Below are 57,671 nucleotides of genomic sequence, written 5' to 3' on the forward strand. Positions count from 1 at the left end.
TTAACGCCCGCCTGCAATAATTCGCTGACGACCGCGTAATGGCTGCTGGTGGCGCTGTGGACGAATACCGCATCACACTGCGCGGCCAGCTCTGAAATTGAGGAAACATAGGGAATGCGATACGCATCGCAAACCTTTTGCGCTTTAGCCTGGGTTGGAGAAAATGCCCCTTGAAATGTCCAGTCATCCGCTTGTGTTAATACCGGCAGCCACGCTTTTTGCGCAATCCCGCCCAAACCAACCACGCCGACGCGAAGTTTTGTCATTAATTAATCCCCAAGATGTGCGAGCAGTGAATCCAGGCGTTGCTTAAGCTCGGCAACTTCACTTTCAAGTTGTTCGACGCGGGCCGTTAAATCTTCTGTGGGCTGCGCAGTACTTTGGGACGCTGCCAGTTCAGAGGCATCAACCTCGCCACTGAAAAGATGCATATAGCGACTTTCACGCTTGCCAGGTTCGCGCGGTAAACGCACTACAAACGGGCCATCTTCGCGATTAGCCAGATTTTCGAGCGTCGCTTCCACCTGTGCCATATCGGTAAATTCAAACATTCTGGCGGCGCGTGTGCGTAATTCACCCGGTGTTTGCGCCCCGCGCAGCAGCAAAGTGGTCACAACGGCGACTTCGGCAGCCGAGAGTTTGAGATTACCAAATTCAGAATTGCAGAAACGTTGCTCGTATTTGGTGACTCGGTTGCCAAACCCGCTGAGGGTGCGCAGAAAGTGGCGTTTTACCAGCGAATCCAGCGTGTCCTGAACGTCATGTTCTTTTAATTCCATAACGGGTTCGCGGTTGGTTTTCTGGTTACATGCCGTCACCACGCCGTTCACCGACATCGGATATTGTTCGGGAGTCGTCACCTGCTTTTCCATCAGACTACCCACAACTCGCGCTTCAACCGCAGTTAACTGATATTTCATTTCTCGTCCTTAACGGCCAGGGGTCCATTCTTTGGTAGTCAATGCAGTCAACACATGGTCGCGCCAGACTCCATCAATCAGTAAATACTCTTTGGCATAGCCTTCTTTTTCAAAACCGAGGCGGGCAAGGAGGTCGCCGCTGCGCTGGTTGTGCGGCATATAGTTCGCCATGATGCGGTGAATATGCTGGCTGCGTTGCATGTAACGGATGGCCGTAGTCAACGCTTCAAACATCATGCCCTGTCCCTGCCATTTCTCGCCCAGCGAGTAGCCGAGATAACAAGCATGAAAAGAGCCACGCACCACGTTGGAGAAATTGGCAACGCCACGAATCTCTTTTTCTTCTGGATCAAGCAGCGCAAAGTAGTAAGCGCTGCCCGTTTTGTGCATCTCACCAATCATGCCCAACCGCGCCTGCCAACCGGAAGGGTAGCAATGGCTGTCGTCACGAATCGGCTCCCACGGTTTCAGGAACTGGCGGTTTTCAGCGTAATAATCAGCCAGACGCCATGCATCGCGCTCATACACCAGACGCACCACCAGGCGGTCGGTTGTTAAGCGTACTTTGGGCAGGTTACTGCGGTAGCCAAACATGTTCACCCTACTCCTCACATCCCACATTTTTCTTAGGCAACTTAATTACTATACCTGCGCCTGGCGACGGAAGGAAAACAACAACATGCAGATTTTTCATCAGGTCATACTTTTTTCGATTAATGAGTTCAATCAAAGCGCCAGATTGATAAAAAAATATTGTCGCGTGGCTCCCTGTCAAAAACCCTGAGAGCAGTAGAGAATAGAAGTTAGTCACACTTTTAAAGTTCCCTGGAGGGGAGATGGCGCGGGTCGCGCAGGCCAGGAGCCTGGGTAAATACTTCTTATTGCTCGATAATATGCTAGTGGTATTAGGCTTCTTCGTGGTTTTCCCTCTTATTTCCATTCGCTTTGTTGACCAAATGGGTTGGGCCGCATTAATGGTGGGCATTGCGCTCGGCCTGCGCCAATTAACACAGCAAGGGCTGGGAATATTTGGCGGGGCTATCGCCGATAAACTTGGCGCCAAACCAATGATCGTGACCGGAATGCTGCTGCGCGCCGTCGGTTTTGCGCTGATGGGTATCGCGCATGAGCCGTGGGTGTTGTGGTTGTCATGTTTTATCTCCGCCATTGGCGGGACGTTGTTTGACCCTCCACGCGCAGCCCTGGTGGTAAAGCTGGTGCGCCCACATCAGCGTGGCCGTTTCTTCTCAATATTGATGATGCAAGACAGCGCCGGGGCGGTGATTGGCGCCCTGCTTGGAAGCTGGTTGCTGCAATATGATTTCCGTCTGGTGTGTGCTGTAGGCGCCGTGATGTTTGTCATTTGCGCAGGCGTCAATGCCTGGCTGCTGCCTGCTTATAAACTTTCTACTATTCGCACACCGATGCTGGAAGGCATGGGTCGTGTGCTGCGTGACAAACGCTTCATCACTTATGTTCTGACGCTGGCAGGCTATTACATGTTAGCGGTGCAGGTAATGTTGATGCTGCCGATTATGGTCAACGAAATTGCCGGGACGCCTGCCGCAGTGAAATGGATGTACGCCATTGAAGCGGCGCTCTCGTTAACGCTGCTGTACCCAATTGCTCGCTGGAGCGAAAAACGCTTTCGCCTTGAGCAGCGTTTGATGGCCGGTTTGTTGCTGATGTCGCTGGCGATGTTGCCTATGGGTTTAAGCAGCAACCTTCAGCAGCTGTTTACCCTGATTTGCGTGTTTTACATTGGCTCCATTATTGCCGAACCGGCTCGCGAAACGCTGAGCGCGTCGCTCGCTGATTCACGCGCTCGCGGCAGTTATATGGGGTTCAGTCGGCTGGGCCTGGCCATCGGTGGCGCATTCGGTTATGCGGGCGGCGGGTGGCTGTATGACGCAGGGAAAAGCATTAATCAGCCGGAACTTCCGTGGGTGATGTTGGCGATTATTGGCATCATTACGCTTTTCGCGCTGTGGTGGCAGTTCAGCACGAAACCGGTTGAACCCTCGATGCTTGAACCGGGCAACTAGTTTGCAGCCCCTGGTATTCTCCTCCATACTCAAAAATTGACGGATTTTTCCTGACGATTGATATGGAGGAGTAACGTGAAGCTTTATATTTACGATCACTGCCCTTTCTGCCTTAAAGCACGCATGATTTTTGGCTTAAAGAACATCCCCATCGAGCTAAAAGTCTTGTTAAACGACGACGAAGCTACCCCGACAAAAATGATTGGCAAGAAAATGGCGCCAATCCTGCAAAAAGACGATAGCCGTTATCTACCCGAAAGCATGGATATCGTGCATTACGTCGATAAACTCGATGGCGAACCGTTAATTACTGGCAGCACTAACGCCGCGATTTCCGAGTGGCTGCGCCATGTGCAGAGCTATGTTCAGCAACTGACGATACCCCGCATTGCGAAAGCGCCATTCGATGAGTTTGCCACACCCGAAGCGCGTGCTTATTTCACCAAAAAGAAAGAGGCGATGATCGGTTCCTTTGCCGATCTTCTGACGCATTCACCGGGTCTTATCAAGAAAATCAGCGATGATTTGCGCAAGCTCGATAAGCTGATTGTGCAACCCAATGCCGTTAACGGCGAGCTGTCAGAAGATGATATTCATTTGTTCCCGCTGCTGCGTAATCTGACGCTGGTTGCCGGAATTGAGTGGCCAAGCCGGGTCGCAGCCTATCGCGATAATATGGCCAAACAGACGCAAATTAATCTGCTGTCATCTCACGCGATCTAAAGATTGTTAATGGCTCTACGGCGGGTAATTCCACCCGCCTTTATCTTCTGGTTCAGAAACGCTAAAAAATTAAGCCTTTTCCTGTAGCACTGCCTGCGCTGGTAGAACATCATGCTTTATGTCAGGATCTGTGACCAAAGCAGCATGTTAAGGAACTCCATGAAAAAGATAGTGTTAGCCGCAGCATTGATGCTGAGCGGATTAGTGGTGGGTTGTAACCAGCTAACGCAATACACCGTCAGCGAACAGGAAATCAACCAGGCGCTGCATAAACGTAATAATTTCTCTAAGGACATTGGCCTGCCAGGTGTTGCCGATGCTCATATTGTTTTAACCAATTTAGCCAGTGCGATTGGCCGTGAAGAGCCGAACAAAATCACCCTGACGGGCGATGCTAATCTGGATATGACGTCGCTTTTCGGCAACCAAAAAGCCAATATCAAGCTGAAACTAAAGGCTTTACCGACCTTCAATAAAGAGCAAGGCGCTATTTATTTGCAGGAAATGGAAGTGGTAGACGCCACCGTCGAGCCTGAAAAAATGAAGACGATTGTTCAGACCCTGATTCCCTATCTGAATCAGTCGTTACGGAATTACTTTAACCAGCAGCCCGCTTATATTTTGAGTGAAGACAACAGCACAGGCGAAAAACTGGCTAAGAAATACGCTAAAGGGATTGAAGTTAAACCCGGCGAGATTGTGATTCCTTTCACTGAGTAATCTGGTTTCCTACGGGGAGAACACTTTCTCCCCGTGAAAATCTCAACGAAATGGGTGCAAAGCTAAACGTTTGCGCTTATCCTTTGTGCCCGGCATAAATCATCGTTATTTCCTTCCTACGCCGGAGCACTTTCATGACCGTATTACCTCAGGTATTAAAAATTCGCCGCCCAGACGACTGGCATGTTCACCTTCGTGATGGTGAGATGTTAAAAACGGTGGTGCCTTATACCAGCGAAATTTATGGTCGCGCGATTGTCATGCCAAATCTGGCGCCGCCTGTGACAACGGTTGAAGCCGCCATGGCTTATCGTCAACGCATTCTGGATGCGGCGCCTCAGGGGCATAATTTTGAGCCGTTGATGACCTGCTACCTGACCGACTCTCTCGATCCGAACGAAGTTGAGCGCGGGTTCAGCGAAGGCGTGTTTACTGCGGCAAAACTCTATCCTGCCAACGCAACAACCAACTCAAGCCACGGCGTGACCAGCACCGCCGCGATTTTACCGGTGCTTGAGCGTATGCAAAAAATCGGCATGCCTTTACTCATTCACGGTGAAGTGACTCACGCAGACATCGATATTTTCGACCGTGAAGCACGCTTTATCGAAACCGTGATGGAACCGCTGCGCAAACAACTGCCAGAACTGAAAGTGGTGTTTGAACACATCACTACCAAAGACGCGGCACAGTATGTGAAGGAAGGAAACTCCTTGCTGGGCGCGACCATCACGCCGCAACACCTGATGTTTAACCGCAACCATATGCTGGTTGGCGGCGTGCGCCCTCACCTGTATTGCCTGCCGATTTTAAAGCGCAGCGTCCATCAGGAAGCGTTACGTGAGCTGGTTGCCAGCGGATGCGACCGCGTGTTCCTCGGCACGGATTCGGCCCCGCACGCACGTCACCGTAAAGAAGCGAGTTGTGGTTGTGCAGGCTGCTTTAACGCGCCTTCGGCACTGGGCGCTTATGCGACCGTCTTCGAAGAAATGAATGCAATGCAGCATTTCGAAGCGTTTACTTCACTGAATGGCCCACGTTTCTACGGTTTACCGGTTAACGAAGAAACCATCGAACTGGTGCGTACTCCGGTACAAATGCCAGAAATCATTGAGACTTCTGACGATAGCATCGTACCGTTCCTTGCCGGCGAACAAGTCAACTGGTCAGTAAAATAATAAAATTTAATGCCCCCCTGTTGCATACCTGAGAATATAACTGTATAAATATCCAGTATATTGCACAGGGGGCTATTATGCGTATTGAAGTCACTATTGCCAAAACTACATCTCTGCCGCCAGGCGCTGTTGATGCGCTTGCCAATGAACTCTCACGCCGTATTACCCAGTATTATCCTGAAGACGAAAGCCATGTTCAGGTGCGTTATGCCGCTGCTAACAACCTTTCAGTGTTAGGGGCCAGCAAAGAAACTCGCGATCGTATTAGCGAAATATTGCAAGAGACCTGGGAAAGCGCCGACGACTGGTTTGCTGCGGATTAAAAACCATCCTGGAAGTGGCAAATTCAACGTTGTACCGCTGCTTTCATACCATCACCAAAATAATTTTCCCTCGTTATTTTTTATGCCGGGTGTCGCCATCCGGTTTTTTTTATTGTTTAAATTTCACTCTTTAATTATTTCCCCTTCCCGCTCACAACTCAGATTTCACTGATATCAACAAACATCCTTCTGCTGAAAAATCGTCCAAATACACGCTTTTATGTAAAAATTGTGTTGCAGGGTATTTATTTCTCCGTCGAATTAGCTTAATCATTGATATACTTAACTGGCTTCACATTAAACAAGCATTAAACCTCGCGAACCGTTGTCTTAAACACACGTATAAAAGGGGTTATGATGGAAAAAAATAGTGATGTTATCCAGACCCATCCCTTAGTCGGATGGGACATCAGCACCGTAGATAGCTATGACGCGCTGATGCTTCGCCTGCACTACCTGACCTCGAATACGCAAAAGAACGACGAAACTGAAATCGGTCAAACTTTATGGCTGACCACGGATGTTGCCCGGCAATTTATTTCTATTTTAGAAGCCGGCATTGCTAAGATTGAATCTAGTGATTACCAGGTAAACGATTATCGTAAGCATTGATTGCCGATGCTACCCAAATAACGCAAGGCACCGTCGAGGTGCCTTTTTTATTATTCAGGCCTCGCTTAATTGTCAGCCCGCGAGGAATTAATTACTCTGCTATATAATTTAATTTTTGCCAGAGGGAAGAAAAAGCACCATGCATTATGACCTTATCATTGTCGGTAGTGGTTCTGTCGGCGCCGCCGCCGGGTGCTATGCCACTCACTCCGGTTTAAACGTGTTAATGATTGATAGCCACCATCCTCCCCACCAGCAAGGTAGCCATCATGGCGATACACGTCTGATGCGCCACGCTTATGGTGAAGGGGAAAAATATGTCCCGCTGGTGTTACGTGCACAAAAACTTTGGGATGCGTTGCAGGAGATCAGCGGTGAGAAAGTGTTCCATCGCACCGGTGTGATTAATCTCGGGCCAGAAGATTCCACGTTTATCTCCACGGTACAAAGCAGCGCACAAAACTGGTCATTGCCGCTTGAGACGCTAACAGCTCAGGAAGTAATGACGCGCTGGCCGCAAATCACGGTGCCGGAAAATTATCTTGGCCTGTTTGAGCCAGATTCTGGCGTATTGCGTAGCGAGCTGGCGGTGAAAACCTATATCCGTCTGGCAAATCAGGGCGGTTGCGCACAACTATTTAACTGCCCGGTGACGGACATTCGCCATACCGCTGAAGGTGTCGTGGTTCAGACGCCAGAGGGTGAATTTACCGCTGATAAACTGTTGGTCAGTGCCGGAACCTGGGTCACAAAATTGCTGCCTGAATTGCCGGTGACGCCGGTGCGTAAAATCTTTAGCTGGCACCAGGCTGATGGACGCTATAGCGAAAGCAATAACTTCCCCGCATTTACCGCCCAATTGCCTGATGGCAGCCAGTATTACGGGTTCCCGGCGGGTGAAGATAACGAACTCAAACTGGGCAAACATGATGGCGGGCAGATTATTAGCGAGCCACAGCAACGCAAACCATTTGGCGCCGTTGCCACTGACGGTAGCGAAGTGTTCAGCTTCTTACGCCAGGTAATGCCAGGCGTCGGGGTTTGTATGCATGGCGCGGCCTGCACATATGATATGTCGCCAGATGAAGATTTTATTATTGATACCCTTCCGGATCATGGCAACACGATGATCATCACGGGCTTAAGCGGGCATGGTTTTAAATTCGCTTCGGTACTGGGGGAAATCGCCTGTCAGTTTGCGCTGGGCAACACGTCGAGCTTCGACCTGAAGCCGTTTTCCCTTTCACGCTTTAATTCATTGAAATAATAAACATGGGTGGATACGTTTGTATCCACCCACACAGATCACTCAGGATCAGGGATCCCTAATGTGGTGTTCAAAACCCCACGGGATTTATTGAAAATCTTATTACCATTCTCACGGCCTGCACGTCGGCGACGTTGTTCCTCTGGCGTAAGCGCCAGCTCTTCGCGGCAAATGTCACTACAGCATCCAGCATACTTCTCAGCACAAGCTGGGCACTGAATAAACAACAGATGGCAGCCGTCGTTCTTGCAGTTGGTATGGCTATCGCAAGCTGTCCCACACTGATGGCAGTGGGCAATCACATCATCAGAAATGCGCTCGCCCATACGCTCGTCGAAGACAAAGTTTTTGCCAACAAAACGCACCGGGATACCTTGTTCACGCGCACGGCGCGCATATTCGATAATCCCACCTTCGATGTGATAAACATTTTTGAAGCCGTTATGCAGCATCCAGGCGCTGGCTTTTTCACAACGAATCCCACCGGTGCAATACATGACGATTTTTTTGTCTTTGTCGTCCTGCAACATATCGACCGCTTTCGGTAGCTGTTCACGAAATGTGTCCGCAGGAATTTCCATAGCATCCTGGAAATGGCCCACTTCATATTCGTAATGGTTACGCATGTCGATAAACACGGCATCCGGATCGTCGAGCATCGCGTTAACATCCGCGGCCTTCAGATAAGCGCCGACATTGCTGGCATCAAATGACGCGTCCTCAATGCCATCAGCAACGATACGGTCACGCACTTTCATGCGCAGTACCCAAAATGATTTTCCATCGTCTTCAAGGGCAATATTCAGACGCACGCCATTGAGCGCAGGATGGAATCCGTAAAGTGTTTCGCGGAAGGCATCGACCCGACTTTGCGGAACGCTAATTTGCGCGTTGATCCCTTCATGTGCGAGATACACGCGGCCAAAAACATTCAGCGCGGTAAACGCCAGATAAAGCGCGTCGCGCGTAGTTTGAGGCTCTTCAATAGTGAAATATTTATAGAATGAGATTGTGGTGCGTGGCTCGGTTTCAGCCAACATGCGCACGCGCAATTCATCATTCGATATGCGGTTGTGTAACACTGGCATGGTGTTCGCTCGGCAATCGTTGACAGGAAAAAAGTGGGCTGCATCATAAAGCAATTAACGTTAATTTACATCCCTGTATTTTACGCTACATTTTCCTCATTTATCCGCAACCAAACCAACAAACGGTGCAATATCAGACACTCTGCTACTGTTAGTTTTGGATGATTTCGAATTAGTGTCACAATAGTCTTACTCAAGAAGATCCGGCATTTGCCGTCACTATAGGTTTTACATGACGAACTTACCGCAATTCTCGCGCGCTTTGCTTCATCCCCGGTACTGGGGAATCTGGTTTGGGATTGGCTTACTTTATTTAATTACCCTGCTCCCCTACCCAGTGATTTACCGACTTGGGCGTGGCCTCGGCAAACTCGCCAGGCGTTTTATGAAACGCCGCGTCAGAATTACCCGTCGCAATCTTGAACTCGCCTTCCCACATAAAACGGCAGAAGAGCGCGAGTCCTATCTGGATAAAAATTTTGAGTCCGTGGGTCTTGGCCTGATGGAAACCGGCATTGCCTGGTTCTGGCCAACCTGGCGTATTCAGCGCTGGTGTGACGTCAGCGGCGTAGACCAAATCCATGCGGTGCAAGAGGCCAAACGAGGCGTGCTGCTGATCGGTATTCATTTCCTGACGCTTGAGTTAGGTGCGCGAATGTTTGGTATGAATACGCCCGGCATCGGTGTTTACCGCCCTAATGACAACCCCCTTCTTGACTGGCTACAAACCTGGGGCCGGATGCGTTCAAACAAAAGCATGATTGACCGCAAAGATCTCAAAGGGATGATTCGTGCGCTTAAACAGGGCGAAATCATCTGGTACGCGCCAGATCACGACTACGGCCCGCGCGGCAGTGTTTTCGTCCCGTTCTTTGGCGTCGATGAGGCGGCAACCACCATGGGGACATACACTCTTGCACGTATGTCAGGTGCCGCGATTGTCCCGATGGTTCCACGCCGCAAACCGGACGGCAAAGGGTATGAGCTAATTATTCTCCCCGCTGAGTTTTCCCCGCCGCTGGAAACCCCGGAAGGCACGGCAATCTGGATGAATAAAATCATCGAGCAATGCATCATGATGGCCCCTGAACAATATATGTGGCTGCACCGCCGCTTCAAAACACGCCCTGAGGGTGTGCCTGCGCGCTACTAATCTCTCTCTATTCGATTAAGTCATAGGGCGACGCTAAGTCGCCCTAATTCGTTCTAAAATACGGTTTCAGAAACGTTGCCTCCCTCCCGCTTACAGGCGCATAATTAGCAAGGTAATAATTCCTCAGCACATCTTCTTTGCACCGAACTGGAGTTTTATGACTCTCCCCGAGAGCACTAGCATTATCAACTGGAAACGAAATCTTACCGTCGCATGGCTTGGGTGTTTTCTGACCGGCGTCGCGTTTAGCCTGGTTATGCCTTTTCTTCCTCTGTATGTCGAACACCTTGGTGTGACGGGCCACAGCGCCCTGAATATGTGGTCGGGCATCGTTTTCAGCATTACCTTTCTGTTCTCTGCGATAGCATCACCGTTTTGGGGAGGGCTTGCCGACCGCAAAGGGCGCAAAATAATGCTGCTGCGTTCCGCATTGGGTATGTCTATCGTGATGGTGTTAATGGGCTTTGCGAGCAATATCTGGCAATTTTTAGCTCTGCGCGCCTTGCTCGGTTTGTTAGGTGGATTTGTCCCTAACGCGAACGCGCTGATTGCTACCCAGGTTCCCCGTCATAAAAGCGGTTGGGCGCTCGGCACACTTTCAACGGGTGGCGTAAGCGGTGCATTACTCGGGCCGATGATCGGCGGTTTTCTGGCGGATACCTATGGTCTGCGTCCGGTATTTTTCATTACAGCGGCCGTGCTGTTTACCTGCTTCGTTTTCACACTTTTTTGTATTCGCGAGCAATTTACTCCGGTTCACAAGAAAGACATGCTACACGCACGCCAGGTGCTCACCTCGCTGAAAAACCCAAAACTGGTGCTGAGTCTGTTTGTCACAACGATGATTATTCAGGTGGCGACCGGTTCGATTGCACCGATTCTGACGTTGTATGTGCGTGAGCTGGCGGGGAATGTCAGCAACCTGGCCTTTATCAGCGGCATGATTGCCTCGGTGCCGGGTGTTGCAGCATTGATTAGTGCGCCGCGACTGGGGAAACTGGGTGACAGAATCGGCCCTGAGAGAATTTTAATTTGTGCGCTGGTGATTTCAGTGCTGCTGCTGATCCCAATGTCGATGGTTCAAACGCCTTTACAATTGGGCATATTGCGTTTCCTGCTCGGTGCGGCTGATGGCGCACTGCTTCCTGCCGTTCAAACCCTGCTTATTTACAACTCCAGCAATCAAATTGCCGGGCGTATCTTTAGCTACAACCAGTCCTTCCGCGATATTGGCAACGTCACCGGCCCGTTAATCGGGGCGGCTGTTTCAGCCAGCTATGGCTTCCGCACGGTGTTTTTAGTCACCGCCTGCGTCGTCCTCTTCAATGCGCTTTACTCATGGATTAGTCTGCGCCGCCCGACCGATCGCGCCCGTGTTTTGGAGGATTAACGCCCTAATCCTCGAAGTACGACGAGGATTAAATCTCATACTTGCAACTTTGCAAACAGCGTCAACAATTAACTTGAAAATGCGCTGTAGCGCGCTCCCTGACCAGTAACAAAAGGAGATGAGTATGAGTCTGTATGCGACGCTAGAAGAGGCGATTGATGCCGCACGCGAGCTTTTCCTTGTAGACAACCCTGAGCTTGATGAAGAGAGTGCCAGCGTTTCGCAGCTGAACATTCAGAAATACATTCTTCAGGACGGCGATATTATGTGGCAGGCCGAGTTCTTCGCTGATGACAGCGAGGATGGGGAATGTTTGCCGATGGTCAGCGGTGAGGCTGCGCAAAGTGTCTTCGATGGTGACTACGATGAAATCGAGTTACGTCAGGAATGGATTGAAGAAAATACGCTACATGAATGGGATGAAGGTGAATTTCAACTTGAGCCGCCTCTGGATACCGAGGAAGGGCAGACTGCGGCTGATGAATGGGATGAAAGATAACACCTATTCGTAAGGCCCGTGGCTGGCATCAATGGGCAATAATAGCGTGTCGAATACCAGAGAAAACGGTAAATCGAGCACGGTAATATAGCGCCATGCGCTGTCACGCACATCCCACTGCACACCGGGGTAATACTGATTACCATGTCCCTGCCCCGGAACTGCACGGCTGATAATACTGCCGCAACCGCTCAGTGCGCACGCCATCGCTATCACAACCATCACTCTTAACAAATTGTCTCTCCTGTTTTTCCGGCTGAGTATAACCGCCGTCGGCCTGAGCGCAAAAAAATGCCGACCCGAAGGTCGGCATTGATAACGCGTATTGCGCATTACTTCGTCGGCAGAGCCTCAGGGTTCAGGCTCACCGTTTTGTAGCTATCCACCCAGGAGGAATAACGCTCCGGGTTCGACCACACGCGATAATGCAGGCGAGACATCGTTACCGGATCGCTTAACAACACCAGACGACGGTCGCGATTGAGTTTATCAGGCGTTTCGTTCAGCGCCTGCTCAACGTGACGGTCACGGGCGATTTCCAGCACCTGGCTTGCGCGGTGACGCGCAGTGGCCATGGCGGTTGCCAAAGCATTAAACGACGGGTTAAACACTGCGTGCATAAAGCCATCATCCAGCGTACGGCTGCGGTTAAGCTTCAGGTAGTTGTCCGTATCCACCAGCACCTGCGGAGGAGAATACTCTTCCGGGATCAGGAACAGTTTCCAGCGCTTGGTACGCAAACCGAGTGTCGCGCGGCTCGACAGCACCGAAACAAACGGCGACAGGATCAGCGAGAACACGATTGGCGCAAGCCAGAACAGGAAGCGTAAATCCAGCCACGCCATTCCCACTGCCCATACCAGACCCAACAGAAGCTGAGAACCGTGGCGCATAAACGCTTCGCCCCATGGTGTGGAGTCATCATCACGCTGCGGTGAATTCCATACCACTTCCCAACCGAGGAACGCGCTGACCACAAATACGGTGTGGAACAGCATGCGCACCGGAGCCAGCAGCACTGAGAACAGCACTTCAAGCAACAGAGACGCCGTTACGCGGAAGAAGCCACCGAACTCTTTCGAGCCTTTGCACCAAATCAAAATGATGCTCAGTAGCTTCGGCAGGAACAGCAACACCATGGTCGAAGCAAACAGTGCGATCGCCAACTCCGGACGCCACTGCGGCCACACCGGGAACAACTGGCGCGGTTGCAGGAAGTATTGCGGTTCCGTCAGCGCGTGTACCACCTGCAAGGCAGTCGATAACGCGAGGAACATAAACCACAACGGCGCGGACAAATACGACATTACGCCAGTCAGGAATACCGCACGGTGAACCGGGTGCATGCCTTTTACCAGGAACAGACGGAAGTTCATCAAGTTACCGTGGCACCAACGGCGGTCACGCTTGAGTTCGTCCAACAAGTTCGGTGGCAGTTCTTCATAAGAACCCGGCAAGTCATAGGCAATCCACACGCCCCAACCTGCACGGCGCATCAAAGCGGCTTCGACGAAGTCATGCGACAGGATGGAACCGGCGAATGAACCTTCACCTGGCAGCGGTGCTAACGCACAGTGCTCGATGAACGGCTTAACGCGGATGATCGCATTGTGACCCCAGTAGTGGGATTCTCCCAACTGCCAGAAGTGCAGACCCGCCGTAAACAGTGGCCCGTAAACGCGTGTCGCAAACTGCTGGCAACGCGCATACAGGGTGTCCATGCCAGACGCTTTAGGTGAAGACTGAATAATGCCCGCATTCGGGTTAGCATTCATCAGGCGCACCAGGTTGGTCAGGCAATCACCACTCATTACGGAGTCAGCATCCAACACCACCATGTAGCTGTATTGGTTGCCCCAGCGACGACAGAAGTCATCGATGTTGCCACTTTTACGCTTCACGCGGCGGCGGCGACGGCGATAGAAAATCTGCCCTTCGCCCTGCACTTCTTTGATCAGCTCCATCCAGGCTTTTTGCTCGGCAACACAGATATCCGGGTTGTAGCTATCGCTCAGGATGTAAACGTCAAAGTGCTGCTGTTGGCCCGTTGCTTTTACCGATTCCCACGTTGCACGCAGACCTGCAAAAACACGGTCTACGTCTTCGTTACAGATTGGCATGATAAGCGCGGTACGGTTCGCCGGATCAATAGGCTCATCGCCGACGGTTGAAGCAGAGATACTGTATTTATCTTTGCCCATCAGCAGTTGCAGGAAGCCCATCAGCGCGGTCCAGAAACCGGCTGATACCCAACAGAACAGAATCGCAAACAGGATCAAGATGCCGGTTTGCAACACGTACGGCAGCAGTTGCATGAAGGACACCCACAAATCCTGGCCGATCATATCGGAAGGATTAATCAGCGCCCAACCCTGGTAGGGAAGAATGGTCTTCATGTACCAGGTTGCAACCACAGTCTGAGCAATGGTCAGCAGCAACAGGATGTAACGGCGGATAGTCCCGACGGTACGCCATTTCTGCTCGGCTTCAGCCTCTTCTTTCGACATGTAGCGAGGGTTAACTTCACGCCCACGTAAACGGTCCCAGAAACGACCAATCGGGTTAGTGCGCCACGGATCGGGGAACATAGAAGAACGCGTTGCTTTTGGCATCGCCTGCAACTGAGTGCGCCCTTCTTCATCCTCGATCAGCTGTTCACCACCGAGCGATCCAGGCCAGCTCATTTCGAGCCGGGCCTTTACCGAAGCTAAAGGGGAATCATCAGCTCTTTCACAGTGGTGCCCTTGCGCGTCGAGCGCCTCGTGCACCGCTTGCAGACTCGATGCAGGAAGCGCCGCCTTCTGCTCAGCAGAAAGCGCAAGTGCATCAATGTAATCAGACGCAGTATCAGTAATCTTATTCATTGGCAGGTAGCTGGTAGCTCCAGGTTTCGCTCAACGTTTGGTCACCATTGACCAGCGCTGCACGCATTTCAGTCGGCTTCTTGTCGTCTTTGACTTTCACACGTACGGTCAAACGCCAGCCTTTAGTGACCGGGTTATAACGTACCTGGCTGTCAACAATTTCACCGTTGTCACCAATGCTGGTTTGCGCGGTTACCGGCGTATCTTGCGGCAATTTTTTCATGTCCGCACCGATATAATCCACAACAAACGCAATCGTGCCGTCAGGCTGACGAATCAGATTTGACTGTTTCACATCACCTGTTGAGCGACGAGTCTGCGCAACGTATGCGTTATCAGGCGCATGCATTTTGTCTTCGTCACGACTAAAGGTAATGGTGTACTTAAAGTTCATCTCTTTGCCTGGTTCCGGCAGTTGATCCGGTGTCCAGTAAGCAACGATGTTGTCGTTGGTTTCGTCATTGGTTGGGATTTCCACCAGCTCGACGCGACCTTTACCCCAATCACCTTGTGGCGCAACCCAGGCACTTGGGCGCTGATCGTAACGATCGTCTAAATCTTCAAAGCGAGAGAACTGACGGCCACGTTGCAGCAAACCGAATCCAACTGGGTTTTCTGTCGCAAACGAGCTGACAGCCAGGTGTTTCGGGTTGTTCAACGGACGCCAAATCCACTCACCGTTTCCAGCATGAATAGACAGACCGTTGGAGTCATGCAATTCAGGACGGAAGTTCGTAGCAGGTGACGGCTGGTTTGGCCCAAACAGGAACATACTGGTCAATGGTGCCACGCCCAGTTTGCCGACTTTATCGCGCAGATAAACTTTCGACTGCACGTTAACGACGGTGTCACGCCCTGGGGTAATCACAAAGCGATACGCACCCGTTGCACGTGGGGAGTCGAGCAACGCATAAAGGGTCAGCGTTTTATCGCCAGCTTTCGGGCGTTCAATCCAGTATTCACGGAAACGTGGGAACTCTTCGCCAGAAGGCAAAGCAGTATCAATTGCCAAACCACGAGCAGACAGGCCATAAACCTGACCTGAGCCAATCACACGGAAATAACTCGCTCCGAGCATGCTGACAATTTCGTCGTTCTTATCTTTGCTGTTGATCGGATAGAGCACTTTGAACCCGGCAAAGCCGAGATCTTTCACGGTGTCTTTATCGTGTTTTACATTACCGAAATTAAAGTAATCCGGGTTGTACTTGATCTTATGAACCGCTGTTGCTGTCACTTCATTGATAGCAACCGGGGTGTCGAAGTACATACCCTGATGATAAAATTCAAGCTTAAATGGGGTCTTTAACTTGCTCCAGTAGGCTTTGTCATGATTGAACTGGATCTGCTGATAGTCCGCATATTTCATGTCGCGGAAGAGCGATGGCAGATTGCTTTTCGGTGCTTCGTAGCTTTTGCCCGCTAATGTTTTCGCTTGTTTTGCGACATCATCGATGGTGAAGGCCCAAACCGAGGTGGTATAAAGTGACAGCATTACAGCGGCACCAAGCCCACACATTTTCATCATTTTTAGTTTATGTTTCATATTAACCAGCACATCCCCCTTTGTGTGCTTAAATCAATCCAATCCATTTTAATGGAAACTTCTGCTTTCCGACAACCAATTACCCGCATTGTTCAGCGCGCCGGCTCAGCCTTTAAGCAAAAAAAGACAACTGCTTACGCTTTCAGAGTGCATCCAGGAGACAGGATGTCACGGTTAGTGTAGGGTTGCCACGGAATTGATACCGTTCGGGACTTCAAGCCTATTGGGATATGTTCTTAAGGATAAGGCGATTCGTCCGATAATGTCTGGAGTATTATGAGTAAAGCACCACAGCAACGCGAGTTTTTCCTGGATTCAATTCGGGCCTGGTTAATGCTTTTAGGCATCCCGTTCCACATCTCGCTCATCTATTCAAGCCACCAATGGCACGTCAACAGCGCCGAAGCCTCATGGGGATTAACCCTTTTCAATGACTTTATTCACGCCTTCCGCATGCAGGTGTTTTTCGTCATTTCAGGCTATTTCTCTTACATGCTTTTTTTGCGCTACCCGCTTAAACGCTGGTGGAAAGTGCGCGTGGAGCGTGTTGGTATCCCGATGTTAACCGCCATTCCGCTGCTCACTCTGCCGCAATTTTTAATGCTGCAACACGTGAATGATAAAGCCAAAAATTGGCCGGGCCTGACCCCTTACGAAAAGTACAACACGCTGGTTTGGGAACTGGTTTCTCACCTGTGGTTTTTATTAGTGATGGTCGTGCTGACTACCGTTTGTTTATTTTTGTTTCAACAAATGAAAAAACGTCTGGCTGAGGCATCAGAAAATAATCAATCCGCCATCACTTTAGGAAAGCTCTCAATCGCGTTTCTGGGATTCGGTATTTTATACGGCGCCATTCGCCGCACGATTTTTATTATTTATTCGCCAATTTTAAGCGATGGTTTATTTAATTTCGTGGTGATGCAAACGCTGTTTTACCTGCCGTTCTTTATGCTCGGCGCGTTAGTGTTTGTGCGCCCCCAGCTGAAAGCGCTGTTCACTACCCCTTCGCGATGGTGCGCGGTGGGCGCAGCACTCGCCTTTGTCGCCTACTTACTCAATCAGCGTTATGGCAGCGGCGATGCGTGGATGTATGAAACAGAAAGCGTTATTACGATGGTGATGGGCTTGTGGATGGTTAATGTGGTGTTTTCACTTGGCCATAAATTGCTGAACTTCCAGTCAAAGCGCGTCACCTATTTCGTCAATGCCTCGCTTTTTATTTATCTGGTGCACCATCCGTTAACGCTGTTTTTCGGCGCGTACATCACGCCGCACATTCATTCGAACGCGTTGGGCTTTATTACCGGGCTAATTTTTGTCGTGGGAATTGCCGTCGTGCTTTATGAAATCCACCTGCGAATTCCCTTGCTGCGCTTCTTGTTCTCCGGCAAACCGCAGAACGTCGCGGTTAAAGTAACCACTCAATAGGTAGACGATAAACCAATCTCACCAACACCCGCTGCCAAAAGCGGGTGTGCGGTTCCTTCTTCCAGACAAACTCTTTGCCATCGCTAGTTTCAACCCAATTTACCCTTCCCCAGCGATCTAAACGCAGCGCCCATGCAGCTTCTTTCTGGCTTTGGGTAAAACGTTGGTGAATATTTTTCGCCAGCGCCTCGCTTTCAATCACAAAACCCATTTCGGTATTGAGCATCGCAGAGCGCGGGTCAAAATTAAACGAGCCGATAAACACTTTTTGCTTATCGACGCTGAAGGTTTTGGCATGCAGGCTGGAACCTGAATTACCGGTCAAGCCACGGTCACGCAGCCTGCGGGGGTTATCATTTTCAGGCTTTAATTCATAAAGTTCGACGCCGTGGCGCAGGAGCTTTTTTCGCCAGCGTGCATATCCCGCATGCACGACAGCAACATCGTTGGCGGCCAGCGAATTCGTCAGAATCGCGATTTTCACCCCTTTGCGCACCAGCCCCAATATTTGCGCTACCCCGGCGCGAGTAGGCACGAAATAGGCGGAAATAATGTCTATTTCCTGCTCCGGCATACCTATCACATTCATCAGGCGCTGGGGTAATAGCGTGTGGTTACGCGCCCTTCCCTGCCCTTTACGCGGGTCATCGCTCAGTAAACGCGTCTTCGCCCAGTACATTTCAAGGGTTCGGGAAACCAGGTTAGTCGCAAACTGGCTGGTTGTGAGTCGATCAAGGTAGCGTCGCGCCTTCGGGTCATCACGCCAGTCGTCAGGAAGCTGCACACGGTTATGCAAAACATCGGGGTCCACATCCAACACTTTTTCCAGCGTCGAGACACACTGACTGTTCCAGTAGCGTTCAAAATCCTGGCTCACCTCACCGACGACCGGGCCGATAGCCAACACGTCTAAGTCTGAAAATAGCGGTTGTTTACCCACGCCAAAGTAGGCATCACCCACATTGCGGCCACCGATAATCGTCGTTTCGCCGTCAACGGTGAAAGACTTATTGTGCATTCGGCGGTTGAGCCGGGCAAAATCCGTCAGATAACCGATGGCGCGAAACAGGCGAAATGAAAAGGGATTAAACAGGCGGACTTCGATCTGCGGATGAGAATTGAGTAATTTTAAAATGTCATCCAGACCATTGGTGTTGTTATCGTCGAGCAACAGGCGAACTTTCACGCCGCGCTCTGCCGCCGCCAGTAACGCGCTAAATAACAGCCGCCCCGACATATCGTCCTGCCAGATGTAGTATTGGATATCGAGGGTTTTCTCCGCCATACCGCACAGTAAATAACGTGCTGCAAATGCGTCGAGGCTATCGGCAAGCGGATGGATACCGCTCAGGCCGGGGTGTTCCGCAAGCGTGGGTGTGATCGCCTTTCCCAGGCGTGTACCGTGATGATTTTTCACGTCAAAGCTGGGCAAGACGTTGTTGATAAATACGGGTATTTTCGTCGTCAAAACAGACAAAAATCACCTGCTCAGGCAACGGACGCAGGCCGATATAACGATAAACGGTATCGATGGCTATTTTTGCGGCCTCATCTTTAGGGTAGCCGTAGGCGCCGGTGCTGATCGCAGGAAAAGCAATCGTGCGATAACCATTGGCAGCCGCTAAGTCCAGGCAGTTGCGATAGGTTTGCTCAAGCAATTCAGCCTCATTTTTCTCGCCGCCGTGCCACACGGGGCCAACGGCATGAATGACGGCTTTAACAGGAATATTTCCGGCTTCAGTAATCACCGCATGGCCGGGCGCGCACTCGCCTTGTTGCTGAACGATCACTTTACAGGCAGCCAATAACGCCGGACCTGCCGCGTGATGAATCGCCCCATCAACTCCGCCGCCCCCCATCAGGGATGAATTCGCCGCATTGACAATCACATCAACCTCGGCGCGGGTGATATCACCTTGTATCACCGACATTCTTTCACTCATTGGGAAATCTCCAGTTAGTCTTTGATAGTAGTCTAAACTTACCGAACAGCAGACGTATATCACTTCCTAAGGATTTATCACCTTCATCTATCCCAGCTTTTTTCTCGTTAACTACAACAAAGTTTCTTCCTTTCAGGAGAGTTTCTATGGCTAGTGAAGCGCAAAAAGTCGGGCTAGTCCCGGTGATGCTTATGGTGGCAGGGAATATTATGGGGTCGGGTGTTTTCTTACTCCCGGCAAACCTGGCAGCAACGGGAGGGATTGCTATCTTTGGCTGGATGGTGACGATAGTTGGCGCAATATCGTTATCTATGGTGTACGCCAAAATGTCCTCGCTCGATGACAGCCCCGGCGGTTCCTACGCCTACGCGCGTCGGGCGTTTGGCCCCTTCCTCGGCTATCAAACCAACCTGCTTTACTGGCTGGCGTGCTGGATTGGTAACGTCGCGATGGTGGTGATTGGTGTCGGTTATCTCAGTTACTTTTTCCCGATGTTAAATCAGCCGTGGCCGTTGACCGTCACCTGTATCGCTATTTTGTGGCTGTTCGTCGGGCTGAATATTATTGGCCCGAAAATGATCACCCGCGTGCAGGCGGTCGCCACGATTCTGGCGTTAATCCCGATTGTTGCCGTCGCCGTTCTGGGGTGGTTCTGGTTTAAAAGTGACACCTACATGGAAGCGTGGAACGTCAGCGGCAAAGGCACATTTGGCGCGATTCAAAGTACCTTGAGCGTCACGTTGTGGTCATTTATTGGTGTTGAGAGTGCGTCAGTCGCCGCCGCCGTAGTCAAAAACCCTAAACGCAACGTGCCGATTGCCACCATCGGCGGCGTACTCATCGCCGCGGTTTGTTATGTGCTCTCCAGTACCGCGATTATGGGCATGATCCCCAACGCCGCACTCAAAGTCTCCGCCTCACCGTTCGGCGATGCCGCGCGCATGGCGATGGGGCCAACGGCTGGCGCGATTGTTTCGTTTTGTGCCGCCGCCGGTTGTTTAGGTAGCCTCGGCGGGTGGACATTATTGGCAGGCCAAACGGCAAAAGCCGCTGCCGATGACGGATTATTTCCACCCATTTTTGCCAAAGTGAATAAAGACCAAACGCCCGTTGCGGGCCTGCTCATCGTCGGCGTGCTGATGACTATCTTCCAGCTTGCCAGTATCTCCCCTGATGCCACTTCGCAGTTCGCCGTGGTTTCCTCGGTCTCGGTCATCTTTACCCTGGTACCCTACATTTATACCTGTGCGGCGTTAATGCTGGTCGGTCAGGGGCATATGGGTAATCAACGTCTGCCATTCCTGTTTATTACGCTGATTGCTTTTGTTTACTGCATTTGGGCGGTGGTCGGTTCGGGCGCGACAGAAGTGATGTGGTCGTTCGTTGCCATCATGGTGATTACCGCGATGTACACCGTGAACTATAACCGTCGCCATAAAAACCCCTACCCGCTGGATAAACCCGTGGCTAACGATTAACTGGAGCTGGATATGCTTGATTTAGGCACGCATCAAAAACGCAAAATTCTGGTGGTCGACAGCAGTATTCAGGACGTGAACACCGCCAACGGACGGGCAGTGGCAGAGCTTATCGAAGCGCTGGAAGAAAATAACTTTGCCGTGATTTCAGCGGCAACCTTTGAGGATGGCGTCGCGACGGTGACGTCCGATGCCTCATTGTGCTGCATCTTTGTTGACTGGACCTCCGGCGGCAATGACGACGAATCCCACAGCCAGGCGTTCGCACTGCTGCAAACCATTCGGCGGCGCAATAAAAGTGTTCCGGTGCTGTTAATGGCGGAACATTCGTGCGTCGATACGTTGACGCTTGACTCCATGCGGCTGGTAAATGAGTTCGTCTGGATGCACGAAGACACTGCCGAATTTATTGCCGCGCGCGCCCGCTCTCTGATTCAGCGCTATTACCAGCAATTGCTGCCGCCTTTTACTCGCGCGTTGTTTAACTACACGCTGGAAAACCCGGAATATTCATGGGCCGCACCGGGCCACCAGGGCGGCGTGGCGTTTACCAAATCGGCGGTCGGACGTGAATTTCTCGATTTCTTCGGCGAGAATTTATTCCGCACCGATACCGGTATCGAACGCGCCGCCATGGGGTCATTGCTCGACCACAGCGGGCCGATCAAAGCCTCGGAAACCTACGCTGCCGAAGTGTTTGGGGCGCATAAAAGCTATTCGGTGTTAAACGGTACTTCCGGCTCCAACCGCGCCATTATGCAGGCGGTAGTAGGCGAGCTTGAAATCGCGCTCTGCGACCGTAACTGCCATAAATCTATTGAACAAGGCTTAGTGATGACCGGGGCGCTGCCGGTTTATTTCGTGCCAACGCGTAACCGCTTCGGCATCATCGGCCCCATCCCGAAACGGCAATTCACGCCAGAAAGCATTCGGGCAGCGATTGACGCCAACCCGCTGAAACACGAAGTGGTGAGTGATAAACCCGTGTACGCGGTCGTCACCAACTGCACCTACGACGGTATGTGTTACCACGCCGAAGCGGCGCAAGAGCTACTGGCGCAAAGTGTCGATCAGATTCACTTTGATGAAGCCTGGTACGCCTACGCCCGCTTCAATCCGATGTACAAAAGCCGCTTTGCGATGCGTGGCGACCCGAAAGATTTCGACAGTAATGGGCCAACCGTTTTTGCCACTCACTCCACGCACAAGCTGCTGGCGGCTCTGTCGCAATCGTCTTACATCCACATTCGTAATGGCAAAAAACCGGTCGAGCATTCGCGCTTTAATGAGTCGTACATGCTGCAAGCCACCACCTCACCGCTGTATGCGATCATCGCCTCCAATGAAATTGGTGCAGCAATGATGGACGGAGGCCAGGGCGAAGCGTTGACGCAAGAGGTGATTGTCGAAGCAGTCGATTTTCGTCTCGCGCTGGCAAAAGTGCATGCGGCATTTGCCAAAAACAACGACTGGTTCTTCTCACCCTGGAACGCACCGACCATCACCGATGCTGCGGGAAATGAAGTGCCGTTTGTCAAAGCGTCACGCGAACAGCTCACCACCGACCCCGCTTGCTGGACGCTAAAACCAGGTGATAAATGGCACGGATTTGATCAACTCGAAGACGACTGGTGTTTGCTTGATCCTATCAAAGCCGGGATTTTAGCCCCTGGAATGGGCGATGACGGTAACCTGCTGGAGTCCGGCATTCCGGCGGCCATGGTCACGGCGTATCTTGGCGAGCGCGGTATTGTGCCGTCGCGCACCACCGATTTTATGGTGCTGTGCCTGTTCTCGATCGGCGTCACCAAGGGGAAATGGGGGACGTTGATCAACGTGTTGCTGGAGTTCAAAACCGACTACGACAACAACACGCCGCTCAAACGGTGCCTGCCGGACTTAATCAGCGCCGACGCGGCACGTTACGCAGGAATGGGGCTGAAAGACTTGTGCGATGAAATGTTTAACTACATGAAAACCAGCCAGATGGACAAACTGCAAGCCGAGGCGTTTGGCAATATTCCCGTTCCGGTGACGCGCCCGCGCATCGCCTTCCAGCAGCATATGGCGGGCAAAGCCGACCATTTACCTATCGACCAGTTACCCAACCGTATTTCGGCCGTGGGCGTGATTCCTTATCCACCGGGCATCCCGATTGTGATGCCGGGCGAAAGCTTCGGCGATGCCGATGACCCATGGTTGAAATACATACGCAGCATCGCGCAATGGGGCGAAAAATTCCCCGGTTTTGAGAAAGAACTGGAAGGGGCCGAACTGATAGACGGGGTTTATCACATTTGGGCGTTGAAGCAGTAAAAATGCTTTAAAAACCGGTGGATGACGCGGCACTTATCCACCCAACTAAATATTCTGAAACCGCATAGGTCGGAAGCCGCAGGCGACATCCGACAAAATCACAAGCTCCGCGCCAAAATTCGCGGGAAATGGCTGCTCGCCGCAACAAGCGATAAGCCGGTCTTCAACGGTAACGTGATGTAAAAAGCGGTCTGGCGGGCATAACGACTGGAGCGGCAAACGGAGCTGCTCCATTTGCCAGACCGTTCCCCCGCGCTGTTTAAGCACCGCTTCATGCGCCGTCCACAGCCGCCAGAACTGCGGGATGTGTTCCACTTCTGGCAAAGATTCCAGCCAGTCGCACAGGCTTGTGTCAAAGCTGTGGCGGGCAATTGCCATATAACGCGCTCGCGGGCGGATGATTTCAAGATCACAACCGACATCCCCTTCCCCCACCAGCACAGCGACACTTTCGCCGCTATTGCTGATATTAAATGCGGGCAACTGCGGGTGATACGGTTTACCTTGCGCGCCACGTTCCAGCAGAGGTAACGGGCCATTATTAAGCAGCATCGCCAGTAACACTCTGGCCGCGATCCACTCATCCCGGCGACGCCCGCCAGGCGCGTCCTGTCGCAATTCAGCCGCCAGCCAGCGCGTCGCCAGCGCATCATCTTTCATGTGGGTAACGTCACCCACCGCAAGGTGATAACCGTTTACTGCCAACGGCGCAGCACCAGAGAAGTGTTGATGCCACCGAAGGCGAAGTTATTGCTTTGCACAAATTCGGTGTCGATTTTTCGCGCTTCGCCGATGATGTAATCCAGTTCACCGCAGGCTTCATCAGGCGCAGTTAAATTCAGCGTTTCAGCAAACCAGCCTTCGCGCATCATTTCGATACTCATCCACGCTTCCAGCGCACCACAAGCCCCCAGCGTATGGCCGAGGTAACTTTTCAGCGATGAGATTGGTGTGCGAGCGCCGAAAACCGCCGCCGTAGCGTGGCTTTCAGCAATATCGCCGCGATCGGTGGCGGTGCCGTGAGCATTAATGTAGCCAATATCACTGGCCGTGAGTCCGGCTGAACGCAGGCCGCGCTCAATGCAGATTTGCATGGTTTCTTTCTGCGGCTGGGTAATATGTGCCGCATCACAGTTGGTGTGGAAACCCACAATCTCGGCGTAGATCGTCGCACCGCGCGCCAGAGCATGGTCAAGATCTTCGAGGATCAACGTGCCCGCACCTTCGCCAATCACCAGTCCATCACGCTGCTTATCAAACGGCGATGGCGTGGTGTGCGGCTGGTCGTTGCGCTGGCTGGTCGCAAATAGCGTGTCGAAAACCGCCGCTTCCGATGGGCATAACTCTTCTGCACCGCCCGCCACCATCACGGTCTGGTAGCCGTGACGAATCGCTTCCCACGCATAACCAATCGCCTGGCTGCCTGATGTACACGCACTTGAGGTGGGGATCACACGCCCGCGCAAACCAAAGAACAGCCCGGTGTTCACCGCAGCCGTGTGCGGCATCATCTGCACGTAAGTGGTGCCGGTGATATTGCGCGTGTGTTTTTCGGTCAGCATGGTGGCGAATTCGCTCACCGGGCCGGTGCTGCCGGTGGAAGAGCCGTAGGCAATGCCGGTTTCGCCGCTGGTTAAAATCGGGTCATCCAGCAAACCGGCCTGAATGAGCGCAAGCTCGGTTGCGCGAGTGGCAAGTAATGAAACGCGCCCCATCGCCCGAATGCGCTTGCGGGTGTAATGCTCAGGCAAAACAAAATTATCGACAGGAGCGCCGAGCATCGTGTTTAGCCCGTCGTAAATTTGCCATTCTGGCATCTGGCGCACGGCGTTTTTGCCGGATCTGAGTCCCGCCGCCACATCCTGCCAGTTTTCACCGAACGCAGTGACACCGCCCATTCCAGTCACTACAACACGCTTAATCACAGCATACCTCCATTAATGGAGATAACCTGGCGTGTCACATACCCCGCCACCGGGGACATCAAATAACGCGCAAGCCCAGCAACCTCTTCCGGCTGGCCCATACGCTGCAATGGAATCAGGCGCATCGCTTCGGTTAATGCGGCCTCTTCCATTTCAATCATGCCGGTGTCAATTAAGCCAGGCGCGATGCAGTTCACCGTGATTTTGCGCTTCGCAAGCTCAATGGCCAGCGCTTTGCTGGCACCCATAATGCCCGCTTTGGCGGCGCTGTAATTCACCTGCCCACGGTTGCCCATCAGACCTGAAACCGACGAGAGTGTGATAATTCGCCCACCCGCTCGCAGGCCAATCATCGGCATGACGCACGGCTGGATAACGTTATAAAAGCTGTCGAGATTGGTGCGAATGACGCCATCCCAATCATCATCGCTGAGTGCCGGGAACGCGCCATCACGAGTGATACCCGCGTTGTTCACCACGCCCCAATATGCACCGTGCTTTTCAATATCAGCTTCGATGACGCTGCGGCATTGTTCGCGCTCGGAGCTGTCAAATTGCATGACGCGACCTGTTCCGCCCTGAGCTTTAATCTCTTCAAGCGTTTGCTGTGCGCCCGCTTCGTCGCGATGGTAATGCACCACCACCGCAAATCCATCGGCGGCAAGCCCCAAAGCAATAGCCTTGCCAATTCCCTTACTGGCTCCGGTGATTAATACCGTTTGTGTCATCTTGCTGCCATCCCATTAAAATAATTGTTCTAATTCATTATTATCAGGCTGATACGTATTGACTCGCCCGCTCGCCAGTACGTTTCCGTCTGCACGAATTTGTCCTTCAAAACATCCAATTTTGTCATCACGCATGAGCAGCGTGACATGACAATCCAGCACCGCACCGTGGGCAAAAACACCTTCCGGGCAACGCAAACCCCGCCCGCCGAGCAGCATGCCCACACGGCTTGCTTCTTCGCCGTTGTTGTTGGAATGCCACCCAGACCAGACACCGACGGTTTGTGCCATCAGCTCAATGGCAAACCACCCCGGCAAATCCCCTTTTGCATCCAGAAACGGAGCCAGCACGCCGCTGTGGCTGACCGTCACGCGACAATGTGCGCTTTCTTGTTCCACCGCCACAACCGATTCGAGTAAGCACATGGGTGCTTCGTGCGGCAAATAGTGGTGCGGGGCAAGAAAATCAGTCATCGGAAACTCCTAAAATCAGACTGGCATTGTTGCCGCCAAAAGCAAATGAGTTCGACAACATGATGGGTTTAGAGAATGCCTGCGGCGCGGTGAGTAAACCACAGCCCGCGAGGGTCAAGTCTTGATGCGTATCACTGAAATCTTGCGCGGGTAACGGCAAATCACCTGCCAGCAATAAATAACACAGGGCGGCTTCACAAGCGCCTGCTGCACCTAACGTGTGGCCGGTCAGGTGTTTCGTCGAGCTGCAAGGGATACGCTCACCAAAAAGTTGATTCACCACTTTGGCTTCGATTTCGTCGTTCAGACGGGTGGCGGTGCCGTGCATATTAATATAGCCAATCTCATCCGCCGCGAGTTTTGCTTCCCGCAGCGCCATTTCAATGGCGCGAATCGCCCCGACACCTTCCGGGTGCGGAGCCGACATATGCCAGGCATCCGTCGATTCCCCTACCCCCAACAAACGCACTTTCCCCGGCTCCTGGGTGAGTAAAATCAAGACACCCGCTTCGCCGATGGAGATCCCGTTGCGCTCGGCGCTAAAGGGTTTGCAGCGCTCATTGCTCAATGATTCGAGGCTGCTAAAGCCGTTAATCGGCATTCGGCTTAATGTATCTGCACCGCCCACAATGGCGGCATCCACCATGCCTGACTCAATCAACCTTTTACCAGTGATGATCGCCCGCGCACTGGAGGAACAGGCGGTGGAAATCGTCAATGCCGGGCCAAATAATTGCAGATAGTCGCTGAGAAAACGCGACGGATCGCCCAATTCTTGCTGACCGTAACGATAAGAGTCAGGGGGATTTCCGCCGTGGCTGCCGCTCACCATTCGGTCGCCCTCATCCAGCCCTGAAGTGCTGGTTCCGAGAATCACCGCCACGCGAGAATCGCCGTATTTCGCTATTGCTTCATCCACCTGCGGGCGAATTTGCGCCAGCGCCGCCAACAACAGACGATTGTTACGGCTGTTGTACCGCGCCATTTCTTCTGGAATTTCTGGCAATTCACCCGTGACGCGTCCGACCCAACATTCGCCTTGTTGCAACCAGCCTTCAGTATCTGGCCCCATGCCGGGGGCAACGCCTGCCTGCAAATTTGCCGCGATATCTTCAAGGTTGTTGCCCAACGCATTAACCATGCCCACGGCCGAAAAAGTCATCATGATTAGCTTTCCAGGTGCTGAATACGGATCACATAGCCGAAACGAAGATGGTGAACACTCACTGGCTGGCGGATTCCGTTACGCATCAGATAGTGGATGGTTTCTATCAGCTCACCCTGGTCGTCGCGCAATTCACGGCGTGAATCAATATCTTTTAGCGTCCACCCCGCTGGCAATTGCTTCTGCCAGGCGTTTATCGGCCAGTAGCTCAACATAATATCGGCAAGAACCTGACTGGCTGGAGGCAATTCTGGAAGCGTGATGGATTGTTCGGTTTTAATCCCGCTCTTATCGTAGGTCAAACGGAATAAACGAATCCCCAACGGGGACAAACCGGCCAGCATCACTTTCTGCTGGTCGGCATTGAGCAACACCATCAGCGATTGCGTCTTGCCCTTCACCTCAGCACTTAATAGCTGCTGCTCGGTGATGGACGGAGCAATACCTGGCGCGGGTAACGTCACCAGCGTGCCGGGTTTTAACCACGCCTGCGGGCGCGTGTTATCCGGTTTTGGAGCGCTGCATGCACTCAGTAAAAGCGCGCTAAACAAGACGGCCAATGTCGGTAGTTTTTTCATGATTCTCTCTTTCCCTTTCCCTGGGTGGATGGAGGTAAGGCTAAAGGTGCGGTTAAAAATGCGCAGAAGATCCCGCAACTCAACACAATGCCAAAGCTTGCGATGGCTTGCGTCTGGCTAAAGACCAGCATGCCTAAGGTGAAAAGCGTGGTCAGCAAGGCAACACTAATGGCCAGCAATGACGTCAGCGGTGTTCCGCGCGGGTTGCTAAAGAACAGGGTGTAATTAATGCCAATTCCCAGCACCAGCATCAGCGCTAATAACGAGAACAAATTGAGTGCGTGCCCGCTAAAGGCGAGTGCCGCAAGACCACCGCCCAGCGATAACAGCGAAGGCACGACACTGAGCAAGCCCCGTTTCACGCCCAGACGCAGCACGTAACTGAGCGCAATCGCCACTACCGCCGCTGCCAACAGCGTCGCCAGTAAACTGCGGAAATGGCTGAACAACTCGTTGAACATGACTTTACGATCAACCCAACTGACACCCGGAATGTTAGCCGCAATCTGGCCGAGCTGTTGGCTGTCGTGAACGCCACTCACAGGCACCAGCGCACCGCTTTTACCTTCAGGTAACGACAACCACAGCAAACGCCAGCCGCTACTGATCACACTTTTTTGCCAGACATCCGGCGTCACCGCCATCTGTTGCAGATTTGGCGCACTCACCGTAATCCCGCTTTGCGCGAGGCGTTTTTGTAGTAGCGGTGCCGCTTCGCGCAGCAATTGTAAATCTGCCTGCTGTTGTTCAAGAGAGGCGAGTGGGATCAGGCGATAGCTGTCGATGGCTTTATCGGCTTTCAACTTAGCCAACGCGGGGGCGAGTTTTTCCAGCCGTTGCAGGGTTTGCTCGGCGCTGTCGCCGTAAACCACGAACCATTTTTGATCCATTCCCTGCCCGGTTAAGGCGGTTATAGCCTGTTCTTCACGGAGTAAATCTTGCGGGAGTGCCTGGAAGCTGGCGATATCGTCATTGATTTTTAATGATGCAATTCCGGCGAGGCTGATAACCAACAATGCGAGTGGTATTCCGAAACGCACCGCGTTGTTGTGTTGCCACGCCTTCAGCCAGGCGTTGAGCCAACGGCGACAAGGCACCTGGCGGACGGGCAAACCGCGCACCGCAAACGGATACCAACACACCACCGTCAGGCAGGACGCTATCAAACCGCTGGCGGCAAATACCGCGAGCTGGCGAATACCGGGGAAAGGCGCGAGGATCATGATCAAATAAGCAATGGCGGTCGTCGCCAACGCCAGCAGCAATGCCGGAAGCACTTTGCGCAAACTGGCGATCGGCGAATTTTGCCCGCCGTGAACCATACGTTCGGTGAGGTAATACAGGGTGTAATCTGCCGAAATGCCGACGATGCTCATGCTCATCACCAGCGTCATCAGATGCAGTTCGCCAAAACACAACAGCGTGATGGCGGTACCTGCAAAGGCGCCGATGGCGACAGAAGTGACACATAAAATGAGCGGCCGCACCGAGCGAAAAACCAGCAATATCAACAACAGCACGCCAATGACCGTGGCAAGACCCAGCGTAGAAACATCGTGTTTGGCCTGCTGGCTGGCGTAATCGCTATAAAACAGCGTGCCGCGTGACATCACTTGTGCCTGCGGGAACTGCTGTTTCAGCTTTTGCTGCAAGGCTCGCAGTTGCTCAACTGCTTCGCGCCCTTGCTGCATATCAAAGGAAGAACCTTTGAGTTCGCCGTGCAGCAAATACCAGTAACGCCCTTGTTTATCACGCGCCACCAGCCAGCCGTTCATCAGCCGCATCTGGCTGGCCGTTTGTTGCAGCGCCAGTTGCGAACCACGCGTCAGCATCAGCGGGTCGTTGGTCAGCTCTTTACCGCTGACGCCGGAAAACGCCGAATAGAGTTGCGCTAATACCCATTGCGCCTGCGCTTCCCCACCATTTTGTAAACGGCTGCGGGTCTGGGTATCCACCAGGCCATTACGGTGCTCGAAGTAGAATTTCCCCCACTCCTGCTGGCCTTTGGCATCCATCGGGCCTTGCACGCCTTGCAAAAACGGCTGCTGTTGCAGTTGCGTTTGCCACCATGTTGCCGCCTCGTCATTCGGCTTATCGCCGGGGCTGACCATCCACATCATTTGCCTGTCGAGACGTTGCAAAAAACCGTTCTCGATTTGCGGAGGGATTTTCCCCAGGCTGCTGGCAGGCAGGAGCGAAAGCACGCTGCTGTCGAGCCTGGCTTTGGGTAGCGTCACGGCGAGCAACGCCACCAGCAGCGTGACGACTGCCAGCCAGCCCCATGCCAGGCGACGATGCACGTCAGAAGGTGAAGCGTTGCTGCTCTTCATGAGTCAATTTTCGCGGTTCCAGACGGTGGTTACTGAAGGTGATTTCGGTGAAATCGCCCTGCAAATCGTTTAACGCAATGCGATTAAGATATTTGTCGCCCTGCAACGTAATGGTGCTGAAAAGCTTGTCGAGCGGTGTGGTTATTGGCGTTAAGACCAGTTGCCATTGGCCTTTGCCCTGGTCGGTAAACACGCTGGAAAAGTTCTCATCAAGTACTTTGCGGTCGGCCTGAAATAACGCGCGCAACAAATGGTTGAACTGGAACATTTGCGGGTTACTGTCCGCGGTGATGATCTGCGGTGCCTGATTGCCCATGATTTGCGCCATGTGGCTATCATCAAGCACCAGCGTCATCGGGAAAGGATGCTGTTGTTGCCACCACAGCCCTTTGCTTTTGGCGATAAGCACTTCTCCGCTGGAATGCAGTGGTTGTGCCATGCCGCTAATCTGGCGGTCCTGCTGGAACTTCGCCCGAACAACCGGCTGCGAGGCAAAGCTGCGTTGCACGTCATCAAGCGTAATGGCGCTCGCTGTACAGCTGATAAACAGCAAGGCCAAAAAAATGATTCTATTCATAACTCAAGCCCATGCGTTCAAAAAGGATCTGAGGTGAGACAAAACACATCTCCCCTGTTGTTGCTTCAACGGCAACCTGAATGGTGTAACCGGTAGTGGTACGTTTTCCGCTTGCGGCATCGACAATTTCGTAACCAATTTTCAGGCGGTTTTCGTATTCCAGCACCGTGGCTCGCACCAGAATTTGCTGTTCAAATTTCACAACATCACGGTATTTCACGCGAGTATCGACGACCGGCCAGACGTAACCCGACTCCTGCATGGCGCGATAGCCGTAATCAAACTGCCCGAGCAGCGCTTCACGCGCGACTTCAAAGTAGCGAAAATAGTTACCGTGCCACACAACGCCCATCGCATCGACATCATGGAATGGGACTTTGATACCGATCTCCACGGTAAAACGTGGGGAATTTAACATCCAGACTCCTTTTCCGGCGGCAATTGCCAGAAATCATAAAAATTAAACCAGTCGAGTGGCGAGCGCAGCGCGTAAAACTCAAGACGCTGCGCGTAAAAATCAATGTGCTCTTGTAACGCTTGTTGGCGCGTGGCGCGCGGCAGCAATAGCGGATCGGCAAAATGTTCTGCATGAATGCGTAGCTTGCCTTGTTCACGCAAGACCATCATCAGAATGACCGGGCATCTTAATGCTGCGGCAAGAATAAACGGCCCTTGCGGAAAGGGAGCTGAACGCCCCATAAACTCGCTCCAGCACACGCGCCGCTCGCCGCCGCGCTGTGGATTTACCGCAATTCTGTCTCCGACGATAGCCACCCATTCTCCGGCTTCGAGCTTTTCTTGCAGCATCATGGCGGTTTCCGGGCCAATGTGGCTTACCGGCAATAAATTCACGCCAGCCTGAGGGGCGATTTCTTCAATAATCTGGCGAAAGCGCTGGGCGTGTTCGGTAAAGACTAGCGCATTAATGACCAGCCCGGCTTCAACCTGCGCCAGAGCGCGGCTGGCTTCGATATCGCCGAGATGGGCGGCAAGAATTAACTTCCCCTGCCCGGCCTGCGGCTGTAACACTTCGCGGCTGCCGGGCGCGAATTCAATGTCGCGCCCCCAGATAAGATCCCCACGCCAGGCAGCAATTTTGTTGAGCATCGCATCACCAAAACGTAAGAAATGGCGATAGCTATTTAAGCCATTTGGCAACGTGATTTGCTGGGTTTGCGCCCGCTTACGAACGCGTGCCAGCCACTGCTGCGAGGCTTTTCGCTGCGTGCTTCCCGTGAGCCACATCCACGCCACAACCGGGTAAAGCAAAGCGTTAAATGCGCGGCGCCCTAAGCGCTGGTAGATATTGAGCATCAGGCGCATTCCTGCCAGCCCTTTGCGCTCCGGGACTTGCGCCCAATGGGCGTTTTGATGACGGCGGCGAGCCAGCAGCGTCGGAATGCGCGGCACCATACCGAAGAACAATCGCGTGTGCATCCAGGAAATGCGCACGTTATCGCGCAGCGCATCGAAATGTGAAACGCCATCTGGCGGATAAATCACCCGGGTGCGCAAAAAACGGCTGTTGGTCCCTGCCCAATATAATCGCACCATGATTTCGGTGTCGAAATCCATTCGTTTGCCGGGGCTGTGGCGGGCAATTACCGCAAGGGTAGCCGCCAGCGGATAGACGCGAAAGCCGCACATACTGTCTTTTAACGACAGGGATAACGTTTCAATCCATACCCAGACGTGGGTGATGTAGCGCCCGTAAAGGCGCGATTTCGGCACGGAGTCATCGTATTCCGGGGTGCCAGATATCAGGCTGGCAGGATGTGCGCGAGCTTCCTCTAAAAAACGCGGCACATCTTCTATGCAATGCTGCCCGTCGGCATCAAGCTGAATGGCGTGAGTAAACCCTGCCTGCGCTGCCGCTTTAAGCCCGGTAATCACCGCCTCGCCTTTCCCCTGGTTGGACTCAAGCTCAATCAAGGTGACGCCGGTTAATTGCGCCAGCTGCTGTTTAGTCGCAGGTTCGCTGCCGTCATCAACAATAATGCATGGCAGATCATACGGTTGCAGCCTGACCACCACAGCGGCTATCGTGGCGCCGTGGTTGTAACAGGGGATCACCACGCAGGGGCGAAAAGCCGAAGGCGCTACGGGCATAGTTTGATCTTCCCACTGCTGGCCGGGATCTCGCCTTGCTCGGTCAACAAGGTGTAAGAAAAACTCAGCACGTTGCGTTGCGCCTCCCATTTCAGATTCAGCTCCAGCTTGTTGCCCGGCACAATCGGGCGCTGGAATTTAACACTATCAATCGCGCTAAAGCGCATTCCCGGCGCCAGCTCCAGACCGTAAGCCATCACCCAATCTAACTGCGCGACGCCAGGCAAAATCGACTGCGTGGGGAAATGCCCCGAAAACCAGCCTAACGTTGCCGGTACGTCCAGTTGTAAACGCAGTTGGTGCGTCTCGGGTTGCGAACGATTTAACTCAACGGGTTTCATCAAATAATTCCTGTAGTTGCGTCCATGCGCGTTTGCTTTGGCTATTGAGCGGAATGCGTTCGACGATACGCCAGTAGCGTGGAATTGCGACCGGCTCAAGCCAGGCACGGAGCGCGACTCGCCAGCGTTGCTTATCTCCTCCTTGCTCACCAACGACCACTACCGCCCCCAGCGCAATGCGGTTTGCGCGCATAATTGGAACCACTGCCGCATCTTCAATCCCCGGCAGCATCAGCAAACGGCGTTCAATTTCACTGAGTGAAATACGCTTTTCTTCAATTTTCACAATGCGGTCGCGGCGACCCGATAAACGAAAATGACCCTGCGGCGTAAATTCGAGAATGTCGTCCAGTTGCACGGGGTTATTATCCGTTAATGGTGACGCGACCTGCCAGCCATCCTCTTGCGCAATAAAATTCACTAACGGGAATGGCTGCCAAACAGGTGCCGATTGCGAATGTTCCCGCCACGCCAGCACGCCCGTTTCAGTGGTGCCATAAATTTCTGAGACAGGCTGTTTAAGCCAGGCTCGCGCCATTTTCGCCGTGTCGTCATCCAGCTTTCCGGCCGCGGAAATCACTCTTTTCACATCAGGTGGCGTCAGATTGACATCAAGGCGCTTTAAAAATGCCGGGCTGCTGATGAACAGCAAAGGGTGTAAAGAGTGAGCGGCGAGTTGTTCCGGGAACTGGATCATCGCCGCATCGCCCGGCAAACCGAGCGCCATGGGCAGCATGATGCGGAAGGTAAAGCCGTAGAGATGCTGATGCGAAACCGACCCGACCACGCGGCAGTTGCGTAAACTGTCGCCCCACAACGCAGCAAGCCAGGCAATTTCTTCATCCAGCGCTTGTAATGATTTGAATATTTGCGCGGCTTCACCCGTTGAGCCGGAAGTGAACAGCACCACGCCTGCATTGGCAGGAACTGGCTCCAACGGTTGAACCGGCATACAGATTAAATCTTGCGGGTTTATCACCGGACAACTGAGATTGAGTGCCGTATCGCTCATCACACCGCAGAAATGGTTTTGCTGCTCGCGCAGTTGTGCCTCACGACGATGACCGGGAATAACCGGCGTTTTTCCGGCGTGAAGCGTGGCTAATAGCGCGGCAAGAAAGTCGTAACTGTTGTCAAAACAGAGCGCCCAACGCTCGCCTGGCTGAGTCTTCAACCAGCCGTAAATGCGCTGCACGTCTTTCATTAAATCTGCCTGGGTCCAGAGCTTGTGCCCTGCAAACGCCACAACATGTTGCGGATGGCGATTTGCGCAAAGCCACTGCGCCAACGGTAAAGGGTTATTCATAACGTCGTTTCACCCGTATCCGGACCAGCCATTCACAGGCAAATAATAGCCCCATCAATAGATAGCTAATCATCCCGTTCCACAGCGTCCACCAATGAACGTTACCCGCAAGGCAGGTAAACAGCGACACGCTGCCATTAATGATGAAGAACACACACCAGACTTGGGTCACGCGGCGGGTATAACGCACACCTGCTGGCGGGAGGTCCCCTTCGCGCAAGCGGGCCAGGCGCTCGACTATCGACATGCTGCTAAACAGGGACGAGCCGAATAACGCCAGCATGACGCCATTAACGACCACCGGATACCACAGCAAAAGTTGCGCTTCACGCATCCAGATGCTGGCAACGGATAACACTGCGCCCGCGATCGCCAGGCCTTTAAAGGCGCGGCTTAAGGCTCCGGTTTTGCCCCGTAAGGTACACAAACGCAGCACAAAACACAGCGCCAGAATCGGCAGCAGGATGTGTAATTGGGGATATGAGATGACTAACCAGACGGCAAAGGGCCAACCGATGACGGCCAGCCCTCCAACGATACTGAGTGCACGTTTTGCCAGCACGCGATTAAGACTCGCTATGCAAACGCTCTACCGCGTCTACGACATCCTGTACGGTGCGAACCGTTTTGAAATCTTCCGGTTTGATTTTTTTACCGGTGCGCTTTTGCAAATGAACGACCATATCGACCGCATCAATGCTGTCGAGATCCAGGTCCTCATATAAACGAGCCTGCGGGGTAATTTGTTCAGGAGACAGTTCAAATAACTTCACCAGTAATCCGGTGACTTCCTGATAAATATCGTCTTTATTCATAACGTACTCGTGGTTTCATTCAGGCGCTGTGCGCAGGGTTTTGACTTGTAATAAATGCAGCGAGATTGGCGACGGAATAAAAATGTTCGCGCATCGCTTCATTTTCAGCGGATAACACCACGCCGAAACGTTTTTTAACCGCAAGGCCCAATTCCAGTGCATCAATGGAATCAAGTCCAAGGCCATCCTGACCAAATAAGGCGGCCTGACTTTCAATCTCATCAACACTGATCTCTTCAAGATTCAGAGTGTCGATAATGAGTTGTTTAATATCGGTCTCTAAGGATTCCATAGTTACATCCGAGTTTTAATGAGGATCAGGTACCAGTTCCTGACACAAATATTGGTTCAGACGACGGGCCGCAAGTGCGGAGGCTTCGTCATGATTCGCCATAAACCCCTGGCTTTCGATCCGCTGCTTTACACTCACAGTGATCATAGGTTTACGCTTGGGTATCTGATACCAGCGGCTATGTTTATCCAAATAACGTTGGTCACAATAAATATGGACGATTCGTAGCGGACAGCCACTGCGCACCGCAATATTGGCCGCACCGCGCTGAAGCACCAGCGGTTCTCCAGGTTTCGTGCGCGTCCCTTCGGGGAAAATCAATATCGCCTCCCCTTCCGCCAGCCGCTTTTGGCTCTCAGGGAGTAATGTTTCGCCCTGACTGTTAACCAGGTAATCCGCAGCCTTTATGACACCACGGAAACAGGGATTTTGAATCAGGCTCGCTTTCACCAGACAACCAATGTGGGGGGCCTGGGAGGCGATAAATACGTAATCCAACAGTGTCGGGTGGTTGGCAACAATCAAACATCCGCGATCGTTTGTGAGCTGTTCGAAACCCTCAAAACGATAATCGAATACGCCAAGCCCGCGTCCGATGCGTAAAAATAACCGGAAACTGGCAGCAATGCTACGACGCGCAATCTCGCGGCGTTTCGGTTTATCGCGAACACACAGCAACAGAAAATTAAACCAGACGATCGTAAGTAGCAGCCCACCGCTACCAAATAGCACGAATAACCAGCCGGTCATCAGCACGCGCCAGTACCATTTAACGCGCGGCCACATTAATGACGACTCCAGCGCCAGCCCATGCGCTCACCCGCAAGAGTAAACGTCGTCTGCTGACTGAGCCAGCCATGCAAAAACGCCAGCCCCTGAGGCAAATTTTGTGGTTCGCTCATTCGACATGGTGTCGCTTCACAGCAAATTTGCGAGCCTGCTTCCAGTAACAACGCGACGGCAAACGGAATGTCCACCGCTTCACCGGCAAGGTGCGGGTGGTAAAACTCGGGTATAACGCCATCAAAATCCACCAGCAATACCCGTTTGTAACCCGCATGATGCAGAGAAGTCACTTCGACTAATGCTTGCGCAAAGCTGTCGTATCCCGCAGAAACCGAAGATGAAACCAGCGCCTGGCGGGCCGCAATAGTGGTATTACCCACCGCTGAGTTATGAACTGACATGGCAAAATCTGTAGGCGACAGGCTTTCACCTTGCGCAAGAGCCGTCAAAATTCGAAAGTTGCGTTCCAGTTCACCATGGCGACTGGAGAAAACCAGGCCATCAACCTGATGGCGAGACAGTATTGCCAGCGCACAATCTACTGCGAGGCGACTGCCCGAAGCCAGACGACGTGCGGTCATCATCGGTAAATGACGACATTTAGCCACCGGATCGTTCGACGCGATGACAGCCGGGCAGTTGCTCCACGCCTGCCACTGCTCGTTTTCAGATAAACCAGGGGCACTAGCCTGCCAGTCGACAATATTAAACGCTAACTTCATGCTCAGTACCATTTCCCGTCTTCGACGACCAGCCAGATATATCCCGCGCAAAGCATCAAAACAACGATATAAATCTTAATTTATAGAGATTTTTCTTAGGGTGCTTATATTTCGAACATAATGAATTTACAGCGGCGGGAATAGTAACAAAAATAGCCATGAAATAAATACAGATAAAATGAATCGAAAGGCCCAGGAATCCCGAGCCTTTAGTTTTAACGGTAAGTGACTTCCAGAATAGCCAGCTTTTGTGCGGAATCGAGGTAGCGAATTTTGGTAGAAACCGGGGTATCCGCGCCCGCAGAGAAATCATTGAGTTTATTAAATGCAACAGTTTGCACGACTGGCTTTCCATTTTGCGAACAAGAAAACTGAACAGATTTTTCTTGCGGCGATAAACGACATCCATCTTCGACTATTGATCCCTGAAAGTGAATCACACCGCCGTCTGCGTGTGCGTTAAATAACGGGAATGCAAATATGGCTAATGGCAACAGCATTGAACGTCTAAGGCTTGATGTTTTCACACTATGGACTCCTCAACTAAGTGATATGAGGTTATCGGCAAAAAACACGCGAACTACAGATAAAACCTGGTTCAAATAAGAAATAAAAGCCACACATGCGCAACAATAATTTAACTTAAAGGAGATGAAATTAAACGCGGCCCGGTGGGGTCCATTGTTTTTCCAGATGAATATCTTTTCCGTCGGTCACTGTCACCGTGATGGTGACGTTGTCTCCTGGCGAAATATTGAGACTCAAACGGGATAATTTTGCGGGTTCGTTGGCTTTGATAAACACCTGGCTGCTTTGGCTACTGTTACTTTGGCCAGCGGTACCCGAACGTTGTGCTGTGAGCTTGAATTGGCACTGGCAGTCCTGAGTTAATGTCGCGACGGGTACGATGGTGTAGATATTTCCCTGCTGCTGAGTATCAAAACTGAGCTGATTACCGAGGGCCGCAAGCAATAATAAAGTGTGCATATATATTCCCCTCCCATATAAAAAAACAGGGCCATGGCCCTGTTTTTATATAGTGCAAAATCTCAATTAATGCTGTTGAAGATTTGCACCGTTGCGGTAGCCAACCTGGGTCAACTCAATGGAAGAACCAGCGGCTGTTTGGTTAACAGTCGCACCGTTTCTTGAACCATATTGGCTAACATCAATGGTTGAGCCTTTAGCTTCCCATTGATCAATTGTTGCGTTGTTATTAGAGCCTTTTTGCAGCAGGTCAATAGAGGCGTTATCAGCACCCTGGCCAACATCAGCACCGTTGCCTACACCATATTGTTTAATATCTACAGTAGATTTTTTCGCATCAGCTTGCAGCGCAGTTACGTTGTTATTTGCACCGTGTTGGTACACTTTCATTTCTGATTCTGGGCCATTACTATTGTTGTTACCTGGATTCCAAGGGAATTGAAGTCCTGATGCCATTGCACTGCTTGAAACCACCACTGCTGCGATTGCTGCGATTTTGAAAAAGTTCATGGTGAAACCCCCATTGTATTGAGAATGTTAGTCTAAATAGTCATGTATTAGCGTTGAATTACGCGTACCGCCATTTGAGACTGTTTCTGTACAACAACTGCTGATTTTTGCGTGCCCTGTTGAATAATGCTTGCCCTATTAGCAGTACCTTTCTGAATAATAAGTGCGGCATTACCCGACGATTGTTGCTGAATATCCGCGTCATTGCCGTAGCCTGTTTGCGCAATATAAGCAACGTTGTAACTCCCTGATTGATCGACGTTCGCGCGGTTTCCAGCACCTGTCTGATTTACCACCGCTAACTGCCGGGTTCCATTTTGGTCAACATGTGAATTATTATTGTTCCCATATTGACCGACTATTGCTGCCTGATTGAATGAACTTTTGCTTAATTCATTTCTAGCAAAGTTATATTCCGATTTTGCGAGGTCAGGATTATTCGCAAATACATAACCAGGCGCACCCAGCAATGCTAACATCATAAATAACGATCTGTTTTTCATGTTGTCACCCTGAGTCTGGATGCAGCCATTGAAATACTTCTTCCAATTTAAACTGCTGCCTACTTGTTAACGCTAACGATGAAAGGTTATTGCTGCGTTACGGAAATGAGTATGTCCGTCGAAACATTTAAAATATCTCACCCGCATGTTGTATTTTGATATTTCTACTCATTACAAAGCATGAGATAAATAAAAAACACCAAACACAACAAAGGCTTCCTGAAAGATAATTTTAATTAGCCTGCAAGCATTTAAAATAACCTCGTTAATCAAGCGTGACTTTGCCGCCTGGCTGAGTTTTCAGAGTCAATTCTGGCAATTTTTAGCAGGCTCCGTCACGAAGATGAGTTTTCTTAAGAGAGTGTTCGATGGAGAGTGTAACCTTCACTATTTACATGTGTTAAGTTTCAGTGCACAGAAAAACAAAATCAAAAAATACTTTAAAATCAATCAAATAGAATCATTTGTATGATTTTTAAAATTGTGCAATTTATAATATGTGTACAACTTTAGTATTAAAACTAAATAGTAAAAACATTCAGTTGCAACATTTTAATATCTACAGTTACATTCTGTAACAGCTTTAACACTTGCTTTAAGATTAGTAACCGCTAGATTGAAATCAGCAGTAACATTTTGTTTAACACAATAAGTCAGGGCGCAACTTAGCGTTATTTGACAGTGTTACATTAATTTCAAACACAGCAGTGCAGCACCTATCAGTACTTCTGGTGGATTAACTTTCTGTTAATCCAGCTGATTGATGCGCAAACTCGGATGGAGTTTCATCATGTTTAATGAAGTCCATATAATGAATAGTCAGGCGTTAAATGCTCAAACTTTATTGTTGATCACGAAACCCTCGCTACAAGCGACTGCGTTATTACAGCATCTAAAGTCTTCACTCTCTATTAATGGGAAACTTCATAACATTCAACGCTCTCTTGAAGATGTCGTCGGTAATGTTGTGGTGCTTTTCGATATGGTTGAAGCCGATAAAAAGCTGATTAACTATTGGCAGGATAACTTAGGTCGCAAACATAACAGCATTAAGTTGTTGTTATTAAACACCCCTGAAGAGTATCAATTCCGTGACATAGAAAACTGGCCGCATATTAATGGTGTGTTTTATATGTCTGAGGAAGAACCGCGTGTGGTAGAAGGAATTCGTGGTGTGATGGCCGGAGAGTGCTACTTCTCGCAAAAGTTAGCAAGCTACCTTATTAATCACTCAGGGAATTATCGTTTCAATAATGTCGAGTCATCTCTATTGACTCACCGTGAAAAGGAAATACTTAATAAATTGCGTATTGGCGCTTCGAATATTGAAATCGCTCAGTCGTTATTTATAAGTGAAAACACGGTAAAAACTCATCTCTATAATCTTTTCAAGAAAATATCTGTAAAAAACCGCACTCAGGCGGTTTCCTGGGCAAACGACAACCTCAGGCGATAAGGCGATGAAATTATCTGCTGCTTTACTGCTGGCGTCAGCTTTACTCTGCGCCTCCGGGGGCGTTCGCGCCGTGGAAGTTGAAATCCCCGGATTATTAACGGATCACACCGTTTCTTCCGTGGGCCATGACTTTTATCGAGCCTTCAGTGACAGGTGGGAAAGCAGTTTTACCGGGAATTTAACTATAAATGAGCGACCCAGTGCCCGTTGGGGAAGCTGGATTACCATTACAGTCGATCAGGACGTTATTTTTCAGTCCTTTTTATTCCCTTCAAAACGTGATTTTGACCGCAACGTCACTATCGCACTGGTTCAAACCGAAGAAGCGATTAATCGCCGGCAAATTGACAAGACATTGTTGAGCACCGGCGATTTAACCACCGACGAATTTTAGGAGGCTGCCATGCGTATCACTCATGCAGTTTTGTCTTTACTGCTAATATCGCCCCTTTCGTGGGCGGGAAGTATGACGTTCCAATTTACGAACCCAAATTTTGGCGGGAACCCTAATAACGGGTCTTTTTTACTTAATTCTGCACAAGCACAAAACTCATACAAAGACCCCAGTTTCGATGACAACTTTGGTATTGAAACTCCGTCTGCACTGGATAACTTTACTCAGGCCATTCAGTCACAGTTATTGGGCGGTTTGCTCAGCAATATTAATACAGGCAAACCAGGGCGCATGGTAACCAATGATTTTATCGTTGATATCGCCAACTCTGATGGGCAGCTGCAATTAAATGTGACTGACCGTAAAACAGGGAAGACATCAACTATTCAGGTTGCTGGCTTACAGAACTCATCTACTGATTTCTAGTGGCTCTTAAATAATGAAAAAGTATTTAAGGATAAACATCATGCAGCGTTTACTTCTCATCGTAGCGGTGTGTTTATTAAGTGGTTGTTTGACAGCGCCACCAAAAGAAGCTGCGAAACCTACACTTTTGCCTCGGGCGCAAAGTTATCGTGATTTAACCCATTTGCCGGAATCAAAAGGGAAACTGTTTGTCTCGGTTTATAATATTCAGGATGAAACCGGGCAATTTAAACCTTATCCAGCAAGTAACTTCTCAACGGCTGTTCCACAGAGTGCGACTTCAATGCTGGTAACAGCGCTGAAAGATTCACGCTGGTTTGTTCCATTGGAGCGTCAGGGCCTGCAAAACCTGTTAAACGAACGTAAGATCATTCGTGCAGCACAGGAAAATGGCACGGTTGCCGAAAATAATCGCAGACCACTTGATTCTCTTATTGCTGCAAACGTGATGGTTGAAGGTTCAATTATTGGGTATGAAAGTAACGTGAAATCTGGTGGTGTGGGCGCACGCTATTTTGGTATCGGTGGCGAAACACAATACCAGCTGGATCAAATTGCCGTTAACTTGCGTGTCGTTAACGTCAGTACCGGTGAAGTATTGTCGTCGGTAAACACCAGTAAAACGATTTTGTCTTATGAAGTTCAGGCCGGGGTATTCCGCTTTGTAGATTACCAACGTTTGCTGGAAGGTGAAATCGGTTATACGACTAACGAACCAGTGATGATGTGTCTGATGTCGGCCATTGAAACAGGGGTTATTTATCTGGTTAATGATGGTATTAATCGCGGCTTGTGGGATCTGCAAAATCCGCAAGATATTAATAATCCGATACTCGCTAAGTACAGAGAAATGTCCGTCCCTCCTGAATCCTGATATTCAGCAGATAGAAAAAAACCAGCCGCGGCTGGTTTTTTTATTTATGCGTCTAATTCTATTCGGCAATAACTTGAGATTCAGGCTTTGCTTTTCGCGCTGCCAGCCAAAGGCCGCTGTTCTTCATGGCAAACCCAAAGACGAGTCCGAGCAGCAACGAAGGCACCACAATTCGCCATTCACCCTGGTTTGCAAAGGTGGCACAAGCCCCGATAAACGTTCCAGGCACAAACGATAACAACATATGTTTTGCCTGTACGCACATCAGAAACGCCACAACACCTGTGACCATGTATCCCAGAATTTCCAGATGCGGAGCCAGGGCGCTACCGTGAATAATCACCTGCGCCCAGAGTACACCGCTGCATAAGGTGCATGCAGAAATGAAAAGCCCTTTGAGACCACCCTGTGGACACGCGAAATACGCGGTACAACCGAGGAAGCCTGCCCAACTGAGTAGACCGAGACTCACCGCAACCCAACCCCAGAGGCCTGAGAGAATACCGGTAGTCAACGCCAGAGAAATAAGTATGTTCATAGCGGCGTATCATAGCAGAGCCTTATGGTTCGACCACGATCTACCGCACATTTTTTGTAGATCTTATTGATGAGTTGCAGTCTAAATGTGATTTAAATCACATGAAACTACTCTTCGTTTTCTTCTTCTAACTCATCACGCATCGCCTGAATAGCTTCGCGGCTCAGCAGGGCCAGGGTGCGATAGAATGGGGTTGTAGAGTGAGCTTCAACTTTGCCCAGGAACGTCCCCGCCCATGGCAACAGGTAATCGTCAAATAAGCGAACCTGCGCTTCAAACTCATCTTCTTGTGACTGATCTTCCAGCCATGAAGCCGCTAACAATAAAGTGCCAAAATGATCGGCTGGGGTGTCGGCCAGTGGCATACCGCGCTGTTTCAGGAACTCACGCACTTCGCCTTCGTTGCTGCCCGCTTCCCATGCTGAACGGTACGGCGGCACGCTGCACTCTTCGCCAACAAACAGCGCATTGTAATCAGCAGCCAACAACTGAGGATCGCAGCTTTGTTGCAGGCGAGCCAGCAGCTCGTCTTGCTCCAGCGGCCAATGTTCAGCCAGTTTGCCATCGCGGATCATCGTCAGCAGCGGAACCAACAGTGGATCCTGAGGCTGGCGGTAATACAGTGATCCTAAGATGCGACAAATAATTGAAAACTCATTCATGCTAACGGTCCATTTAGTAGAAATTCAGTCAGTGATAATCAAAGTGTGGCAAATTCGTCGATAGGTTCCATGCCGCGGGATTCAAGGAACCCGAGCATACGGCGAACGGAAACATTCAGTATACGATCTTCCGGGAACTCGACTTCCGCCAAAATTTTGCGGCATTCATCGAAATCCCCGAGCGTAAAGGCGGTATGGGAGTCGGAGCCCAACGATAGCCAGCCCCCCGCGTCTCGCACTGCGGCAGCGATAGCACGGCAGTTCGGGCCACTTCCCTTGCGCGAATGCGTAAATGAAGAGTTATTCAGCTCCAGCGCCACGTTGTATTTTGCCGCCGCCTGCGCAATGGCTTGAATATCGACCGGGAATTTTGGATTGCCTGGGTGGCTGATAATGTGGACATTCCCGCTCGCCATCGCTGCAATCATGGCTTCGGTGTGCGTGGCACTATCCTGTGGCGGGAAGACAGGCTCATGGAAACCGGCAATAATCAGATCGAGTGAGTCCAGCATCGGGCCGGTGCAGTCGATATCCCCGGCGGTATTTTTAATGTTGGCTTCAATGCCACGCAAAATACCTACGCCATCGACCACTCGTGGCCAGATGCGCATATTCACAAAATGCCAGTAATGCGGTGCATCAGCCATATCCGGGCCGTGATCGGTAATCGCAAACAGTTTGATGCCTTTGCTTTTAGCAATCGCGATGTAGTCATGAAGGGTGCTATAGGCGTGGGTGCTGGCGACGGTGTGCATGTGCAGGTCAACGGGATACATGGCTCTCTCCTTTTATCTCTTTCCCGCAAGGATAGCAGTTATCGCCGTTGTTTTTTAGCCCGGACCAGGCCGGGCATTGGTTTAGTAACCGTTATCGAAAGAAACCTGTCCGCTCGGTGATTCCTTGTTTTCAATTTGGCGAATCGTTTTCGCGATATACGTCATCGCTTCTTCAGGACGTGTGACCGCAGCAAGATGCGGGGTAATCGCAATGCGAGGATGTTTCCACAATGGACTGCTCTGAGGAAGTGGCTCTTTGGCAAACACATCGAGCATCGCACCTTTTACTTTACCGCTATCAAGTGCCGCCAGCAGATCGTCTTCAACCAAATGCACGCCACGCGCAAGGTTCATCACGTAAGAATTATCAGCAAGTTTATTAAGCAACTCGCTGTTAATGATGCCCACGGTTTGCGGTGTGTTTGGTAACAGGTTAATCAGCACGCGAGTGCCGGAGAGGAATTGACCCAGTTGTTCTGCGCCCGCGTAACTTGTGATACCCAGATAATCTTTTTTACTGCGGCTCCAGCAGCGTACCGGGAAGCCCCAGGCCGCCAGACTTTCAGCGACTTTCCCCCCCAAAACCCCCGCACCGAGCACACCAATGGTGAAATCTTCGCGGCGATAATCTTCCAGCGGCTCCCATTTCGCCTGCTGTTTTAATGCCTGGTAATCGTCAAAGCGGCGGAACCAGTGCAACACCTGGCTGACGGCATATTCCTGCATTTGAAGCGCCATACCGGTATCTTCAAGGCGAAATAGCGGTACACCTTTTGGCAGCATCTCAGGGTGTTTCTGGAGTTGACTCAGAATGGAGTCCACTCCCGCCCCCAACGCGAATACCCCTTTCAGTGTCGGACGGCCACTGAGCATTTCAACCGGGGGATGCCAGACCAACGCATAATCCGCAGGCTGGTTATCGCCAGGCAACCACTGGCGAACCGTTGCTTCTGGAAGTTTTTGATGTAGGCCTTCAATCCACTGTTGGGTATTAAAGGTTGGATGGTGAAAAATAATATCCATGCTTTCTCCGTTATTTCTTAGACTTATCAGCAAGCACTTAACAATACATAAGATGAATGTAATAAAAAACCATCACGTTCTGGCGCTTTAAGAAACAAGTTGTTTGAAGTTTGGCTAAACGCACCAGAATAACTAAAAAGTGGATTGACGCCGCCAATTGTTTTCCCTACATTAGCGCCCGTTCCAGCAGTCAAGGAACAACAAAACGGTGAGGTGTCCGAGTGGCTGAAGGAGCACGCCTGGAAAGTGTGTATACGGCAACGTATCGAGGGTTCGAACCCCTCTCTCACCGCCATATTCCAAGAGAAAGTCTGAATTCACGTTCAGACTTTTTTTTGCCTTAAATCTGGCATCGTTCATAGCTTGACCAAACGGTACGCAAACAGAAGATTAAACTTGACCGAATGCGGTTCAATCCCTATAGTAGCGCCCCGTTGCCCCCTGAAGTTGGCAACAAAAACAATACGGTGAGGTGTCCGAGTGGCTGAAGGAGCACGCCTGGAAAGTGTGTATACGGCAACGTATCGAGGGTTCGAACCCCTCTCTCACCGCCATATTTAAAGAGAAAGTCTGAACTCACGTTCAGACTTTTTTTTCGTCTGTAATTTGTGTACTTCTTGTCGGATGACGCTATCTGTACCCACGATCTGCAAAAAAAACCCGAACCTAAGTTCGGGCTTGTCAGATTTATTCTGGCTTACGTTTGCTAAATCGCTCTCGTATCACCACAAAGAAGACCGGCACAAAGAAGATGGCCAGCAAGGTCGCCGAGAGCATCCCGCCCATTACGCCGGTTCCCACTGCGTTCTGCGCGCCACTGCCTGCCCCACTGCTTAATACCAGCGGCATGACACCCAGAATAAATGCCAGTGACGTCATCAATATTGGGCGCAAGCGCATACGCACCGCATCGAGCGTGGCTTCAATCAAGCCTTTACCTTCTTTCTCCATCAGATCTTTGGCAAATTCGACGATCAGTATCGCGTTTTTTGCCGATAAGCCGATGGTCGTCAGCAGCCCCACCTGGAAGTAAACGTCATTGTTCATTCCGCGCATCGCCGCCGCCAGTAGCGCACCCACCACACCGAGCGGCACCACCAGCATGACCGAGAACGGTATCGACCAGCTTTCATAAAGCGCTGCCAGGCACAAGAACACCACGACTAAAGAGATAGCGTACAGCGCAGGTGCCTGGTTCCCGGAAAGCCGTTCCTGATAAGACATTCCCGTCCAGTCGTAACCAATCCCGGACGGCAGTTTCGACGCCAGCTGTTCCATCAGCACCATCGCCTCACCGGTACTTTTCCCCGGCGCCGCTTCGCCCAACAGTTCCATAGATGGCAAACCGTTATAGCGTTCAAGACGTGGCGAACCGTACATCCAGTGTGACGATGAAAATGCTGAAAGCGGTGCCATTTGCCCGTTGCTACCGCGAACAAACAGATTATCAATATCCTGCGGCAACATGCGGAAACGCGCATCCGCCTGGACATACACTTTCTTCACTCGGCCGTGATCGATAAAATCGTTCACGTAAGTGCCGCCCAGTGCGCTGGCAATCGTCTGGTTAATATCAGCAAGACTAATGCCAAGGGATTGCGCTTTTTCCTGGTCGATTTCGAGCTTGTACTGCGGCGTGTCTTCCAGACCATTCGGGCGCACACGTGTCAACATATCAGGATGTTTTGCCACCATCCCCATCAGTTGATTACGTGCGAGGGTCAATTGTTGATGCCCCAGGTTTGCCTGGTCGATTAATTCAAAGTCGAAGCCAGTGGCCGTCCCTAACTCGATAATCGCCGGTAAGTTAAACGGGAATATCAGCCCATCGCGAATTTTACCGAAAGCTTTTGTTGCCCGCTCAACAATGGCACCGACGCCATTCTCCTTACCTGCACGCTCTTCCCACGGTTTCAAGCTAATAAAAGCTATCCCGGAGTTTTGCCCCTGCCCGCTATAACTAAAGCCGTTGACCGTAAATACCGATTCGACATTCGCTTTTTCGGTGTTGAGATAATAATTCGATATCTCGTCGAGCACTTTTTGCGTCCGTTCCTGCGTCGCACCCGCAGGCAGTTGCACCATGGTCATAAACACGCCCTGATCTTCTTCGGGCAGGAATGAGGTCGGTAAACGCAAAAATAGCACCGCCATGCCGACCACAATGATCAGATACAGCAGCAAGTAGCGCCCGGTGCTGCGCAAAATATTGCTGACGCTGTCTGTATAGTGATGCGCGCTTTGGTTGAATTTTGTGTTAAACCAGCCAAAGAAACCGGTTTTTTCATGGGCCTTTGGATCAACCGGTTTTAGCAACGTCGCGCACAGCGCGGGAGTCAGGATCAACGCCACCAGCACCGAGAGCGCCATCGCCGAAACGATGGTTATCGAGAACTGGCGGTAGATGGCCCCTGTTGACCCACCAAAAAACGCCATCGGTATAAATACCGCCGAGAGCACCATGGCGATACCCACTAAGGCACCCTGAATTTGGCCCATCGATTTTTTGGTGGCTTCTTTTGGCGAGAGATGGTCTTCGACCATCACGCGTTCAACGTTTTCCACCACCACAATCGCATCATCAACCAGCAAGCCTATCGCCAGCACCATACCAAACATGGTGAGCGTGTTTATCGAGTAACCAAACGCAGAAAGTACGGCAAAGGTTCCGAGCAACACTACCGGCACCGCGATAGTCGGGATCAGCGTCGCGCGGAAATTCTGCAAGAACAGGTACATCACCAGGAACACCAGGATGATGGCCTCAAACAGCGTTTTCACCACTTCATGAATCGATATTTTGACAAACGGCGTGGTGTCGTACGGGTAAACCACCTTCATTCCCTGCGGGAAATAAGGTTGCAGCGAAGCCAGTTTTGCCTTGATACCTGCTGCGGTATCCAGCGCGTTCGCACCAGTGGCAAGCTTAATCCCCAGACCTGCTGCGGCCTGACCATTAATTTTCGCCACCGTATTGTAGTTTTCTCCTCCTAACTCAATTCGCGCCACGTCACTTAAATGCACCACGGAGCCATCCGGGTTCACTTTCAGCGTCACTTTGCCAAATTCTGCGGGGTCACGTAAGCGCGTTTGGGCAATGATCGAAGCGTTAAGTTGCTGATTTTTGACCGCTGGTGTACCACCAAGTTGCCCGGCAGCAACCTGGTCGTTCTGCATTTTTAGCTGCGTAACGACATCGCCCGCATTGAGTTGATACTTGTTCAACGCATCCGCATTCAGCCAGATACGCATGGCGTACTGCGCACCGAACAGTTGAACATCCCCCACGCCGTTGGTACGGCTAATGGAATCTTTAATATTGGATGCCACGTAATCAGAAATATCATCCTGCGTCAGCGCCGGGTTATCGGAGATAAATCCGGCAACCAGTAAGAAACTACTGGATGATTTTTCAACGCTAATCCCCTGCTGCTGCACCTCTTGCGGTAACAGCGGCATCGCCAGTTGCAGTTTGTTCTGCACCTGAACCTGAGCAATATCCGGGCTGGTGCCTGACTTAAAGGTCAGAGTAATGGTTACGCCACCAGCGGAATCACTGGTGGAAGACATATACATCAGGTTATCGATGCCGTTCATGTTCTGTTCGATAACCTGCGTCACGGTGTCCTGAACCGTCTGCGCATCTGCACCAGGATATGTTGCCGTCACTGCGACAGCAGGAGGTGCAATCGTCGGATACTGTGCGACAGGAAGTTGCAGGATTGCCAGCGCACCAGCAATCATCAGGATGATCGCCAACACCCAGGCAAAAATGGGTCTTTCAATAAAAAACTTAGCCATTATCCAGAATACCTTAGCGGGTTTGAGCGGCAGCGCTATCCGGCACTATCTGTACAGCAACACCAGGACGAACGCGCTGAAGCCCGCTGACAATCACTTTGTCACCCGGTTTAACGCCTTTAGTCACCAGCCATTTATCGCCAATCGCCTGCGGTGCAGTCACTTCACGGACTTCGGCTTTGTTGTTTTGATCAACTACCATCACCGTTGCATCTCCACGTGGATTGCGCGTCACACCCTGCTGCGGCACCAGAATCGCTTCAGGCTGAATGCCCTCGTCAATTTTCGCGCGCACATACATCCCCGGCAGCAACTGGTGCTGCGGATTGGGGAACACGGCGCGTAAAGTGATAGAACCGGTGGTCTGATCGACCGTCACATCAGAAAATTCCAGTTCACCGTTTAATGCATAAGGCTGGCCATCTTCCATCATCAGCTGCACAGCGGTTTTGCCATTCGCCTTTTTCAGACTTCCCTGCTCAACCGACTGTTTGAGTTGCATAAAATCATTGCTGGATTGGGTGACATCGACATAAATCGGGTCGAGTTGCTGCACCGTTGCCATTGATGAAGCCTGGCCGTTAGTCACTAACGCCCCTTCGGTGACATTCGATTTACCGATACGCCCGTCAATTGGCGAGCTGACTTTGGTGTAGGCCAGATTAATGCGCGCGTTTTCCACTTCCGCTTTTGCCGCGGTGACTTCGGCATCGGCCTGCTGGGCATTCGCAACGGCCTGGTCGTATTCTTGTTTGCTGATGTAATTTGTCCCGAGCAGCGGTACGTAACGTTTCACCGTTAAGTGCGCGATATTCGCAGCCGCTTTAGCTTTAGCCAGTGCGCCTTGCGCACTGTTCCATGCAGCCTGATAAGGTGCCGGGTCAATCTGATAGAGCGAACTTCCCGCTTGAATATCGCTGCCTTCGACAAAATTGCGCTTCAGAATAATACCGCTGACCTGTGGGCGAACTTCTGCCACACGGAAGGCATCGGTGCGTCCTGGAAGTTCAGTTGTCACCGCTAACGGCGCGGCTGTAACGGTATACACATTGACCTGAGGCGCAGGCATTGCTGCCTTTTCGTCACCTTTATCATTACAACCCGTTAATACACCCGCCGCTAACAACAACACGGAAGGCAGCAGGATGAACTCACCATATTTCTTCATTACTATTCCTTAAAGCTTGATTCTTAAAGTAAAGACCTGTCGCCGTCAGACGCATTCCACCGGCGGCGTATTCCTGTTATTTCGACTTTCCAAAACGGCGGCTGATGACCACAAAGAACACCGGAACAAAAAAGACCGCCAATAGCGTGGCGGAAACCATCCCGCCCATCACGCCCGTACCCACGGCATTTTGCGCACCACTCCCCGCTCCGCTGCTGATGACTAACGGCATTACGCCGAGAATAAAGGCCAGGGAAGTCATCAGAATCGGACGCAGGCGCATGCGTACCGCGTCGAGCGTTGCCTCGATTAACCCTTTGCCTTCTTTGTCCATCAGGTCTTTGGCAAACTCGACAATCAGAATGGCGTTTTTGGCCGACAGGCCGATGGTGGTCAGTAGCCCAACCTGGAAATAAACGTCGTTATTTAATCCGCGCAATGTGGCGGCAAGCAGCGCTCCGATGACGCCAAGCGGCACTACCAGCATGACCGAGAAAGGAATGGACCAGCTTTCATAAAGGGCCGCCAGACACAAGAAAACGACGAGCAAAGAGATGGCGTAAAGGGCTGGGGCCTGGTTGCCGGATAAGCGCTCCTGATAAGACATGCCTGTCCAGTCGAAGCCAATTCCGCTCGGCAATTTCGTCGCCAGATCTTCCATCAACAACATGGCTTCACCGGTACTTTTACCCGGCGTCGCTTCACCGAGGATTTCCATGGACGGCAGGCCGTTGTAACGCTCCAGGCGCGGTGAACCATAAATCCAACGCGCGCTGGCAAAGGCTGAAAACGGCACCATTTGCCCGCTACTGCCGCGCACATACCAACTGTTAATATCCTGCGGTAACATACGGCTGGACGCCCGGCCCTGCAGGTAGACTTTTTTCACTCGCCCGTGGTCGATGAAGTCATTGACGTAGGTGCTACCCAGACCAGTAGCAATAGTCTGGTTAATATCAGAAATGCTCACGCCCAGTGACTGCGCTTTTTCCTGATCAACTTCCAGCTTGAATTGCGGTGTGTCTTCGAGACCGTTCGGGCGCACTCGCACCAGCATATCCGGGCGTTTTGAAATCATGCCCAGTAACTGATTTCGCGCCTGTGTCAGCGCATTGTGCCCAAGGCTCGCCTGGTCGATTAGCTCAAAATCAAAGCCCGTTGCCGTGCCCAACTCGGTAATGGCGGGCAGATTGAACGCGAAGACCATGCCATCATGAATTTTGCTAAACGCCCGGGTGGCGCGCCCTACAATCGCGGTGACTTCATTTTCTTTCCCAGGACGCTTGTCCCAGTCTTTCAGTCGCACAAACGCCAGGCCGTTATTCTGGCCCTTGCCGCTAAAGCTAAATCCGTTAACGGTAAACACGGATTCAACGTTTGCCGATTCATGGGTCAGATAGTAATTGGTGATCTGGTCCATGATTTTTTCAGTTCTGGCCTGAGTCGCTCCCGCAGGCAGCGTAACCATCGTCAGGAACACGCCCTGATCTTCTTCCGGTAAAAATGAGGTGGGTAAATGAAGGAACAGCGCCACCATCCCCCCACAAGCAGTACATAAAGCACCATATACCGGCCAGTGCGACGCAGAATTTGCTTCACGCTGTCGGTGTAATGTTGGGTACTTTGCTCAAAACGCGCGTTAAACCAGCCGAACAGTCCGGTAGTTTTCCCGTGGCTGCCTTTGGCAACCGGTTTGAGCAAGGTCGCGCAAAGTGCAGGCGTCAGAATCAGAGCAACCAGCACCGAAAGCGCCATCGCAGAAACGATAGTTATCGAGAACTGGCGGTAGATAACCCCGGTAGAACCGCCAAAAAATGCCATCGGAATAAACACCGCCGACAGCACCATCGCAATCCCGACTAATGCCCCCTGAATTTGCCCCATTGATTTTTGCGTAGCTTCTTTCGGCGGCAGTCCTTCTTCTACCATCACGCGCTCAACGTTTTCCACCACCACAATGGCATCGTCCACCAGCAAACCAATCGCCAGCACCATGCCGAACATCGTGAGCGTGTTGATGGAATAGCCAAACGCTGCGAGGATAGAAAAAGTACCCAGTAACACTACCGGCACAGCAATCGTGGGAATTAACGTGGCGCGGAAGTTCTGTAAAAACAGGTACATCACCAGGAAAACCAGCACGATGGCTTCAAGCAATGTTTTGAAGACTTCGCGAATAGAGATTTTGACAAACGGCGTGGTGTCGTAGGTATAAACCACCGTCAAGCCATGTGGGAAATAGGGTTCGAGTTTGGCCATCTGCGCCTGCACCGCTTTGGCGGTATCCAGCGCATTCGCACCGGTGGCTAATTTTATGCCCAGGCCAGCGGCGGGTTTACCGTTGTAGCGCGCAATAACGTTGTAGTTTTCGCCGCCCAATTCGATGCGCCCGACATCGTGCAATTCGACTTTCGCCCCGTCTGGTCTCACTTTTAACAGGACATGACCAAACTGCTCGGGGTCACGCAAGCGCGTCTGGGCAATAATAGATGCGTTGAGCTGCTGGCCTGGAATGGCGGGAGTACCGCCAAGTTGCCCGGCGGCGACCTGCGCGTTCTGGGTTTTAATCTGGTTAATGACATCGAGCGTTGTGAGCTGATATTTATTCAGTTGGTTCGGATCAAGCCAGATACGCATGGCGTACTGCGCACCAAAAAGCTGTACATCCCCGACACCTGCCGTACGGCTAATAGGATCTTTGATATTCGAGGAAATATAGTCGGCAATATCATCCTGACTCATGCTGCCATCTTGCGAGATAAACCCGGCAACCATCAGGAAACTGCTGGAGGATTTCTTAACACTGATCCCCTGCTGCTGGACTTCCTGCGGCAATAAAGGCATCGCGAGCTGAAGTTTATTTTGCACCTGAACCTGAGCGATATCCGGATCGGTGCCGGATTTAAAGGTCAGCGTGACCGTCACACTGCCTGAGGCATCGCTCGTCGAGGACATATACATCAGGTTATCGAGGCCGTTCATATTTTGCTCGATAACCTGCGTCACCGTATCCTGAACGGTACTGGCATCCGCACCGGGATACGTTGCGTTAATCGCTACCGCTGGCGGGGCTATTGTTGGGTACTGCGCCACTGGCAAATTGATGATGGACAGAACCCCCGCCAACATCAAAATGATGGCCAGCACCCAGGCAAATATGGGGCGCTCGATAAAAAACTTCGCCATGGAGAAATTTCCCTGTTAAAGGTTTTAACCCAACGCACCTGCAACTCGAAAGACGTGGGGTATAACTCTGTAATGGATATAGAGAAAAGGAGCTTAACAGAGGCTTTATCGATTAATGATTCATGCTTGTATGTATAATCTTATATTCCAGGACTAGACATCAAAAACTTTAAAGCACACAATAATTCTCGGTTTTATTAATCGAACTAAGAATAGAAAAATAATATTTAAACCTGTTAATTCTTGTAACTAATATCCATAAAGAGTTAATTACCTATGGCCCGAAAAACAAAAGCCGATGCGTTAAAAACGCGTCAGCATCTTCTTGATGTCGCAATCACACTATTTGCTAAAAATGGCGTCTCCACAACGACCCTAGCCGACATAGCAGATGCAGCGGGGATGACCCGCGGCGCGATTTACTGGCACTTTGACAGCAAGGTTTCACTGTTTAATGAAATCTGGAATATTCAGTCGTGTATCGCATTGGAAATAAGGCGAAAACTCAAAATCCAGAACCCGGATAATGATTTAAAACTATTACGTGAAATCATAATTGAGACATTAAAATTCATTTCGACCGATCGCCGCCAACATGAACTCCTACAAATTCTTTACCATACGTGCGAATTCAATGGGGAAATGTACTCAGAGCGAGAAATAAGAGAGCGCTATTGGTTTAATCGGGAAAGAATGAAAAAGTTATTGCGCAATTGTATTTCAAAAGGGCAAATCCCTGTTAATACCAATGTCGAATTGACGATAACCATTGTTCACGGTTATCTGAGTGGGATAGTCAAAAATTGGCTGATGCAGCCGGAGAATCTCAATCTTTACGAGCAGGCTCCGGACGTTGTCGATAGCCTTATTGCGATGCTCACGAAATCTGCGTGAGTCTGTGATAAGTGTCGGATGACGCTGCGCTTATCCGACCTACCTGTTTCAGGGAGTGTTGCGTGGTGGATAAGCCGCAGGCGTCATCCACCACCAAAATATTACAAATCGTTGAACGTTCCCAGGCGATATCCACGCTCCGCAATCGCGTATTTAAGCGAAGGCGAGGTCAGCACATCCAGTTCCGCCAGACGCGGGTAACAGTACTTGCTGGCCAGTATCGTGTTATCAATAAAGGACGGGTGGCACATAATCTCCAGTGACTGCTCGCCGCGCGCTGTTGATCTTTCCAGGGTTTCGAGGAAAAGCGTTTCGGAAATGGCATCGCCATAAAAGCCGCTATCGAACCCTTTGGGAGTCTTCACACCAACACATTCAAGCTCAGCCGGTAACGCGGCATCGTAGTCGAAACGAATCGCCACGCCCTTCTCTTTGGCAAATGCTTCAACGATTGGATAAATCTGCGGGATCATATGCACGTGGTGGTGGCTGTCGAGATGCGTTGGCATGCGGCCAAACAACTCGATAAATCTCGCAAACTGGCATTCCAGCTCATGCTCAATTTCCGCCAGCACCAGGGAGCCTTCTTCGGCGCGCTGCCAAATCCATTTACCCAGTTCACCCTTTTCATCTACCAGGCCTGGCATAGCAGATAAAGGCCGACCTAGTGTCAACACAAAGTGCATGCCAATCGCCAAACCTGGATGTTTCGCACTCAGCGCCACCGCATGTTCAATACCTGAGGCGTTAACCATAGCGGTGGTCGAAGTCACAACCCCGTGGGTGAATGCGTCAATAATCCCGTAATTCTGAGCCTTACATAGCCCAAAATCATCCGCGTTAACAATTAATAACTTGTCCATTGTCGCCTCGCGAGGTGCCTTCCCTTTGCAGGGAAGGCTTCCGGTTATTTAAGTGCAGCAATCGCCTGTGCGAAGTTTGGCAGATTCGCTTCGTGCGCCAGCAGCAAGTCGCGAGCAATTTTCTCTGCGTCTTTATCAGAATGAATCAACGGGCTTAAGTTGAGCGCCAGCAGAACATCGTTAAAGTTACCGCTCAGAGCCGCTTCACTTGCCGCAACTTCAAAGCCTTTGATGGTGTAAATCAGGCCCAGCACTTTTTCGTCAAAATGCGTAATGCGCGGAGTTGGTGTTGCACCATCGCGACCAATAGTACAGGTCATTTCAACCGCCCAGTCTGCCGGAATATTATCTACATGACCATGATGCGGCACGTTAACGTAATGCTCGCTTTGCTTGTCGTTGTAGATATCGCTGATGACTTCGCAAGCCGCGTCAGAATAGTAAGCACCGCCACGCAGTTCCAGCTCTTTTGGTTTCACGTTCAAAGCAGGATCTTTGTAAAGCTCGAACAGTTGTTTCTCAACTTTCTGAACAACCGTGGCACGCGCGCCACCTTTGTAGAACTCGCCCATTTCGATGGCCAGCATCTCTTTTTGCTTGAAGTAGTACAGCAAATAAGAGCACGGCAACAAGCGCAGGGAACGGATCAGGCCTTCACTGAACGGCAAGTCAAAGATGTTTTTGACCGAACCCGCAGTCAGCGTGCCGGATGCAACGCCATCAAGCAGTTCGTCGAAACGAGAGGTGCCGTTTACGATGACATCTTTGATGAACACCATGTGGTTCAGGCCGAACAGATCGATATTGAGTTCATCAGTCGGAGCAAGTTTCAATACATCTTTAATGAACATCTTCATGCCCACAGGGATGTTACAAACGCCAATGAACTTCTTGAAATCGGTGTGGCGATAAACCGCCTCGGTGACCATACCGGCCGGGTTGGTAAAGTTGATAACCCACGCGTCTGGGCAGATTTCTTTCACATCATTAATGATGTCGAAAATCACCGGAATAGTACGCAGGCCTTTGAACAAGCCGCCAGCACCGTTAGTTTCCTGGCCCAAATAGCCGTAGCTTAACGGGATACGTTCATCGAGTTCACGAGCTTTCAACTGCCCGACACGCAATTGCGTGGTAACGAAATCGGCATCAACCAGCGCTTCGCGACGATCGAGGGTTTTATACAGTGCAATCGGCACACCCGCGCGCTCAATCATGCGTAAGCAAAGATCAAAGATAATATCTTGCTTCTCTTTTCCAGCTTCAACATCAACCAGCCATAATTCAGTGATCGGCAACTCTTCGTAACGTTTAATAAAACCTTCGAGTAATTCAGGTGTATAGCTGCTACCACCACCGATTGTGACGACTTTCAATTTTTTACTCATGAGGACTCCGGTACAAGTTTATTGCACTGTAAATTAAGACAGCGATATAGATGTATTATTGAGGATTATATTTAACCCTCACTAATACATTTACAGAATATTTAATAACTCACTTAATGCTGTATAACTGCTTCCGATAATGCTGCGGCGTAAAAGAAGTTAACTTCTTAAAGTTTTTAATAAACATACTGGCACTGCTGTAACCAGATTCGAAAGCAATATCGGTAACAGAATAGTTCGTGATCTCCAGCTGTTTCTTGGCAAAATCAATTCTTATCTCATTGATAATTTGCATCGGTGTTTTGCTGTAATGGCGTTGTGTGGCGCGCGTTAAATACTCTTGCGACTTACCCGATAGCTCCACCATATTCACTAAGGCTTTATCACCAAACATCGATTTGCCATGCATCTGCTCGACGGTATTTTTCAGCCAGACCGGAATATCTCCGCCTGACTCTGATTCTTTATGATGGCGCAGACGATTCACAATATAAAACGTCACCATCTCAAGAAATTCACTAAATTCGCCCTGACGGAAATTTAATGACGCCGTCACAGATTCAATATATGTCAGAAAT

The 57,671-nt window shown here is 51.0% G+C and carries 57 protein-coding genes, 2 tRNA genes and 1 pseudogene (2 of these 60 only partly in view); 20 read left to right on the forward strand and 40 right to left on the reverse strand.

The features are described from left to right. The 3 genes in view from DY231_RS15020 to rimJ are tightly spaced (at most 9 nt apart) and all read right to left on the reverse strand, a layout consistent with a single transcriptional unit that may run on beyond the window. Window positions 1-266: the 5' end (the start) of a Gfo/Idh/MocA family protein gene (locus DY231_RS15020; RefSeq protein ID WP_115629598.1), read on the reverse strand. Its footprint begins 658 nt before the window's first position; the window shows 266 of its 924 coding nt (coding positions 1-266); the start codon lies at window positions 264-266; its stop codon lies off the left edge, out of view. A gap of 3 nt (window positions 267-269) precedes the next feature. Next, window positions 270-920 (reverse strand): YceH family protein, encoded by a 651-nt coding sequence (locus DY231_RS15025; protein WP_115629600.1) that lies wholly within the window; start codon window positions 918-920, stop codon window positions 270-272. Window positions 921-929: 9 nt separating this feature from the next. Then, window positions 930-1,514: a ribosomal protein S5-alanine N-acetyltransferase gene (gene rimJ, locus DY231_RS15030; RefSeq protein WP_115629602.1), complete on the reverse strand. Its 585-nt coding sequence runs from the start codon at window positions 1,512-1,514 to the stop codon at window positions 930-932. Between the two features lie 242 nt (window positions 1,515-1,756). Between rimJ and mdtH the strand changes: the two genes are divergently transcribed. The 7 genes from mdtH to solA all read left to right on the forward strand — a co-directional run bounded on the left by mdtH (window position 1,757) and on the right by solA (window position 7,788). Further along, the gene (gene mdtH / locus DY231_RS15035) at window positions 1,757-2,965 is read left to right on the forward strand and encodes a multidrug efflux MFS transporter MdtH (RefSeq protein ID WP_115629604.1); all 1,209 of its coding nucleotides are present in this window, start codon (window positions 1,757-1,759) and stop codon (window positions 2,963-2,965) included. Between the two features lie 75 nt (window positions 2,966-3,040). Then, window positions 3,041-3,688, forward strand: coding sequence for a glutaredoxin 2 (grxB, locus tag DY231_RS15040; RefSeq protein ID WP_034494493.1), 648 nt, complete (start codon window positions 3,041-3,043; stop codon window positions 3,686-3,688). Window positions 3,689-3,847: 159 nt separating this feature from the next. Continuing rightward, window positions 3,848-4,408, forward strand: coding sequence for a lipoprotein (locus tag DY231_RS15045; protein WP_034494492.1), 561 nt, complete (start codon window positions 3,848-3,850; stop codon window positions 4,406-4,408). 134 nt (window positions 4,409-4,542) lie between these two features. Beyond that, window positions 4,543-5,586 (forward strand): dihydroorotase, encoded by a 1,044-nt coding sequence (gene pyrC, locus DY231_RS15050; RefSeq protein ID WP_115629606.1) that lies wholly within the window; start codon window positions 4,543-4,545, stop codon window positions 5,584-5,586. A 77-nt stretch (window positions 5,587-5,663) separates the two neighbouring features. Further along, window positions 5,664-5,909: a DNA damage-inducible protein I gene (gene dinI, locus DY231_RS15055; protein WP_034494488.1), complete on the forward strand. Its 246-nt coding sequence runs from the start codon at window positions 5,664-5,666 to the stop codon at window positions 5,907-5,909. 357 nt (window positions 5,910-6,266) lie between these two features. Beyond that, window positions 6,267-6,521: a biofilm formation regulator BssS gene (bssS, locus tag DY231_RS15060; RefSeq protein ID WP_034494486.1), complete on the forward strand. Its 255-nt coding sequence runs from the start codon at window positions 6,267-6,269 to the stop codon at window positions 6,519-6,521. Between the two features lie 139 nt (window positions 6,522-6,660). Next, window positions 6,661-7,788: an N-methyl-L-tryptophan oxidase gene (solA, locus tag DY231_RS15065; protein WP_115629608.1), complete on the forward strand. Its 1,128-nt coding sequence runs from the start codon at window positions 6,661-6,663 to the stop codon at window positions 7,786-7,788. Window positions 7,789-7,826: 38 nt separating this feature from the next. Here the strand turns inward: solA and trhO are convergent, their stop codons facing one another. Further along, window positions 7,827-8,876: an oxygen-dependent tRNA uridine(34) hydroxylase TrhO gene (gene trhO, locus DY231_RS15070; RefSeq protein ID WP_115629610.1), complete on the reverse strand. Its 1,050-nt coding sequence runs from the start codon at window positions 8,874-8,876 to the stop codon at window positions 7,827-7,829. Window positions 8,877-9,108: 232 nt separating this feature from the next. On the opposite strand from trhO, the gene DY231_RS15075 reads away from it, so the two are divergent. The 3 genes from DY231_RS15075 to DY231_RS15085 all read left to right on the forward strand — a co-directional run bounded on the left by DY231_RS15075 (window position 9,109) and on the right by DY231_RS15085 (window position 11,918). Continuing rightward, the gene (locus DY231_RS15075; RefSeq protein WP_115629613.1) at window positions 9,109-10,029 is read left to right on the forward strand and encodes a Kdo(2)-lipid IV(A) acyltransferase; all 921 of its coding nucleotides are present in this window, start codon (window positions 9,109-9,111) and stop codon (window positions 10,027-10,029) included. 157 nt (window positions 10,030-10,186) lie between these two features. Beyond that, window positions 10,187-11,419 carry a multidrug efflux MFS transporter MdtG gene (gene mdtG / locus DY231_RS15080; RefSeq protein ID WP_115629615.1) on the forward strand — a complete coding sequence of 411 codons (1,233 nt, stop codon included), beginning with the start codon at window positions 10,187-10,189 and terminating at the stop codon, window positions 11,417-11,419. A 124-nt stretch (window positions 11,420-11,543) separates the two neighbouring features. Then, window positions 11,544-11,918 carry a MysB family protein gene (locus tag DY231_RS15085; RefSeq protein ID WP_034494480.1) on the forward strand — a complete coding sequence of 125 codons (375 nt, stop codon included), beginning with the start codon at window positions 11,544-11,546 and terminating at the stop codon, window positions 11,916-11,918. Between the two features lie 3 nt (window positions 11,919-11,921). Here the strand turns inward: DY231_RS15085 and DY231_RS15090 are convergent, their stop codons facing one another. The 3 genes from DY231_RS15090 to mdoG form a co-directional block, all read right to left on the reverse strand. Continuing rightward, window positions 11,922-12,140, reverse strand: a complete 219-nt coding sequence (locus DY231_RS15090) for a YceK/YidQ family lipoprotein (RefSeq protein WP_115629617.1) — start codon at window positions 12,138-12,140, stop codon at window positions 11,922-11,924. 110 nt (window positions 12,141-12,250) lie between these two features. Continuing rightward, a complete protein-coding gene (gene mdoH, locus DY231_RS15095) occupies window positions 12,251-14,782 on the reverse strand; it encodes a glucans biosynthesis glucosyltransferase MdoH (RefSeq protein WP_115629619.1) in 2,532 nt (843 codons plus the stop codon). Beyond that, the gene (gene mdoG, locus DY231_RS15100; RefSeq protein WP_115631858.1) at window positions 14,775-16,310 is read right to left on the reverse strand and encodes a glucans biosynthesis protein MdoG; all 1,536 of its coding nucleotides are present in this window, start codon (window positions 16,308-16,310) and stop codon (window positions 14,775-14,777) included. Before mdoG ends, mdoH begins: the two co-directional genes overlap by 8 nt. Before the next feature lie 294 nt (window positions 16,311-16,604). Here mdoG and mdoC point away from each other — a divergent pair, with 294 nt between their 5' ends. Further along, window positions 16,605-17,759: a glucans biosynthesis protein MdoC gene (mdoC, locus tag DY231_RS15105; protein ID WP_115629621.1), complete on the forward strand. Its 1,155-nt coding sequence runs from the start codon at window positions 16,605-16,607 to the stop codon at window positions 17,757-17,759. Here mdoC and DY231_RS15110 read toward each other — a convergent pair. Next, on the reverse strand, window positions 17,740-19,227 hold the full coding sequence (locus DY231_RS15110; RefSeq protein ID WP_147295650.1) for a phospholipase D family protein: 1,488 nt from the start codon (window positions 19,225-19,227) through the stop codon (window positions 17,740-17,742). The genes mdoC and DY231_RS15110 overlap by 20 nt on opposite strands. After that, on the reverse strand, window positions 19,178-19,702 hold the full coding sequence (gene ymdB / locus DY231_RS15115) for an O-acetyl-ADP-ribose deacetylase (RefSeq protein ID WP_115629623.1): 525 nt from the start codon (window positions 19,700-19,702) through the stop codon (window positions 19,178-19,180). The genes DY231_RS15110 and ymdB overlap by 50 nt, the downstream gene beginning before the upstream one ends. A 146-nt stretch (window positions 19,703-19,848) precedes the next feature. Here ymdB and adiC point away from each other — a divergent pair, with 146 nt between their 5' ends. Together adiC and DY231_RS15125 are read left to right on the forward strand one after the other, a co-directional pair. Next, a complete protein-coding gene (gene adiC, locus DY231_RS15120) occupies window positions 19,849-21,180 on the forward strand; it encodes an arginine/agmatine antiporter (protein ID WP_115629625.1) in 1,332 nt (443 codons plus the stop codon). A 12-nt stretch (window positions 21,181-21,192) separates the two neighbouring features. Continuing rightward, entirely contained in the window at window positions 21,193-23,496 is a 2,304-nt protein-coding gene (locus DY231_RS15125) for an Orn/Lys/Arg family decarboxylase (RefSeq protein WP_115629627.1), read from the forward strand. A 45-nt stretch (window positions 23,497-23,541) separates the two neighbouring features. Here DY231_RS15125 and DY231_RS15130 read toward each other — a convergent pair whose 3' ends face one another. The 21 genes from DY231_RS15130 to csgB form a co-directional block, all read right to left on the reverse strand. Next, complete coding sequence (locus DY231_RS15130; RefSeq protein ID WP_115629629.1) at window positions 23,542-24,201, reverse strand: 4'-phosphopantetheinyl transferase superfamily protein; 660 nt, start codon at window positions 24,199-24,201, stop codon at window positions 23,542-23,544. Then, the gene (locus DY231_RS15135) at window positions 24,192-25,421 is read right to left on the reverse strand and encodes a beta-ketoacyl-ACP synthase (RefSeq protein WP_115629631.1); all 1,230 of its coding nucleotides are present in this window, start codon (window positions 25,419-25,421) and stop codon (window positions 24,192-24,194) included. The genes DY231_RS15130 and DY231_RS15135 overlap by 10 nt, the downstream gene beginning before the upstream one ends. Beyond that, window positions 25,418-26,149: a 3-ketoacyl-ACP reductase FabG2 gene (locus tag DY231_RS15140; protein ID WP_115629633.1), complete on the reverse strand. Its 732-nt coding sequence runs from the start codon at window positions 26,147-26,149 to the stop codon at window positions 25,418-25,420. The genes DY231_RS15135 and DY231_RS15140 overlap by 4 nt, the downstream gene beginning before the upstream one ends. 15 nt (window positions 26,150-26,164) lie before the next feature. After that, window positions 26,165-26,623, reverse strand: a complete 459-nt coding sequence (locus DY231_RS15145; protein ID WP_115629635.1) for a hotdog family protein — start codon at window positions 26,621-26,623, stop codon at window positions 26,165-26,167. Then, window positions 26,616-27,788, reverse strand: coding sequence for a beta-ketoacyl-[acyl-carrier-protein] synthase family protein (locus tag DY231_RS15150; RefSeq protein ID WP_115629637.1), 1,173 nt, complete (start codon window positions 27,786-27,788; stop codon window positions 26,616-26,618). Before DY231_RS15150 ends, DY231_RS15145 begins: the two co-directional genes overlap by 8 nt. Before the next feature lie 2 nt (window positions 27,789-27,790). Beyond that, window positions 27,791-28,366 carry a DUF3261 domain-containing protein gene (locus DY231_RS15155; protein WP_115629639.1) on the reverse strand — a complete coding sequence of 192 codons (576 nt, stop codon included), beginning with the start codon at window positions 28,364-28,366 and terminating at the stop codon, window positions 27,791-27,793. Then, entirely contained in the window at window positions 28,363-30,696 is a 2,334-nt protein-coding gene (locus DY231_RS15160; protein WP_115629641.1) for an MMPL family transporter, read from the reverse strand. The genes DY231_RS15155 and DY231_RS15160 overlap by 4 nt, the downstream gene beginning before the upstream one ends. After that, entirely contained in the window at window positions 30,668-31,273 is a 606-nt protein-coding gene (locus DY231_RS15165) for a LolA family protein (protein WP_115629643.1), read from the reverse strand. The genes DY231_RS15160 and DY231_RS15165 overlap by 29 nt, the downstream gene beginning before the upstream one ends. Next, window positions 31,266-31,691 carry an acyl-CoA thioesterase gene (locus DY231_RS15170; protein WP_034494455.1) on the reverse strand — a complete coding sequence of 142 codons (426 nt, stop codon included), beginning with the start codon at window positions 31,689-31,691 and terminating at the stop codon, window positions 31,266-31,268. The genes DY231_RS15165 and DY231_RS15170 overlap by 8 nt, the downstream gene beginning before the upstream one ends. Further along, complete coding sequence (locus DY231_RS15175) at window positions 31,685-33,382, reverse strand: glycosyltransferase family 2 protein (protein ID WP_115629645.1); 1,698 nt, start codon at window positions 33,380-33,382, stop codon at window positions 31,685-31,687. Before DY231_RS15175 ends, DY231_RS15170 begins: the two co-directional genes overlap by 7 nt. Beyond that, window positions 33,373-33,723, reverse strand: coding sequence for a 3-hydroxyacyl-ACP dehydratase FabZ family protein (locus DY231_RS15180; protein ID WP_115629647.1), 351 nt, complete (start codon window positions 33,721-33,723; stop codon window positions 33,373-33,375). Before DY231_RS15180 ends, DY231_RS15175 begins: the two co-directional genes overlap by 10 nt. Beyond that, window positions 33,710-35,029 (reverse strand): AMP-binding protein, encoded by a 1,320-nt coding sequence (locus DY231_RS15185; RefSeq protein ID WP_115629649.1) that lies wholly within the window; start codon window positions 35,027-35,029, stop codon window positions 33,710-33,712. The genes DY231_RS15180 and DY231_RS15185 overlap by 14 nt, the downstream gene beginning before the upstream one ends. After that, window positions 35,022-35,591 (reverse strand): COG4648 family protein, encoded by a 570-nt coding sequence (locus DY231_RS15190; RefSeq protein WP_256682673.1) that lies wholly within the window; start codon window positions 35,589-35,591, stop codon window positions 35,022-35,024. Before DY231_RS15190 ends, DY231_RS15185 begins: the two co-directional genes overlap by 8 nt. Before the next feature lie 4 nt (window positions 35,592-35,595). Then, window positions 35,596-35,844, reverse strand: a complete 249-nt coding sequence (locus DY231_RS15195) for an acyl carrier protein (protein ID WP_034494447.1) — start codon at window positions 35,842-35,844, stop codon at window positions 35,596-35,598. Between the two features lie 19 nt (window positions 35,845-35,863). After that, window positions 35,864-36,136 (reverse strand): phosphopantetheine-binding protein, encoded by a 273-nt coding sequence (locus tag DY231_RS15200; RefSeq protein ID WP_115629651.1) that lies wholly within the window; start codon window positions 36,134-36,136, stop codon window positions 35,864-35,866. Between the two features lie 15 nt (window positions 36,137-36,151). Next, window positions 36,152-36,922, reverse strand: a complete 771-nt coding sequence (locus DY231_RS15205; protein ID WP_115629653.1) for a lysophospholipid acyltransferase family protein — start codon at window positions 36,920-36,922, stop codon at window positions 36,152-36,154. Further along, window positions 36,922-37,644 carry a beta-ketoacyl synthase chain length factor gene (locus DY231_RS15210; protein WP_115629655.1) on the reverse strand — a complete coding sequence of 241 codons (723 nt, stop codon included), beginning with the start codon at window positions 37,642-37,644 and terminating at the stop codon, window positions 36,922-36,924. Before DY231_RS15210 ends, DY231_RS15205 begins: the two co-directional genes overlap by 1 nt. Window positions 37,645-37,859: 215 nt before the next feature. Next, a complete protein-coding gene (locus tag DY231_RS15215) occupies window positions 37,860-38,171 on the reverse strand; it encodes a YmdA family protein (RefSeq protein WP_256682674.1) in 312 nt (103 codons plus the stop codon). Window positions 38,172-38,301: 130 nt separating this feature from the next. Then, complete coding sequence (gene csgC / locus DY231_RS15220; protein ID WP_115629659.1) at window positions 38,302-38,631, reverse strand: curli assembly chaperone CsgC; 330 nt, start codon at window positions 38,629-38,631, stop codon at window positions 38,302-38,304. Between the two features lie 66 nt (window positions 38,632-38,697). Beyond that, entirely contained in the window at window positions 38,698-39,141 is a 444-nt protein-coding gene (csgA, locus tag DY231_RS15225; protein WP_115629661.1) for a curli major subunit CsgA, read from the reverse strand. 47 nt (window positions 39,142-39,188) lie between these two features. Continuing rightward, complete coding sequence (gene csgB, locus DY231_RS15230) at window positions 39,189-39,644, reverse strand: curli minor subunit CsgB (RefSeq protein ID WP_034494432.1); 456 nt, start codon at window positions 39,642-39,644, stop codon at window positions 39,189-39,191. A 790-nt stretch (window positions 39,645-40,434) separates the two neighbouring features. Between csgB and csgD the strand changes: the two genes are divergently transcribed. Genes csgD through csgG form a run of 4 tightly spaced genes read left to right on the forward strand, consistent with a single transcriptional unit; the run spans window position 40,435 to window position 42,794 of the window. Continuing rightward, a complete protein-coding gene (gene csgD / locus DY231_RS15235; protein ID WP_115629663.1) occupies window positions 40,435-41,100 on the forward strand; it encodes a biofilm master transcriptional regulator CsgD in 666 nt (221 codons plus the stop codon). A gap of 4 nt (window positions 41,101-41,104) precedes the next feature. Then, a complete protein-coding gene (csgE, locus tag DY231_RS15240) occupies window positions 41,105-41,494 on the forward strand; it encodes a curli production assembly/transport protein CsgE (RefSeq protein ID WP_034494428.1) in 390 nt (129 codons plus the stop codon). Window positions 41,495-41,503: 9 nt separating this feature from the next. Beyond that, window positions 41,504-41,920, forward strand: coding sequence for a curli production assembly/transport protein CsgF (csgF, locus tag DY231_RS15245; protein WP_034494426.1), 417 nt, complete (start codon window positions 41,504-41,506; stop codon window positions 41,918-41,920). Between the two features lie 40 nt (window positions 41,921-41,960). Beyond that, on the forward strand, window positions 41,961-42,794 hold the full coding sequence (csgG, locus tag DY231_RS15250; protein ID WP_115629665.1) for a curli production assembly/transport protein CsgG: 834 nt from the start codon (window positions 41,961-41,963) through the stop codon (window positions 42,792-42,794). Window positions 42,795-42,852: 58 nt separating this feature from the next. Here the strand turns inward: csgG and DY231_RS15255 are convergent, their stop codons facing one another. The 4 genes from DY231_RS15255 to ghrA form a co-directional block, all read right to left on the reverse strand. After that, the gene (locus tag DY231_RS15255; protein WP_034494422.1) at window positions 42,853-43,332 is read right to left on the reverse strand and encodes a DUF1097 domain-containing protein; all 480 of its coding nucleotides are present in this window, start codon (window positions 43,330-43,332) and stop codon (window positions 42,853-42,855) included. A 107-nt stretch (window positions 43,333-43,439) separates the two neighbouring features. Further along, window positions 43,440-43,994: a TorD/DmsD family molecular chaperone gene (locus tag DY231_RS15260; protein WP_034494420.1), complete on the reverse strand. Its 555-nt coding sequence runs from the start codon at window positions 43,992-43,994 to the stop codon at window positions 43,440-43,442. A gap of 38 nt (window positions 43,995-44,032) precedes the next feature. Next, complete coding sequence (locus DY231_RS15265) at window positions 44,033-44,770, reverse strand: phosphatase (protein WP_115629667.1); 738 nt, start codon at window positions 44,768-44,770, stop codon at window positions 44,033-44,035. Window positions 44,771-44,851: 81 nt separating this feature from the next. Beyond that, the gene (ghrA, locus tag DY231_RS15270; protein ID WP_115629669.1) at window positions 44,852-45,793 is read right to left on the reverse strand and encodes a glyoxylate/hydroxypyruvate reductase GhrA; all 942 of its coding nucleotides are present in this window, start codon (window positions 45,791-45,793) and stop codon (window positions 44,852-44,854) included. A 207-nt stretch (window positions 45,794-46,000) separates the two neighbouring features. Here ghrA and DY231_RS15275 point away from each other — a divergent pair. Next, window positions 46,001-46,088, forward strand: a tRNA-Ser gene (locus DY231_RS15275). Window positions 46,089-46,259: 171 nt separating this feature from the next. Then, a tRNA-Ser gene (locus DY231_RS15280) sits at window positions 46,260-46,347 on the forward strand. A gap of 133 nt (window positions 46,348-46,480) precedes the next feature. Here DY231_RS15280 and DY231_RS15285 read toward each other — a convergent pair. From DY231_RS15285 to DY231_RS15295, 3 genes and pseudogenes are all read right to left on the reverse strand, one after another. Further along, entirely contained in the window at window positions 46,481-49,594 is a 3,114-nt protein-coding gene (locus DY231_RS15285) for an efflux RND transporter permease subunit (protein WP_115629671.1), read from the reverse strand. 13 nt (window positions 49,595-49,607) lie between these two features. Continuing rightward, a complete protein-coding gene (locus tag DY231_RS15290) occupies window positions 49,608-50,762 on the reverse strand; it encodes an efflux RND transporter periplasmic adaptor subunit (protein ID WP_115629673.1) in 1,155 nt (384 codons plus the stop codon). Between the two features lie 76 nt (window positions 50,763-50,838). After that, window positions 50,839-53,948, reverse strand: a pseudogene (locus tag DY231_RS15295) (efflux RND transporter permease subunit). Window positions 53,949-54,224: 276 nt separating this feature from the next. On the opposite strand from DY231_RS15295, the gene DY231_RS15300 reads away from it, so the two are divergent. Continuing rightward, on the forward strand, window positions 54,225-54,842 hold the full coding sequence (locus DY231_RS15300; RefSeq protein WP_115629675.1) for a TetR family transcriptional regulator: 618 nt from the start codon (window positions 54,225-54,227) through the stop codon (window positions 54,840-54,842). A gap of 101 nt (window positions 54,843-54,943) precedes the next feature. Here DY231_RS15300 and chbG read toward each other — a convergent pair whose 3' ends face one another. The 3 genes from chbG to chbR form a co-directional block, all read right to left on the reverse strand. Further along, complete coding sequence (chbG, locus tag DY231_RS15305) at window positions 54,944-55,705, reverse strand: chitin disaccharide deacetylase (RefSeq protein ID WP_115629677.1); 762 nt, start codon at window positions 55,703-55,705, stop codon at window positions 54,944-54,946. A 44-nt stretch (window positions 55,706-55,749) separates the two neighbouring features. Further along, the gene (locus DY231_RS15310) at window positions 55,750-57,093 is read right to left on the reverse strand and encodes a 6-phospho-beta-glucosidase (RefSeq protein ID WP_115629679.1); all 1,344 of its coding nucleotides are present in this window, start codon (window positions 57,091-57,093) and stop codon (window positions 55,750-55,752) included. A gap of 109 nt (window positions 57,094-57,202) precedes the next feature. Beyond that, window positions 57,203-57,671, reverse strand: the 3' portion of a protein-coding gene (chbR, locus tag DY231_RS15315; RefSeq protein WP_034494409.1) for a transcriptional regulator ChbR. 368 nt of this gene lie beyond the right edge of the window; the window shows 469 of its 837 coding nt (coding positions 369-837); its start codon lies off the right edge, out of view; the stop codon is at window positions 57,203-57,205.

Origin of the sequence: Buttiauxella agrestis, from assembly GCF_900446255.1 — a bacterium.
GTDB lineage: Bacteria > Pseudomonadota > Gammaproteobacteria > Enterobacterales > Enterobacteriaceae > Buttiauxella > Buttiauxella agrestis.

Bases quoted from the DNA above. Each gene is read 5' to 3' on its own strand.
- DY231_RS15025 (WP_115629600.1), bottom strand. From the start codon at position 920: ATGAAATATCAGTTAACTGCGGTTGAAGCGCGAGTTGTGGGTAGTCTG.
- rimJ (WP_115629602.1), bottom strand. From the start codon at position 1,514: ATGTTTGGCTACCGCAGTAACCTGCCCAAAGTACGCTTAACAACCGAC.
- mdtH (WP_115629604.1), top strand. From the start codon at position 1,757: ATGGCGCGGGTCGCGCAGGCCAGGAGCCTGGGTAAATACTTCTTATTG.
- DY231_RS15045 (WP_034494492.1), top strand. From the start codon at position 3,848: ATGAAAAAGATAGTGTTAGCCGCAGCATTGATGCTGAGCGGATTAGTG.
- pyrC (WP_115629606.1), top strand. From the start codon at position 4,543: ATGACCGTATTACCTCAGGTATTAAAAATTCGCCGCCCAGACGACTGG.
- dinI (WP_034494488.1), top strand. From the start codon at position 5,664: ATGCGTATTGAAGTCACTATTGCCAAAACTACATCTCTGCCGCCAGGC.
- bssS (WP_034494486.1), top strand. From the start codon at position 6,267: ATGGAAAAAAATAGTGATGTTATCCAGACCCATCCCTTAGTCGGATGG.
- solA (WP_115629608.1), top strand. From the start codon at position 6,661: ATGCATTATGACCTTATCATTGTCGGTAGTGGTTCTGTCGGCGCCGCC.
- trhO (WP_115629610.1), bottom strand. From the start codon at position 8,876: ATGCCAGTGTTACACAACCGCATATCGAATGATGAATTGCGCGTGCGC.
- DY231_RS15075 (WP_115629613.1), top strand. From the start codon at position 9,109: ATGACGAACTTACCGCAATTCTCGCGCGCTTTGCTTCATCCCCGGTAC.
- mdtG (WP_115629615.1), top strand. From the start codon at position 10,187: ATGACTCTCCCCGAGAGCACTAGCATTATCAACTGGAAACGAAATCTT.
- DY231_RS15085 (WP_034494480.1), top strand. From the start codon at position 11,544: ATGAGTCTGTATGCGACGCTAGAAGAGGCGATTGATGCCGCACGCGAG.
- DY231_RS15090 (WP_115629617.1), bottom strand. From the start codon at position 12,140: ATGGTTGTGATAGCGATGGCGTGCGCACTGAGCGGTTGCGGCAGTATT.
- mdoH (WP_115629619.1), bottom strand. From the start codon at position 14,782: ATGAATAAGATTACTGATACTGCGTCTGATTACATTGATGCACTTGCG.
- mdoG (WP_115631858.1), bottom strand. From the start codon at position 16,310: ATGATGAAAATGTGTGGGCTTGGTGCCGCTGTAATGCTGTCACTTTAT.
- mdoC (WP_115629621.1), top strand. From the start codon at position 16,605: ATGAGTAAAGCACCACAGCAACGCGAGTTTTTCCTGGATTCAATTCGG.
- ymdB (WP_115629623.1), bottom strand. From the start codon at position 19,702: ATGAGTGAAAGAATGTCGGTGATACAAGGTGATATCACCCGCGCCGAG.
- adiC (WP_115629625.1), top strand. From the start codon at position 19,849: ATGGCTAGTGAAGCGCAAAAAGTCGGGCTAGTCCCGGTGATGCTTATG.
- DY231_RS15125 (WP_115629627.1), top strand. From the start codon at position 21,193: ATGCTTGATTTAGGCACGCATCAAAAACGCAAAATTCTGGTGGTCGAC.
- DY231_RS15140 (WP_115629633.1), bottom strand. From the start codon at position 26,149: ATGACACAAACGGTATTAATCACCGGAGCCAGTAAGGGAATTGGCAAG.
- DY231_RS15145 (WP_115629635.1), bottom strand. From the start codon at position 26,623: ATGACTGATTTTCTTGCCCCGCACCACTATTTGCCGCACGAAGCACCC.
- DY231_RS15150 (WP_115629637.1), bottom strand. From the start codon at position 27,788: ATGATGACTTTTTCGGCCGTGGGCATGGTTAATGCGTTGGGCAACAAC.
- DY231_RS15155 (WP_115629639.1), bottom strand. From the start codon at position 28,366: ATGAAAAAACTACCGACATTGGCCGTCTTGTTTAGCGCGCTTTTACTG.
- DY231_RS15160 (WP_115629641.1), bottom strand. From the start codon at position 30,696: ATGAAGAGCAGCAACGCTTCACCTTCTGACGTGCATCGTCGCCTGGCA.
- DY231_RS15165 (WP_115629643.1), bottom strand. From the start codon at position 31,273: ATGAATAGAATCATTTTTTTGGCCTTGCTGTTTATCAGCTGTACAGCG.
- DY231_RS15170 (WP_034494455.1), bottom strand. From the start codon at position 31,691: ATGTTAAATTCCCCACGTTTTACCGTGGAGATCGGTATCAAAGTCCCA.
- DY231_RS15175 (WP_115629645.1), bottom strand. From the start codon at position 33,382: ATGCCCGTAGCGCCTTCGGCTTTTCGCCCCTGCGTGGTGATCCCCTGT.
- DY231_RS15180 (WP_115629647.1), bottom strand. From the start codon at position 33,723: ATGAAACCCGTTGAGTTAAATCGTTCGCAACCCGAGACGCACCAACTG.
- DY231_RS15185 (WP_115629649.1), bottom strand. From the start codon at position 35,029: ATGAATAACCCTTTACCGTTGGCGCAGTGGCTTTGCGCAAATCGCCAT.
- DY231_RS15195 (WP_034494447.1), bottom strand. From the start codon at position 35,844: ATGAATAAAGACGATATTTATCAGGAAGTCACCGGATTACTGGTGAAG.
- DY231_RS15200 (WP_115629651.1), bottom strand. From the start codon at position 36,136: ATGGAATCCTTAGAGACCGATATTAAACAACTCATTATCGACACTCTG.
- DY231_RS15205 (WP_115629653.1), bottom strand. From the start codon at position 36,922: ATGTGGCCGCGCGTTAAATGGTACTGGCGCGTGCTGATGACCGGCTGG.
- DY231_RS15210 (WP_115629655.1), bottom strand. From the start codon at position 37,644: ATGAAGTTAGCGTTTAATATTGTCGACTGGCAGGCTAGTGCCCCTGGT.
- csgC (WP_115629659.1), bottom strand. From the start codon at position 38,631: ATGCACACTTTATTATTGCTTGCGGCCCTCGGTAATCAGCTCAGTTTT.
- csgA (WP_115629661.1), bottom strand. From the start codon at position 39,141: ATGAACTTTTTCAAAATCGCAGCAATCGCAGCAGTGGTGGTTTCAAGC.
- csgB (WP_034494432.1), bottom strand. From the start codon at position 39,644: ATGAAAAACAGATCGTTATTTATGATGTTAGCATTGCTGGGTGCGCCT.
- csgD (WP_115629663.1), top strand. From the start codon at position 40,435: ATGTTTAATGAAGTCCATATAATGAATAGTCAGGCGTTAAATGCTCAA.
- csgE (WP_034494428.1), top strand. From the start codon at position 41,105: ATGAAATTATCTGCTGCTTTACTGCTGGCGTCAGCTTTACTCTGCGCC.
- csgF (WP_034494426.1), top strand. From the start codon at position 41,504: ATGCGTATCACTCATGCAGTTTTGTCTTTACTGCTAATATCGCCCCTT.
- csgG (WP_115629665.1), top strand. From the start codon at position 41,961: ATGCAGCGTTTACTTCTCATCGTAGCGGTGTGTTTATTAAGTGGTTGT.
- DY231_RS15255 (WP_034494422.1), bottom strand. From the start codon at position 43,332: ATGAACATACTTATTTCTCTGGCGTTGACTACCGGTATTCTCTCAGGC.
- DY231_RS15260 (WP_034494420.1), bottom strand. From the start codon at position 43,994: ATGAATGAGTTTTCAATTATTTGTCGCATCTTAGGATCACTGTATTAC.
- DY231_RS15265 (WP_115629667.1), bottom strand. From the start codon at position 44,770: ATGTATCCCGTTGACCTGCACATGCACACCGTCGCCAGCACCCACGCC.
- ghrA (WP_115629669.1), bottom strand. From the start codon at position 45,793: ATGGATATTATTTTTCACCATCCAACCTTTAATACCCAACAGTGGATT.
- DY231_RS15285 (WP_115629671.1), bottom strand. From the start codon at position 49,594: ATGGCTAAGTTTTTTATTGAAAGACCCATTTTTGCCTGGGTGTTGGCG.
- DY231_RS15290 (WP_115629673.1), bottom strand. From the start codon at position 50,762: ATGAAGAAATATGGTGAGTTCATCCTGCTGCCTTCCGTGTTGTTGTTA.
- DY231_RS15300 (WP_115629675.1), top strand. From the start codon at position 54,225: ATGGCCCGAAAAACAAAAGCCGATGCGTTAAAAACGCGTCAGCATCTT.
- chbG (WP_115629677.1), bottom strand. From the start codon at position 55,705: ATGGACAAGTTATTAATTGTTAACGCGGATGATTTTGGGCTATGTAAG.
- DY231_RS15310 (WP_115629679.1), bottom strand. From the start codon at position 57,093: ATGAGTAAAAAATTGAAAGTCGTCACAATCGGTGGTGGTAGCAGCTAT.